The following is a 57671-nucleotide window of genomic DNA, read 5'->3' on the forward strand; positions in this document are numbered from 1 at the left end:
GGGTGTCCGCAAAGTTAAACCGCCGAATCAAATGAAAATGACCTTTGAGCAAAACTTATTTTCTGGATAATCTTTGTTTTTTAACCTAAACATTGGGCTTCTACTATGTTTTTGTACGTTTTATTAAAACTTTCGGAGGCTAGTGAATAAATACAAAATAAATTGAAATGATTTTAGTAATTAAATTACCGTTTTAATCAATTCCGTCTACCTACACTGTGTACCATTAAAAAAAGATAGAAATGGATTCATGAACCCTTTCTGCAAAATTAAAACAGTTCGTTCGGCAAAAAACGAAAGCCCTCACAAAGTGCAGGGTTTAATTCTACGATTAAATGAACACATTAAAAACTGTAGATGCTGTTTTCTTAAACACATGGTATTCTGAAAAACTGTAGAAGCATTTTTGACATAAAAATAAGCACCTCCAGTTTTTCAGGGGCTTATTCGATAATAAAAGGAAGCCCTACACTTTTTCAGCACTCAACTTTCCCTTCAACCATTGATACAAATCAATATTCATCAACACCAATAAAAAACCATACACACTATCTTCGATTGGGATGGTGCCTATGCGTAAGTCCAAATTGTACGTGTTGTCATACCAAACGATGGGCTCATCAAGCAGGCTGCCAGTTAGCAGTCCGTTACTCATAAAAAAAAATGGCAACACAATAATGTAAGACAGATACACATACGACAGATTGCGCTTTTTATAAAATGCCACAAGTAGATAAGTACCGGCCAGAAGTGCTGTTAAGGAGGTATACCATTTGCCCCAAAAGCCAATACCCACCAGTATAAACAAAATGGCTAATGAGATGGTAATAGCAGCCTGGTAGCGTTTTAGAGGATTATTCTTAACCAGGTAGTTAATCGAAAACCATGTAAAGACACAGGCATAAGGTATGGCGAAAAAAAACAGGACTTCTTCCAGTGGCAAGTTGAAGAGGTATAATTCAGTCAGGTAATCAGGGTTAAAACCCCATATACCCATTGCTGTAAAGAAATAATCCCAGATAATAAAAAGAGTAGCTACTACTATGTTGGCCGGCAGAAAATAAGGCCACTCTTTAAAAAAAGAATGTTTTGGATAAAAACTAGCCACCAATGGGATGGCTATACAAGCCAGATTGATAAACAAATAGGTGTAATTTTTAATTTCCATACTGATGCGGTCTTTCCAATAAAATTGAGGCATTAACTCATTCGGTGGCTTAGAGCCTGTGTTCTATCGGCAAAAAGCTTAATTCTCATTAGCCAACAAAGTATTTTCTTTGGCTTCTCTAATAAATTGACGGGGCACCCATAGCATGCCAAAACATTTACCACCGGTATGGTGACTGCCGTGTGCACGTCGTAATCCTAAAAAATAGGGGTGCTGCACATTTGACAACCAGGAGAAACGTTGATGAATAAACACATCGTGCACCAGGAAATAAGCCATCCCATAAAATAAAATGCCCAGACCTATGAAAAACGTATAATTGAGTGATGGGTTAATACCAAAATAAAAAAGCAGAATACTGGGCGTGGCAAATATGAAGAAGAAACTATCGTTTTTTTGAAAGACCTGCCCTTTGCGTGGGTAATGATGATCTTCGTGTAATACCCATAAGAAACCATGCATGATAAATTTATGGGTGAACCAGGTAACACCTTCCATAAACACGAAAGTACAAAAGGTAATAAGGATGAATAGAACTATCATAACGGGGCGTTTTTAAGATTCGTAAGTGTTTCTTTCATCAGTCGTTTGTAATCGTTTGAAAGTTCGCTGGCATCAATGTTATCGAGTACATATTTTACATCGGTCTCAAAATGCTCATTGTAATTCAATATAGCCGGCACATCGTGTTGTATTAAAGCCCTAATGTATCGTGCTTCAATATCAAAGGGATTTGACTTGATGTAGGTCTCCAGTTGCTCCTTGCCTGCGTTGAAAAATTTGAGTTTTTTAAAAAGGTTAGCCGTAAACTCTGCCTGTCGCATGGCTGCAGCTTCTTTATAGGGAATCACTTTATTATCCTCAATGGCTGAAGCCATTTTCAGAAATGCCTTTAAAGTTTCCTCATCTTTAATTTCGTGAAATTGCTTGCGTACCACATCTATATCATTGGCAAACAGCAAATGAACACTCAACATAAGCCCTATGACCATCAGGCATCGCATCAGATAGCATTTATCTTGTAGCGCAAGTAGGATTCAACCAATATTTCCAATTTCAGGAGATTATTAATGCGTATACGTTCTTTACGAATGCGCTTACTATCGGCTACTTTTAACTCTTGCAGCAAACGCTTGTAGTAGCGATAGGCCAGATAAACTCCCAACCGTGCTTCCATTGGCAGTTGTACCACACCTTTATAGGCTTCAGCAAAATCGGCCTCAATATCTTTAATAATTTCCCGCTTAGTATCGTTATCCAGATATGTGTTTTTTAGGTTTGGGAAATACGAACGTCCCAATCCTTCCACATCATCTTTATAATCCCGAAGAAAGTTCACCTTCTGAAAGGCCGATCCGAGTCGCATAGCCGATGGTCTTAGTTCTTCGTAATGCTTTTCATCGCCTTTTACAAATACCTTCAGACACATAAGGCCTACCACATCGGCCGAACCATAAATATAATCGGCATATTCCTCTGCCGTGGTGTATTCCGATTTGTATAAATCCATCTTCATACTGTCCATAAACGAATGCACTAAATCGTACAAACGGTATTGGTGAACCACTTCCTGAAAAGCATTTAAAATTGGATTCATACTTATGCGCCGCTTCAGGGCTTTTTCGTAGTTCTCTTCAAACTCCAGCAGAAGTTCACTTTGATTATAACCGTCGAAAGTATCAACAATTTCATCGGCATAACGCACATAACCATAAATAGCATAGATAGCAGGCCTTATAGATGGCGCCAATAAAGTTATTGCTTTGGAAAAGGAAGTACTGTAGGCACGTGTCACTAATCGGCTACAGTTATAACTCGATGAATCGAATAATTGCTTCATGGTGCATGATGTTTAATAATTAAATCACTCACAATCTTGCCCGAAATCAATGATGGTGGTACTCCGGGTCCTGGCACAGTAAGCTGTCCGGTAAAAAACAAGTTTTTTACCTTTCGGCTTCTTAATTTAGGTCTCAATACATGCGTTTGCAGTAAGGTATTAGCCAATCCGTAAGCATTTCCTTTGTAAGAATTGTACGTTGCAACGAAATCACTTACACTAAACGATTCTTTAAACAAAACATGAGTACGAAGATTTTGTTTGGTCGTTTCTTCTATTCGATTGAGAATAATATCAAAATACCGTTCTCGGATAGCTGGTGAATCATGCAATCCGGGTGCTAATGGGATCAGAAAAATTCCGGCTTCTTGGCCTTGTGGCGCAACTGTTTCATCCGACATGGATGGAAAACTGGCATAAAACAATGGTTTATCAGGATAGGACGGTTCATCATAAATGGCTGAAGCGTGCTTATTAAAATCCACATCAAAGAATAAACTATGATGCGCCAGATGCTCTATCTTTTTATCAAAGCCAACATAAAATAAGAGGGCTGATGGTGCAAAGGTCTTATCGTCCCAATACTTCTCAGAATATTGACGAGCGGCTTTGGGTAGTAACTGCTCGGTATGATGATAATCGGCACCACTTAGCACAATATCAGGTGTAAATTCCTCATCTCCTGCCATCACTTTTTTCACCTGATTGTTTTCTATTACTAATTCATTTACAGGAGTATTAACACGAATTTTAACACCTAGACTCTCTGCCAGGCGGCGCATGGCATCAGCTACCACAAACATACCTCCTTGCGGATGCCATGTACCTAATTTAAAATCGGCATAATTCATGAAATTGTAAAAAGAGGGCGTGGAAGAGGGCTTAGCCCCCAAAAACAACACAGGAAACTCCAGGATTTTACGAAGCTTATCATTCTTAACATACTGACTAACCTGTTTGCTAATAGACTTGGTAAAAGCACCCAGGCGCTTGATGGTTTCTAAATTAACAACTTCAAAAACACTTTCGCCTGGCTGATAAACCAGATCCTTCACGGCTATGTTATAATTGCTTTCGGCCTTGCTCAGAAATTTCTCCAATTGACGTCCACTACCCGGCTCAATCTTATCAAATGTTTGTTTAACGTCCGAAAAGTCAGCATCCATGGTCAAAAAATCCTGTTCGCCAAAGCAAACCGAATAAGAAGGTGATAATCGTATTAAATGATAATAGTCCAATACATTGGCACCAAAATCAGAAAAGAATCGCTCAAATACATCGGGCATCCAATAAAAGCTTGGTCCCATATCAAATGTGAAACCATCGCGTTTAAGCTGCCGTGCGCGACCTCCAACAGCATCGTTTTTCTCCAGAATGGTAACGTCATAGCCTGCTTTGGCCAGATAACAACTAGCCGATAAAGACGAAAACCCGGCTCCAAGAAGAACTACTTTCTTACTCATTATCAAGAATTAATAAGATGCGTTTAGTATTTTTGCATATTCGATAAACATAGCCTAATCGCAAAAGGTTCATCATTATAGACCTTTTTATCTCATTTGTCAATTGGACACAAAAAAACCACCCGAAAATCGAGTGGTCTGCGCTTTATCTAGTTCTATCAGGTTGTTTTTATTAATCTAATAATCAATTAATATACTGCAATCGCATTTAAATTATTAATGGCGATTTGTTATTGTTTTACCGACATAAACAATGTAGTTTGGGCCCCATTGGCATAAGCGAAAGGAAGAAAAATTTGATACCAAGCTGTTATTCTTTAAATTTTTCCCGCAGCGCTGCCATAATGGGTAAACGAGTGTTTCGGTCGGCGGCTTTTTTCTCCCCTTTTTGAGCTGAAGGCAAAAAGGGGAAGCCCCAACGGCTTGAGTTGTAAAAACAATTTCTTAAATGCGATTACCATGACAATTAATGTCACTTCGTATACTTATAGCGTTTAATGCTTTTCTTAGGTGTTTTTTCAAATTCCTCAGGAAACAATGTTACTTGCTGAATATTCATGTAAGCTGGTAATATTTTGTTGGCCGCTGACTTAACCTCCTGGAGTTTTGCTTCAATACTTTGCTTTGTTAACTTCTCTGCATCTGTAGCTTCGTAATCAGGATAAATTAAAGCTTCTAACTGCCCGTCGTTATCGCGTACTAAACATTCCTGAACATATTCCATTGAGTTAATGCATGCTTCAATCTCTTCAGGGTAAATATTTTGACCTGAGGCGCCCAGTAACACATTTTTACTTCTCCCCTTGATATAAATGAAATTTTGCTCGTCAATCACGCCCAGATCACCGGTATGCAACCAGCCATTGGCATCAAATATCTCATCTGTAGCTTCTTTGTTTTTATAATAACCCAGTAAAGTGTTATCTCCTTTCACCATTATTTCTCCTACCTCATTATATGGATCCTTCGAGTCTATTTTCATCTCCATACGATCAACCAGTTCACCTGCTGAGAACTTGCGCGATTCGGTCCATGGCGCATAACTAATTAATGGACCACACTCAGTCATTCCATAGCCTATGGTAAATGGAAAATCTATTTTACGTAGGAAGTTCTCAACATCTTTATTGAGTGCCGCTCCTCCAATTATGATTTCACGAAATTCGCCACCAAATACATCCACCAACTTCTTTTTCACTTTTCTATACACTATTTTATTAAGTCCTGGGATTTTCAGTAGTGCCTTCACCTTAGGCTCTTCCAGTTGAGGCTGAACACGCTTCTTAAAAATCTTTTCCAGAATAAGAGGTACCGATAAAATGATATGTGGCTTCACTTTTCGGAAAGCTTCAGTTATTATTTGTGGTGATGGTGTACGCGTTAAAAAAGTTATATGACAACCCATGGTAAAAGGCCACAAGAATTCGAATAAACATCCATACGCATGAGCTAAAGGCAAAAATGACACTACCCTTTCTTCGGGTTTCAATAGCAGGTGTTCCTGCGCATATTTGATGTTAGACCAAATGCTTCGATGTGGTAATAACACTCCTTTCGAAAAGCCTGACGTCCCGGAAGTATACGACAGTACCATTAAAGCTTCTGATTCTATCTTAGGAAAAAATAACTGCTCCGACTTAAAGCTGTTGCCATCGCCTTTAAACATTGGCTTTATCTTCTCAACGCTTTCAGAAAGTTTGCCACCAACATGGTCAACTAATGAAACACACTGATTAATAGATACAATACCCATCAGGCATTTCATTTTTGTTTCATCAAGTTTATCAAAAAGTAAATCAGTTGAGAATAAAAGCTTTGACTCAGAATGATTGACAATGTGATGAATATCGGCTGAATTAAAATCGGGGAGAATCGGAACAATCACAGCACCATATGTAATGGTTCCCAGGTAAACCACAGCCCAACTGGTCATATTTCGACCTATCAAAGCGACTTTATCGCCCCTGTTAATACCCAAATCTTTGTATAATTGGTGAATACCAACAATTCGTTCGCCTACCTGATTGTAGTTAATTGTCTCTCCCTGAAAGTCACTAAAAGCTCTTAAATTGCCATAATTTGACAGAGCTGACTCCACATAGCTCAAGTATCCGTTATTTTCCATTTATGGTTGTTTTTCTATATCATCAAGTATTCAAACGCCATCATACAATGGAGATTTGAATTATTAAATGTCCGACCATACTTATTCAATATTCTGTAAAAGCCTAATCGAACAGCTTAAATCAGTCAATATCACGTCAATATAATTAGAATAATCATTAGATTCCACTTTTAACAAAAGGCATAACTAAACTCATTGCCCCTGATAATTCTTTATCATTGTGGCTTCTTTTTTATATTTTTGCGTAAACTTCACCTCTATGAAGCACTATCTAATTTTTCTGTTTGCGCTATTGCTAGCTGCATGCTCAAATCCTCAAAAAACGCCCTATTTGACTTTAAAGTCTAATGGTAAGCTTTTGAGTAATGCCGAACTATACATTCTAAAAAATAACTATCAGTTATTTGACAAAGCAATCATCGACGAAGAAAGCAAAAAGCTAATGTTTATAAAGGATTCAGTTCCTGAAGGCATTTATGAACTTCGAATTAACAATAAACCAATTTCGAAGCTAATCATTAGTGGCACCTTGCCTTTTTCAATCAGTGGCAATTTTAACACAGCTCAACCTAATCTCACAATTAATGGAAATGAAACAACTAAGGCACTATGGAAATGCCAGGAAGCTTCGCTTAAACTAGAAAACGAGATAAACGCCATCTCGGCACATATTCCTGATTCAGTATTAAGTAGTGACTATATACGTGTACGCGATTCAATTTACACTTCTATTAATGTAGCAATCAATAGAAAAAAGAAAGAAATTAATCGTGTTATTAAGAATCATCGAAACACCTTATTACCACTATTGGCTGTCCAACTATCGGCAGGCAATCATAAAATTTATAACCATGAAGTTGAAGCAGACTTAATTTATGAAATAAGAAATCAACTCGTGGGGCAATATGGTTCATATGTGCCGGTAAAACAATTTTCTGCCAGCGTTGATTCTATTATGAATCGAAATTTGTTTAACGCTTTAACTAAAGAAGGTCGGATATTGCCATCGGTTAGCATACCAGATGCTTGGGGGAAAAATGTTTTACTTGACACTTTAATTCATCAAGCATCATTACTTGTCTTATGGAAATCAGATGACAATCACTCGCGCATAATAAGCAAACAGTTGATGCGTTGGACACGCTCATACAGACGACAAGGCTTGCAGGTTTATATGATCTCGTTTGACAATAATCGCGAAGGCTGGCTAGAAGCCATTAAACAAGATCGGCTGGCATTACTCCACCTATCCGATTTAAAAGGTAAAGAGTCGCCTCTGTTTAATGATTTTGGATTAACCAACATACCACAACTGCTCTTACTGGATGATAAGCGAGTTATTGTGAAACGCACTCAGGAGCTGGAAGAGCTAAAGCCCGCCATTCAACAATTAATAAAAAATTAATCCTATATTTGGGCGATTTATTTCTAATGAAATAACGGAACAAACTAATAAAATCAATTGATACAAAATATGAAACAGGGACTGTTTTTACTTCTGATTATTATACTGACTGGTGCATGTACCAGCAAAGATAAATATACGGTAAGTGGTCATATTGAAGGAGCAAAAGATAAGGTGCTCTATCTGCAACGAATGGATTTGAATGAAACCGTAACTGTAGATTCTTTTAAGATAAAAAATGGTGACTTTGAGTTTAAACAAGAGCGCTTGGCCGAACCTACTTTTTTAATTCTTAAACTAAGCACTAACAATTACATTACTTTATTGGCAGATACAACTGAAACAGTAATTGTAAATGCTGATGCCAAAAATCTTGAAACAACCTACCAGTTGCGTAATTCAATTGGTTCGGTTTACATTCAAATGTTCAACAAACGAATCCGCAAGCTTAATAAAGAATTAAACACATTAGTGGCCAAGTACAAGGCATCATCTGACAAAGAACTTAAGGCTGAACTGGAGGCTGAATATGAACAAAAACTGCAAGCTCACAAAGCTTTTGTTGGTGAGTTTATTATGGAAAATCCTCGTTCATTTGCAGGTTACTATGCATTGTTTCAAAATCTGGACGATAACTCGGTAGTATTAGATGTTTATAATAAAAAAGATCAAGTATATTTTTCAACACTTGCCACAAGCTTAAACCTTTACTTTCCTGAATCGGAAAGAGCAAGCCACCTTTATAACTACGTATTAGGTGCAAAAGTACAGCAGCAACGTCAGAAATTTACCAATGATTTGCTAGCATCTTCAGCTTCAGAAAGTGGCTATGTTGACATTGAAGCGCCAAACATTCAAGGTGACACCATTAAACTTTCATCACTTGAGGGCAAAACAATCATTGTTAACTTTTGGGCTTCTTGGGATGAAAAATCGGTGGCTGCTAATCGTCATCTGAAAAAAATGCACACTAAATACAAGAGTAAAGGTCTTGAAGTGTACTCTATTTCCTTAGATAAAAGTAAAGTACTTTGGGAGAGTGCAATCAAAAACGAAGGATACAACTGGATTGATGTAAGTGACTTACGTTACACTAACTCATTTCCGGCACAACTTTACAATGTAAAGCAATTACCTGCTAACTATATCATAAGCCCACAAGGCGAAATTATTGGTAAGAATTTATTTGGTAACCGATTAAGTGATAAGTTGACAGATATTTTGTAGGATTTCTTCACAGAAAATATAGCAAAAGCCGTAATCATATCGATTGCGGCTTTTTAATTATCAACGAATTACAAAAAACTATCATCAATTATACAAAGAGCAAATAGGTTTCGACTATTTTATATGTTTGTTCAACAATTGTTTACAACAATTTTAAGTTAGGAGAAACTTGATTTTTCTAATATCTTTGCCGTCACAAAAAGCTAAATAACATAATTGGAAACTGCGAAAAAGATATATTTTGCCTCAGATGTACACCTTGGTGCGCCTGGTATAAAAAACCACCGTACCCATGAGAAACGATTTGTTTCGTGGCTGGACTTTGTAAAAGACAAAGCATCTGAAATATATTTGATGGGCGACATATTCGACTTTTGGTTTGAATACAAAAAAGTCGTTCCACGTGGGTTCACGCGCTTTCTTGGCAAATTATCTGAGATAACAGATAGCGGCGTGCCGGTTCATTTTTTTACCGGCAATCATGACATCTGGCTATTTGACTATCTGGAAAATGAATGTGGTGTTAAAGTGTATCGGCAACCGGAAATCAGAACCATTAATAACAAAAGACTTTTTTTAGCGCATGGTGATGGTCTGGGTAATTACGATCGCCACTATAATTTTTTAAAATCTGTTTTCACAAACAAACTGGCACAATGGTTGTTTGCCAGAATACACCCTAACTGTGGAATTGGCTTAGCTGATTTCTGGTCGGGCAAAAGTCGTGAAAAGAACAATAAAACATATGGCGACCGTTACCTTGGCGATGACGAGGAGTTTGCGGTGCTGTATGCCAAAGAGTATATAAAGAAAGAAGCAATCGATTATTTTGTATTTGGTCATCGACATGTGGCTCGAACGGTCGGTGTGGGACCAGACAGCCAATTGGTGTTTTTAGGCGACTGGATACAACATTTCTCTTACGGTGTTTTTGATGGACACACTATGGAGTTAAAATATTTCGATAAGCACGAATAGTTTGATATTAGAAAAATAGTAAAAATGAATTCAAAGGCTGAGATTTATGCGGTAGCTACCGGAACGGGAAGCTATATTCCACCAGTAGTTAAAGCAAATGCCGACTTTATCAGCAACACCTTTTACAATGATGATGGTACCATTATCGAAACTGAAGGACAAGTGGTTGTTGAAAAGTTTGAGCAAATCACCGATATCGCCGAAAGACGATGTGCCGAGAAAAATCATGTAACATCTGACTTAGCCATGTTTGCCGGAAAGGCGGCTTTGGAGGATGCAGGGTTTGATCAGGAAAAACTTGACTACATAATTGTAGCACACAACCTGGGCGATATGCGTCATGGCACTATTTATCCTGACATTCTACCAACACTGGCATCTCGTGTAAAGCATAAATTAGGCATTAAAAATCCTAAAACCATTGCTTATGACATCACGTTTGGTTGTCCAGGTTGGACTCAGGCCATGATTCAGGCCAACTATTACATTAAATCGGGTGATGCCAAAAGCGCCTTAATAATAGGGGCTGATACATTAAGCCGAGCCATGGAGCCTCACGACAGAGATTCGATGATATTTGCTGATGGTGCCGGTGCAGTATTGCTGGAAGCATGTGAAAGCGAAACGCCTGTTGGTATTTTAAAGCATGCTGTTCAAACAGATACGGAAGAACACATCGACCTGCTACGCATGGATAATCCATACAATGAAGCACTAAAAGGAGAAAACCTGTTTCTTAAGATGTATGGTCGTCGTTTATATAACTACGCCCTAACTAATGTACCACAATTGGCAAAGGAGTGTCTTGATAAAAATGAGATGACGCTTTCCGATGTTAAAAAAGTACTTATCCACCAAGCCAACGCTAAGATGGATGAAGCAATATTAAAGCGTTTATTCCGCTTGTATGGTGAACGCAATGTTGATTTTAACGTAATGCCAATGACCATTAGCGAACTAGGTAACAGTAGTGTGGCAACAGTACCAACTCTTTTCGACTTAATTTGCAAAAATAAGCTCGAAGGCCATTCGCTTGAAAGTGGTGACAACGTTATGATGACTTCGGTAGGTGCCGGCATGAATATCAATGCATTTATGTACAAGATGCCTTAATCTACAAAGATCAATAGAATCGTTAGATAATAGATGTAAAACAGCCAATAGGACAGTCAATATAAGCTACTTATCAGCCAAAACAATGGTAAGTTCTGTTAATTCAATTGCATGTTTAAACAAAAACTATTATTTAATTGAACAAATACAAAGCAAAAGAGCAGCCTGATTTTCAAGCTGCTCTTTATATTTTTATCAGAATTTCTTTCTAAAAGAACTCCTCTTCATTCTTTAATTCTTCTTCCTGAGCATCACCCTCCTGTTGTTCACGCACTTGTTGTGCCTGCTGGTTACAGTCCATATTAACGTAGAAGTTAAGTGGCTCTTCAAATACATCCTCTTCAGTGATTCCAATTTCTTCATTGGCATACACATCCTTCATGAACAAAGCAAAAATTGGTAAGGCCATATTAGCTCCCTGTCCTAATCGAATCCCATCGAAATGAATATCGCGATCTTCACCACCAACCCATACTCCAGTTACTAATTGCGGTGTAACACCCATAAACCAGCCATCGGAATGGTTTTGCGTTGTTCCGGTTTTACCACCTATCTGACCATACATATTATAAGTATGACGCAAACGCCCACCGGTTCCCTGATTAACCACACCTTGCAGAAGATTGAGCATTAAAAAGGCGGTAGGCTCACTAATCGCTTCCCTCTTATCCGGATGGAAATCACTTATCACATTACCGTATCGATCTTCAATACGTGTTACAATCATTGGCTCAATATGCACCCCTTTATTAGCAAAAGTACAGTACGAGGAGGTCATCTCCATCAAACCAAAATCAGGTGTTCCCAAGCATAATGCAGGAACGGCATCCATGTGACTTTTAATCCCTAATTCGCTAATTGTATTGGCCACAGCACGAGGATTAAACTGCTTCATCACCCAGGCTGTAATATTATTATTTGAATTGGCCAGTCCCCATTTCAAGGTCACCATCTCACCGGCACGGGCGCTACCACTATTTCGTGGCGTCCAGGTTTTACCTCCGCCCAAATAAAAAGTCTGCGCAATATTTGGCACCAGGTCGCAAGGTGTAAAGCCTTCTTGCATCGCCAAAGTATATACAAATGGTTTTATGGTCGATCCTACCTGGCGTTTACCTTTACCGGCCATATCATACATGAAATGCTTAAAATTGGGGCCTCCAACGTAAGCCTTAACATGGCCTGATAATGGATCGATTGAAATCATACCGGCACGTAAGAAAAATTTGTAGTGATGAATTGAATCCAAAGGCGTCATCAAAGTATCACGTTCGCCCTCCCAGGTAAACACTTCCATGTCGTATTTTGTATTAAATACGCGCATCACACTATCCATGTCGGCCCCATTACGCTTTAATGAACGATAACGATCGGTATTTTTTATGGCTCGATCAATAATCTTTTCATAATCTTCCTCTGACAAATCCTCGGTATAAGGAGCTCCTGGCTGATTACGTTTTTCATCAAAAAACTTTGGTTGTATATCCTTACTTAAATGATTTTTAACTGCTTCTTCGGCATAATGCTGCATGCGCGAATCAATAGTCGTGTAAATCTTTAATCCGTCTTTATAGATATCGTATTTGGTGCCATCAGGACGATAATTTTTATTAATCCAGCCATAAAGTGGATCATTAAGATAACGTACACTATCCTCCAAAAACTTGTCCTCCATCCATGACGGATATTGCTCTCGTTGAGGCTCACTCGCGTTTAAAGCCAAGCGTAAATATTCTCTAAAATAAGGAGCTGGTCCTTCTTTATGATCAGCTCTATTAAACTTTAAAGCCAAAGGCATCACCGAAATGGAGTCATACTCATCTTGCGATAAAAATTGTGCTTTCAACATCTGATGAAGCACTACATTACGTCTGTCTTGAGTCAACTCAGGACGTCGTACAGGATTATATAAGGCCGGGTTTTTAAGCATCCCGATAATAACCGCAGCTTCTTCCACTTTAATGGAATCAGTGCTTGTATCAAAAAAAGTTTGAGCTGCACTCTTAATACCATAAGCATCGTAAATAAACTCAGCTTTATTAAGGTACATCGTCAATATCTCTTCCTTGGTATAACTTCGCTCAAGCTTAACTGCAATAACCCACTCCTTTAGTTTTTGAAACGCCCGTTCGATGGTACTTGCTGCCTGACCATGAAATAGCAACTTGGCTAATTGCTGAGTTATGGTACTACCCCCACCCGAACTTTGATCCTGCATAATGATGGTACGAAACATCACCCTTGCCAAACCGCGAGCATCCACTCCCGAATGATCATGAAAACGAACATCTTCTGTGGCCACCAAGGCATTAATAATATTTGGCGACAACTCTTCATAAAGACTAAAGCTTCTGTTTTCACGAAAATAATTTCCTAATAATTGCTGATCGCTTGAAATGACTTCGGTAGCCAAGTTACTCTTGGGATTTTCCAATTCCTCAAAAGTAGGCATGAAGCCAAGCATACCGTAAGATATCATCGTAAAGAGTGTGAATACAGACAGTATGCCTCCTACCACTATTATCCAAAATATTACTATCAGTTTGCGATATTTTGATTTTGCTTGATTCATCAGTTACAGGATAGTTTATAATACTTAGTTTACTTATTGGTGTAGCTCTATTAAAAAAATAGTAAAATTTTTATTTATTACTCTTTTTATTCATCGGTAACACAACACGCGCAATTCGCACCAATAATTGATATTTTGGTGTAAAAATAGTAAAATTTGATTGATAGAGCCAGGATAAGGTTTGCGTAAAGCGTTTTCATTTTTTAACATTGTGGCAATTTTGTATAATTTTGCGTGCTTTAAGAATAAGTGGTGTTTGTAAGACATAAGAGAGATGGGTAAAAAAACAACGGTTACAGAAGAGAATTTGGTGATAGTCGAGTCACCGGCAAAAGCAAAAACCATTGAGAAGTTTTTAGGCAAAGACTTTTTGGTGAAATCCAGCTATGGTCATATCCGGGATTTATCTAAAAGTGATTTTGGCGTCGATATAAATAATAATTATCAACCAGACTACATTGTCTCTTCAGACAAGAAAGATGTGGTTAAAGAATTAAAACAACTCGCTAAAGGTGCCAAGATGGTATGGCTCGCTTCCGATGAGGACCGCGAAGGAGAGGCTATTGCATGGCACTTGTTTGAAACGCTTGAGCTAAAAGAAGAAAACACTCGCAGGATTGTTTTTCATGAGATTACGAAAGATGCCATCCAAAAAGCCGTTGAAAATCCGCGCAAGATTGATGTTAATCTCGTAAATGCCCAGCAAGCAAGACGAGTCCTTGACCGTCTGGTAGGCTTTGAACTATCTCCTGTACTATGGCGCAAAGTAAAACCGTCATTATCTGCTGGTAGGGTTCAATCGGTAGCTGTTCGACTTATTGTTGAGCGCGAACGTGAGGTTTTTGCATTCAAACCTACATCATCCTACCGTGTTACAGCACTCTTTGAAGTGACTGATAAACAAGGTCGGGTAAAAGAATTAAAAGCAGAACTAAACAAACGTTTTAATACGCTGGATGAAACACGTGCATTTGTTGAAAAATGTGCTGATGCCCAGTTTCTGGTTTCGCAAATAGAGAAGAAACCAATGAAAAAAACGCCTGCTGCACCATTTACAACATCCACTTTACAGCAGGAAGCATCTCGTAAATTAGGTTATTCTGTTTCTCAAACAATGTCCATTGCCCAAAAGCTTTACGAAGCGGGTAAGATAACATACATGCGTACCGACTCGGTGAATTTATCTGACCTGGCCTTAAACATGGCCTCGACACAAATTACTGAGAAAATGGGTGCCGAGTATGTGAAAATCAGAAAATACAAGACAAAAGCGAAAGGAGCACAAGAAGCTCACGAAGCCATCCGTCCTACATACCTCGATAAAGAAACCGTTTCAGGTTCAGCCCAGGAAAAACGCCTTTACGAACTCATTTGGAAGCGTACCATTGCCTCACAGATGAGTGATGCACAACTCGAAAAAACAATTATACATATCAATTCTGATGGTGCTACCGAGAAGTTTTTAGCAACGGGTGAAGTCATCAAATTTGATGGATTCCTGAAAGTTTATATCGAATCAACTGACTCAGAAGGTGAGCAGGATGACAGCAACAGTGTATTACTTCCACCAATGAACGAAGGTGACGAATTAGCCATGTTAAATGTTGAGGCTCGTCAGCGATGGAGCCAAAAGCCTTCACGATACACAGAAGCAAGTTTGGTAAGAAAGCTTGAAGAACTAGGCATCGGACGACCATCTACCTACGCACCAACCATTTCTACAATTCAAAACAGAGGCTATGTTGAGAAGGAAGACCGTGATGGTAATGAACGCGTCTACCAACATATTTGGTTAGAAAAAGGTAAGCCACTTGTTGAGAGTGAAAAAACTGAGATTTCAGGAGCTGAGCGCAGCAAATTATTCCCTACCGATATTGGAATGGTAGTAAATGACTTCTTAATAAAATACTTCGACAACGTTGTATCCTACGATTTCACAGCTAAAGTTGAAAAAGAATTTGATGATGTAGCACTTGGAAATATTGAATGGTCTAAGTCTATTGATGACTTTTACAAGCCATTTCATGTAAAGGTTGAAGAAACTCTGGAGCAATCAGAAAAAAGTACTGGCGAACGAATTCTTGGCGTTGACCCAGCCAGTGGAAAACAAATCTCAGTTCGAATTGGTCGATTTGGACCTTTAGCTCAAATAGGTGTTTCATCAGAAGACGAAGAAGCCGAAAAACCGCGATTTGCATCCCTACGAAAAGGCCAGCACTTGGAGACCATCACCCTCGAAGAAGCGCTGGATTTATTTAAATTACCACGCACATTAGGCGAATTTGAAAATAAAGTAGTAGTGATTGGCATCGGTCGTTTTGGCCCATACATCCGTCACGATGGCAAATTTGTCTCTCTTAAGAAAGGGGTTGACGATCCGTTTGAAATCGACTTGGAAACATCTATTGAACGAATCAAAACCAAGCGAGAAGAGGATTTAAAGAAGATTATCAAGTTATTTAAAGAAGAGCCTGATTTACAAATCCTAAACGGACGCTGGGGACCTTTTATTAAATTCGAGAAAAAGAATTATAAAATCCCTAAGGATAAGAATGCAGAAGAATTATCTTTGGAAGAGTGCAAAGCTCTAATTGAAGCTGATACTAAAACAGCCAAAAAAGGTTCTAAGGCTGCAGCAAAAAAAACAACTGCAACTAAAAAGAAGGCAACAACTAAGAAGGCTGCAACAACAAAAAAGAAGGCTAGCGCTAAAAAAACCAAATAAACCCAAACTGTGACTGAAGACTGGATACACTATTTTGACAAACCTGACTTTCATACCTTTGAAGCATTCGTCGGCTCCAATGATGAACGATTAATCGATCAAATAATTTGTTTTCAGGATAACCCAACATGTGAGTGGAACGATATCGACATTGCTATAATTGGCATAACTGATTCACGAAACTCAATACATAAGGGCTGCTCACAGGCACCCGACAAAGTTCGGTCACATTTATTGGGTCTAAGAAAGCTGTCAAAAGAATTAAAGATAGTTGATCTTGGCAACTTAAAAGGCAATACCATTGATGACCGATACAAAGCAATTGAGGAAATCATTGCGGACCTAATTACTTTCAACACATTACCGATTGTAATTGGTGGTAGTCAAGACTATACTTTACCAATTGTTAAAGGCACCAAGCTAAAGGTGCCTGAATACAACCTGACACTTATCGACTCACAAATTGACTGGCTATCATCTGATCAAGATTATTCGGCCAATAGTTTTTTAGGATTTCTTTGTGAAAATGCTGATTCGCGTCCTCATGATCTATCGGTTATAAGTGCACAAAAATATTTATATAGCCAGTTTCAGGAAAATAAAATCAACGAACACGCCTTTGACATCCTTCGACTAGGTCAGATAAGGCAACTAGGGCATAAATTGGCCGAACCACTGATGCGTGATGCTGATGTGTTGAGCATAGATATGACCTGTGTACGCCAGTGCGACCAGCCAGCAAGACATAATGCAATGCCAAATGGTTTAACCGGTGAAGAACTTTGCCAACTTACCTGGTACGCTGGTCAAAGTGACAGACTTAAAGTTTATGGCATTTACGAGTTAGATACAGAGCTGGATATCAACCAACAAGGAATCACATTGAAAGCGCAAGCCATCTGGCACATACTAGAAGGCATAGCTTTACGTTATAATGATTATCCGGTAAAAGTACTGGACAGTTACCGACAATTCATTGTTTATCTTGAGGATTACGAACTTGAAATCAAGTTTTATAATAATCCGGATAACGACAGATGGTGGGTCGAAATACCTGGCGAAAAAAAACAAGCTGAAATAATAGCTTGCACACGCAATGATTTTGAAACAGCATCAGCAAATGAAATACCGGAAAAATGGTTTCGTTACATCCAGAAAAAGCACTTGTAATTAAAATTAAATAGCGCTTTTTCTGATTTATAATATTGAAAAATGAAACCTTTGACACAAAATTAGAGTATATATCCCCAGCATTTTGTCAGCTGGTAATAGTAAATGATTGATGCATAAAGTATATCAATCAGAAATGTAAAGAACTACGGTTCTATTTGTTAACACCAGCTTTTTTAAGGCATGGCTAGGAGAATAGTATTTTTTCTGTTATTTTGCGTTGCTTCTGTAACATGGGGGCAGCAATATCCACAGTTCAGTCAGAACATGTTTAATCAACTGACTGTCAACCCAGGATACGCGGGCACAAACGAAATGGTCAACGTAACACTGGGAAACAGACAACAGTGGATGGGCGGATTTGACGGAATGGCTCCAAGTACAACGGTATTCGGAGTTGATACAGAAATTAATTTATTGGGATGGAACAGCGGAATTGGTTTATCCATTATGAATGATGAAATAGGGGCTTTTACAAGTATATACTTGTCGGCCATCTATTCAAAACGATGGGAAACAGATTACGGTAAATTAGGAGTAGGACTCTCTTTAGGCCTCGTTAACCAAGGCATTAAAGGAAGTACATTAAGCACAATGCCGCAAGGCACAGGAGATTTTCAAGATGGTGGCTACCATTCTGAAGAATCATTTCCTGATGACGAAGGAATGGCTTTTGATGCTGGATTTGGAGCTTATCTTGATAACAAAGATTATTATCTAGGAATATCAGTGGCTCACCTTAATCAACCAAAACCTAAATTTAAGGACACATACACTTCTTACCTCGACCGTACAGTTTTTATTACCGGAGGTTATCGCATTCAAATGAAAAAACGACCAATCGTATTAATACCATCCATATTTCTGAAAACAAATATGTCGAGCTACCAGATTGACTGGAATATAAACGGCATATTGAAAGACAAGTATTGGGGCGGATTAAGCTATCGCATGCAAGATGCCATTGTACTACTCGGTGGAGTAGAACTTAATAATGGTTTGCGAATTGGCTATAGCTATGATGTGAGTATTTCGCAATTGAGCGGTGCAAAAAATGGTTCTCATGAAATTATGTTAGGCTACAAATTTGACTTAAGTCTCGAGAAAAGAAAGAAACAATACAAGAGTGTAAGATATTTATAGAATATAAGAATAAGTAAAAGAGTAATTCAGATATTAAGGCTATTATGAAGAAAGTACTTGCCATCAGTGTCATTTTAATCACCATCTTAACTGGATGCGGACAATCCAGCGGTGGAGAATTAACTGGCGTAGCACGCCGGGCCTCATTTTATGAACCAGACCCATACGGAATGTTATTTATTCCTCAGGGAAGTTTTAATATGGGACCAAATGATGTGGACATTGCTAATACAATGACCTCCCAATCAAAAACAGTTTCTGTTCGTTCATTTTGGATGGATGAAACAGAAGTAACAAACAGCGAATACCGCCAGTTTGTTTATTGGGTTAGAGACTCTATTGCGCGTCAGTTACTAGGTGAGCAATTTGAAGAATTTCTTATTAGCGAAGATTATTTAGGCAATGAAATCGATCCTCCATTTATTAATTGGGAAGAACCAATTGAATGGGATAATGAAGAGTATGCCGAAATTTTGGATGAGATGTTCTTACCTGAAAACGAGCGTTTCTTCAGAAGAAAAGAGATTGATACACGTAAACTCACTTATGAATACGAATGGGTAGACCTGTTGCAAGCGGCTAAAAGAAGTAACCGCTACAACTATGAAACCAAACAGTATGAAGGTGTTGTTTACGATCAAAAAGGCGAAGAACGTGAAATAACAGATCGTTCGGCTTTTATCATGAAAGATGCCGTAAACGTATATCCTGATACATTGTGTTGGATTGCTGATTTCACCTACTCATTTAATGAGCCTTGGACTGAGAAATATTTCTGGCATCCTGGTTTCGACGATTACCCCGTTGTAGGTGTTAACTGGAAGCAAGCAACAGCATTCAGTATCTGGAGAACTCAATTGCTAAATAACTACCTTAAGAGTAAAGGTGAACCACCGGTTAATAATTACCGACTTCCTACAGAAGCAGAGTGGGAATATGCAGCTCGAGGAGGATTAGAACATGCTATTTTTCCTTGGGGAGGCATGTACACACGTAACGACAAAGGTTGTTTCTTAGCCAACTTTAAGCCTTTACGTGGTCGATATGGCGATGATGGTGGTATGACTTCAATGTCCGTAGGTTCATATGCGCCAAATGATTATGGTTTATTTGACATGGCGGGTAATGTAGCAGAATGGACATCAAGTGCATATGACGAATCGGCTTACACTTTTACACACGATTTCAATCCTACTTATAAATACAACGCTTTACCAGATGATCCTCATGTAATGAAGCGTAAAGTACTTCGTGGTGGTTCATGGAAAGATGTAGGATTCTTTCTACAAAATGGAACTCGTACATATGAGTATCAGGATTCATCTACTTCTTTTATCGGTTTCCGATGTGTAAGAGATTACATTGGTGACTATTAATATCAATTTTAGGACGGTTATTGAAAAAAATAGTTCATTATGAGTATTTCGGAATTTGTTGAGAGCCCAGCTTATAAAAATGTAATGGGTAAAGTATACGGTCTTGGTGCAGCTGTAGTAATTTTAGGAGCACTTTGGAAAATTCTTCATTTACCTGGAGCAACGGCTATGTTGATTGCAGGATTAGGTACAGAAGCCGTGATCTTTGCACTATCGGCATTTGAAAAACCACACGAAATGCCTGACTGGGGATTAGTATATCCCGAACTACATGGCCTTGAGCCAAGAGGGCACGCAACTGGGAATGGTGGCGGAAGTGAATTAGCTGCCTTGGTTCAAAGTGGTAATTTAGAAGATAAAGACATTGCAAAATTGACGGAAGGCATTAGAAAACTTTCAGATACTTCATCTCAATTATCTGATTTAGGCAATGCAACTGTTGCAACAGATGCCTATATAAACAACATGAAAAATGCTGGAGAAGCAGTTGGTCAGTTTGCTACCCAACAGGCTTCTATGGCCCAAAATAGTGAAGCATTAGCTAACGTATATGCATCATCTGGCGAAAGTTTAAAAGCACATTTCGAAACGCTTTCTAACAACAACCAGTCATATGGTGAGAAATTGGGTGATGTAACTAAAAATCTGGCTGCCATTAACTCAGCTTATGAGTTACAATTACAAGGTGTCAACAGTCAGGTTCAGGCATCTCAAGCATTAACTGAAGGCTTAACTGAGATAACAGGTCAGTTTCAGCAGTCAGCCAATGATGCCAAAGTATACCGTGAGCAAGTGGCACAATTAAGCCAGTCAGTATCAGAATTAAATGCAATTTATGGCAATATGCTAAGTGCCATGAATATGGGTAACAAATAATCAAGAAGATCATTCTATTAACTGCTAATTAAAGAATATAACTATGAGTGGCGGAAATTGTCCCGAAACCCCCAGGCAGAAAATGATCGGAATGATGTACTTATTCCTGACAGCCATGTTGGCTTTAAATGTGTCAGGTGAGTTACTTCAGGCATTTCAACTGGTAGACGAAAGCATACAGGAAAGTATTAAAACGACCGATAAAAAGAATAAAGACCTCATTGATCAATTTAAAGCTGCTGAAGCTGTAAATGAAGCAAAGGTAAAACCCGCTCGCGTAAAAGCGGATGCTATAAAATCAGCTGCTGATTCACTTTACAATCATATATATGATTTAAAATTATTAATGGTGCACACGGTTGATGGGCCGGAGGCTACTTTGGACAATTACCTAAGTACCAGCAATCAAGATATTGCTCCTCAGATTATGATAACCGAGAGGAGCGGAGCGCGTAGTGAAGAATTGAAGAACAAGATCAATGCATACAAAGAACTTTTGATTAGTTATCTGGATGCGGAGACTGATACCGTAATGATTGCTTCATTGAACAAGATTCTTTCAACAGAACCGGCTGCTCCTTCGCAAAAAGGTCAAGTGCAAGTTTCGTGGGAAAGTCAAAAATTTGAGCACTTGCCGCTATCTGCATCATTTGCCTTATTAAGCAGTATTCAAAGTAATGTAAGAAGTACGCAAGCAGATGTAATGTCATCGCTTTTAAGTGGTATAGATGAGAATACATATAAATTTAATAATGTAAGATCAGTTGTTAAGCCTAGCTCATCAATGGTCCTTAAGGGCGATAAATATAGTGTTGAACTGTTTATTGCAGCAACAGATGATTATCAAAAACCACGTTTTGAAATCCCTGGCTATAGTATTGAACCAAACGAAGCAGGAATTGGAGTTTTAGAGATTCCGGCTAATAGAGTTGGTAAACAAAAATGGCAAGGAAAAATTTGGTTTAAAGATCCGAATGGTAAAGATATACCTTACGACATCGAACATGAATTTGAGGTGATGCAACCAAATGCGGTCATTTCACCAATGAAAATGAATGTTTTTTACGAAGCACTTGATAATCCGGTGGAAGTTTCTGTTCCAGGTATTTCAGCCAGCCAGTTAGATGTGACCTTCTCAAATGCAACTAAGCGTTCAAAAGGTAATGGCGTTTTTGATGTTAAGCCTAAGCGAGGTTTTGCAGGAGGTAAATCAATCGTTACTGTGTATGCTAACATTGCTGGTAAAAGACAACGAATTGGTAGTAAGGAGTTCCGTATAAAGCCACTTCCGTTGCCGTATGCCACCATAGCTGGTAAGAGTGAAGGAAAAGTCAGTAAAGGATTACTTGAAGCCCAAAGTGGAATATTTGCTGAAATGGGTCCTGACTTTGATTTTGAATTAGAATATAAAGTAACACAGTTTAGTATTGCAACTGTTAAGAATGGTTTCTTCCAGAGTAAGTTATCCAATAGTAATATCATGACTCAGGAGCAACGGGATCTTATTAGTGGATGTCCACGAGGTGCAAAAATAACCGTGGAAGAAATAAAAGCTATTGGTCCGGATGGCAGAAATAAGAAGCTGGCACCTTTAGTGATAACTGTTGACTAGGAAATAAAAATTAAAGACGATGAAAAGATTATTCTTTATCCTAATTGTTTTGGTAGGATTTGGTGCAGCTGATGTAGCAAACGCACAGGAAGTAAACACTGAGCTATACACCAAGGATCATGTACCAAACCGAAAGCCAATACCTTATGCACATGTGCGTGAAGCAGATGTATTATGGGCGAAGAAAATTTGGCGTGTGATTGATTTACGTGAGAAGATTAATTTGCCAATGTATTATCCAACCACACAAATGGATAATCGATATAGTCTGATTGACTTATTAATTTACGGCATTAAATACGAAGGTTTAACGGCCTATTCAACTTCTACTGAAGATGAATTTCAGGTAGCTTTAACGTTGGATCAGGTAATGCGTGAGATGGGGGCTGTATCAGATACACAACAAATTCGTAATGCTGAAACCGGATTGTACGAGGATAAAATAATCGAAGGTAAAATCCAATCGACAGACATTAAGCAGGTCATGTTAAAAGAGATCTGGTTCTTCGATAGAAAATATTCACGCATGGATGTACGTATCATTGGCTTATGCCCAATTAGAGAGTTCGTACCAAGTGATGCAGGTGAAAATGCTCAAATAAGAAAAACACAGGCATTCTGGATCTATTTCCCGGAAGCGAGAGGCTTATTCGCCCGTCATGAGATTTTTAACCCTCGTAATGATGCCCAACGACGTACTTACGATGATATTTTCATCAAGCGTTATTTCGGTAGCTACATCTACAAAGAAGCCAACGTGTATGATAACCGAGGTATTGAAGAATATACCGCAGGTATGGAAGCAATGATGGAATCAGAAAGAATCAAACAAAGCATTTTTGAGAAAGAACACGATATGTGGGAATTCTAATCAAAGGATAAAGTTTACTAGTCTAAATATATAAAGGGAGCAATTTTGCTCCCTTTTTTCGTTAAACATGGAATATTTCCTCGTCCAAAAAGATGTTTCAATGCACAAATAAGGCACAAAAAAAAGATGCTTTCAATATCTGAAAACATCCCTTCTATATATCTATACTTGTTGCTCTAATTCTTAACCAGCGTGCCGATATTTTCACCTTTTAGCACTTTAATAAGGTTACCCTTGGTATCCATGTCAAAGACAACAATATCGAGCTTATTCTCTTTACACATGGTGGTGGCGGTTAAATCCATTATTTTTAAACCACGATTATAGATCTCATCAAATGTAATCTCATCAAACTTAGTAGCTGTTGGATCTTTTTCCGGATCAGCTGTATAAACTCCATCAACACGAGTACCTTTTAACATCACATCGGCTTCAATTTCAATACCTCTTAATGAAGAACCTGTATCAGTTGTGAAATAAGGATTACCAGTTCCGGCAGCTAATATCACTACTTCTCCTTGTGCCAAGGCCGCCACAGCTTTTGGCTTATCGTAATATTCACCTACCGGTTCCATTCGAATAGCTGTCATCACACGGGTTTTAACATCCATTGCCTGCAATCCAGATTGTAAAGCCAATGCATTAATAACGGTTGCCAACATGCCCATCTGATCACCCTTATAACGATCAAATCCTTTAGATGCACCGCTTAATCCTCTGAAAATATTTCCTCCGCCAATAACGATACCAACCTGAACTCCCATTGCAACAGCATCTTTAATTTGCTCAGCATAATCGTTCAATCGCTCTTGATCAATACCATATCCTTGCTCTCCCATTAAAGATTCGCCACTTAGTTTTAACAGTACTCGTTTGTATTTCATCTTCTTTTATTTGTTAGTTTTCAAGCATTCAAAGATAAGAAATGATTATGAAGAAAATAGTGAAGCAATTACTGTAAAAACCTAATGAATCATTATCATGACACAAAAAAAAGAGCAAGAAACCTGTCTCACTCTTATTTAAATCTTTTTCGATATTTCTTATTGCAACATTTCATTCAGCCTTTTTTTAACCTTACTCCCATCCCAGCGTGCTGCTCCTTGTTTCTTCATCACCACCTGTCCTTCGGGTGAGATAAGGAAAGAAGCCGGAATACTACGCGATGAAAAAACATCGGGTTGGCGACTACGCAATACATATACTGGAAAGGTAAATTCTTTTTCGGCCATAAAATCGCGAAGAATACCTTTTGACTCCTGACTAACCAGTATAAATGCCATGTCATTTTGGTACTCGTCATATAATCGTTGAATTGAGGGCATTTCGGCAATACAGGGTGGACACCAGGTGGCCCAAAAATTAATAAAAATAACTTTCCCCTTTAACTCAGAAAGCTCAACCGAATTTCCTTCTAAATCTTCTACCCGCCATTGATAATCATTATCGGTCAAATAAGTAACTTCCTTACTCTCGCGAGGCTGAAACATGCTATAACGAATAATGGTTGACTGAACAACTTTACGAGTGCCAGGAATTAACATGGCGACAAGTAATACGGTAAATAAAAAGTCAAACACGATGCCAAGTACCGTTTTCTTACGTCGGTATTTATACCATTGTTCTGCCCAAAATCCTTTCTTCATTATCCAAAAATTATTGTTTGATTATAACAACATATACCTATTAAGGTTTTAAAACAAATACTTCCACAACGAACCGTATTGTTTTATACCAGCATTTACCTCCACTTTTACCCAGCTATTTCCTTTTACCAATCCTGCTTTCTGCCTAAAGCTATTTATATTAATTGTTAAGCGATGTGCTGTACCAGGCATTAATGTTAATGGAAATACATCACTTTGAGCATTTCCTTTTATTCTGAACTTACGCACTTTTTTAAATGGGATGCCAAATGCCAACACAGGCGGAAAGAATGTGAGGCTCTCTTTAGTCTGATTATTAATCATTATGGTTGCCACTCTTGCTTTCGTTATTTTATCACGACGCATTCTGATGGATACCCAAACAATAGACGGTGTAAGTTTTTGCAGCCATCCGCGTTTAGTAGCCACATATACCAGCAAAACCATTCCCATCAGCAAGTACAAAGAAATCATCTCAGGATTACGCTCTTGCTTTTCTTGCTGTTGTTTGTAATAGATTTCATTTAAGGGTTTTAGTTCAGTATCGTCATTTTCGATAGCTTCTTGCTGAGTCGATTCCTGAGAACTTACCTTTACTTGTTCAACACGTCCACCCTTACTGCAGATTTGCATCATCAGCAAAAAACCTAATCCAACAAGAATAATCAATCGGTTTTGATGATAAAAAGCCTTTAATTTATCAAAGTTCATCATTTAGGTATAGGTTGGAAAGAGCTCTAAGCCTTTATAATTAATGTAATATTCACCATCCTTTACTGGCTTGGCCATTTCTTCTTTTGTCTCCCCATTGGCATTAGCAATACCTACACTTGCAAAATAACAGATGGCCTTATGTTTATTACCATGCTTCATCACCTCTGCGGCTATGTGAGGCAATAATAATCCCATATCAGGATATGCTTCTGTACGCACCACCACAAAATAGCGTTTATCATCTTTGGTAGCTAATATTTGTGGATTAACATCTGACTCTTTACGAACGTTTAGCACCTTATATCCCTTATCAACCATATCTTTATAGACTACCTTAATACCCAAAAAATGTAATTCTTCGGTAGTCAACACCTGTTCATTTCCCATTCTCACATTATTTAAAGCCACAAAATTGGCATAAATAACTCGAATAGAAAAATGACTACTGAAAATCAATGATTAAGGATAAAGTGAATATTTTATCTGCCTTTAGCTCTTTACAGTCCTTCGATTTGATAGTAACTTATAATGGCTTTTATTAGGGTTGATATTATAAACACTTAAATGGAGGGAAAATTATGCCACTGACACGTCTAGAGAAGTATCTGGATTTGGAACACATTAACTACAAACGCATTGTTCATTCCAGAGCCTATACTGCACAAAAAACAGCCGCCTATTCGCATATCTCGGGCAATGAAATTGCGAAAACTGTGATGGTAAAAATTGATGGTAAACTGTGTATGGTCGTTATACCAGCATCTTTCCAAATTGATTTGAAGGAATTACAGCGCGCCACCGCTGCCAAAAACGTACGCTTGGCCACCGAATCTGAATTTAAAGATGCATTTAAAGATTGTGAAGTAGGTGCACAACCACCTTTTGGCAACTTGTATAACATGGAGGTATTTGTGGCCGAAAAGTTAACAGAGGACACAACTATTGCCTTTAATGCTTGTAATCATGCTGAACTCATACAAATGACTTATAAAGATTATCAGCGTCTTGTTCATCCGACTGTTGTAAAAATAGCCAGAACAAACATTGCCGAAGCCTAATAGCGGAGGCTCTATAATAATTACAATTCCATCAGATGTAATGTGAGATGTTTAGAATGTCCGGCATCAATGTGTTTACTCATTATGCCGGGCATTTTTTGTTTACCAATCACCGGCTTGCTTGGCAGTATAGGACATAATATTCACTTTCAGAACAAGTGCTTTATTTAAAACTGCTGGTATGTATTCATTATTTTCCTTTCCGTGCTGTTTCATAATTACGTCAAAACCAAATTTCTTACCTTCATCATCGGAAATAATTTCTACTTCACCAGTTCCAATCACAGAGCGATATCGCGTTGTCCATTGACATGATACATCACCTTTTACTACTTCACTGTCGTATTCTATTTCAAAACCAACCTTATTATTCTTCCTGATTAAATCCAGCTTGCGGCCTTCTAATGCACAATGAAAATAGAGCTTACCATCAGCATAGCCATAATTCATTGGTACGATATAAGGGAAATGTTCGTCGTAAATGGCTAAACGGCAAACACTCGATTGTGACAATATTTGATGGATGATGACAGCATCTTTTATTTCTCTTTCTTTGCGTCGCATAATCGTAACATTTGAATACAAATATAGCTACCTGCAAATTATATCGGTAATCGAATGCTTTTTTAATACCTTTAAACCCGATGAGTACCAAACTAAGTATTATACAAGCAGACAAAAGCCCTTTCTTTTATGGCTACATTATTGCCATAACCGGTACTATTGGAATATGGGCCAGCATTCCCGGACAAACAGCCGGAGTATCAACTTTTACCGATCCGGTTAAAGATGCATTAATGTTAACACGCGATCAGTTTAGCCTGGCATATATGTTTGGCACTTTGTTAAGTTCCATTGCATTAACCAAAGCAGGAAAATTGTATGATCAATTTGGAGTCACCAAAACAGCAGCCACATCTGTACTTATTTTGATAATAACCTTATTGCTATGCTCTGTATCACCAATCATCGCAGGTCAAATTAGTCTTATTACTGGATTCAGCCATTGGACGATTCCATTTGTATTAATGATCGTTTTGTTTTTCCTGCTGCGTTTAAGTGGTCAAGGTGTTCTTACCATGACATCGCGCAACATGATTATGAAATGGTTTGACCAAATGCGTGGTCGCATTAATGCTTTTAGTAGTGTAAGTGTCTCCCTTGGTTTCTCGGCCTCTCCTATCTTTATCGATTATTTAATTCAACGATATACCTGGCAAGGTGCCTGGCAAGTGATGGCAGCAGGATTAACCCTTGTTCTGATAATGATTTTGTTTTTTTATAAAGATAATCCGGAAGCGCATGGACTGCATCCGGATGGTAAAAGTAAAACCGATACAAAAAAGAGTTTAAATGCAGAAGACTCAAAATCATCAACCTTAAAAGAAGCCAAACAATCCCGAAGTTTTTGGATGTATGCCCTAATATTAGCCTTTCATGCATTTTTTGTGACCGGGTTAACCTTTCATGTGGTGGCACTGTTTGCCGAAGCAGGATTATCGCGCACCGAATCCATTAGCATTTTTCTGCCAATGACAGTGGTTTCTGTGATCACATCGATAAGCGCCAATTTTATCAGCGATTGGATACGATTGAAAATATTGCTTTACCTGATGATACTCGGTGCTCTTGTTGGCAGTGTTGGCTTACTGATGCTTCAAAATGCACTTGCCACTTACCTCATCATCATTGGCCTTGGCATAACCGGCGGTTTATTCGCAGTAATTAATGCCATTACCTGGCCTCGCTTTTATGGACGAAAGCATTTGGGAGCTATATCTGGCAAAGCCATGTCGATGATGGTTATGGCTAGTGCTTTGGGACCCTATTTCTTTAGTCTGGCTAAAACGTTGACCAACACATTTGCAACCATTGCATACATTAGCTTGGCCTTTGTTATTGCAATTGCTATTGGCTCATTAAAAGCAAATCCGCCAAAGAAGACAGTTCAATAGACTATCAACTTAAGGCGGATATAAACTAATAATGAGCTGTTTTTACCTACGCTGTCAAACGCTTGTTATTTATTCAATAGTGAATTTATTTACTCAACTACAAGGCTTACATCCATGGTAAAATCATTACTAATGGCTTTATCGCCCAAATTATCGAAGAATGAACCTGAACCATATCGGATACCATATAAAGTACGGTCAACCGTGATGGAAGCAATGTAATCATTATCTTTTTTCTCGATGGTAAATTCAACAGGATGCACCTGACCTTTAATGGTTAACTGCCCTTTAGCTGTAGCTTCATTATTTTTAAACTTCGTAACCGAAGCTAATGCCAAAGTTGCTGTAGGATATGTTTCAACACCAAAGAAATCATCTGAAAACAAATGACCAATTAGTTTCTTATTATACTCTTCATTCTCAACATCGATATTGGTCATGCTTTTCATATCAATCACAAAATGACCTTTCTGTATATGACCTTTTTTAAGCTCCAGGCTTCCTTCTTTCAACTTAATAAAGCCATAGTGTGATGATCCTACTACTTTTGTTCCAGTCCATTTTAAAGCTGATGCTTCAACATTGGCCTTAACTGTTTGTGCATTTGCACTAGCCACCATAGCTATTATTGCTAATACGGTAATTAAAATTCTTGCTTTCATAATTTATTGTGTTTATTATTTAAATATTCATTGGAACATCCATTATTAGGATGCGAGCTGCTGAGTTTGTTTCAATTGTAAAGGTTTCAGTATCGGTAATACCAATGGCATCACGCGTACTAAGAAGCTGCCCTGCCACTTTTACTTCACCTTCAATAACCATGAGGTAAACGCCATTACCTGGCTTCTTAATTTCATAGCTACCTTGCCAGTCTGGATCCAAATCTCCCATATGGAACCAGGCATCCTGGTAAATCCACACACCACTATCATCTGCCTTAGGACTTAATATCTGGTACAATGTGTTTTTTTGTTCCACCGAACTCAATGATATTTGCTGATAACGAGGTTCAACATTTCGCTGATTTGGGAAAAGCCATATTTGAAACAGCTTTAATTCATCATCATCACTACCATTAAATTCACTATGAAAAATACCCTTTCCGGCGCTCATTACCTGTACTTCACCACTTTCGATGTAAGAAGTATGTCCCATGCTATCTTTATGCGCTAATCGCCCTGATAAAGGAATGGTAATGATTTCCATATTATCGTGTGGATGTGTATCAAATCCTTTTGCTGGTGCAATGACATCATCGTTCAAAACGCGTAATACACCAAAATGCACACGCTCAGGATTATGGTAATTGGCAAAACTAAATGAGTAATTCGCTTTCAGCCATCCATAATCGGCTCCTCCTCTACTTTCTGCTCTAAAAATTTGTGTTTGCATGGCATTGTGTATTTGTACATTGCAAACATACGACAGACTATAAAACAAGTAATTACGAAAAACAGCGCATTGATTATAAAAATCAGACCTTATAGTCTTTTATTTGAGATTTAGACTGTTTATCCCATTTCTCGTACCGACTGTCGAAAGGCGATAGGTGATTGTCCGCTTATTTTTTTGAAGAAAGATGCAAAATGCGAAGGCTCTTCAAACCCGAGTTCAAAAGCCAACTCTTTGCCCGACATCTCAGTAAATAGCAAAAGGCGTTTGGCCTCAATCATTAGTTTATCCTGAATGTACTCTTTGGCTGACTTTCCGGTTTTCGTTTTGACATATCGATTAAGATAATCGCTCGATACAGATAACAACTCGGCATATTGTTGCACTTTATGTATTTGTTTATACCGACGCTCGATATGCTGTTTAAATTCACGAATTAAACGGTTGCTACTCGTGTCGTACTCGGCATTTAGCTTAGCCAGATTACATGCACCAGAAATATTAATGATAAACAGTTTGAGTAATGCACCTAATGCTTCATACTTAAAAAAGTTATCGCCATTCTGATAACTTTTCATTTGCTCAACTATGTATGTGAGCGTATGCAGTTGTAGCTCATTTATGGGCATGGGTGGCGAATCGCCAAAAGAATTGTAAAGGTATACCCGATTAATTAACTCCTCTGAAATGCCATTTTGCATTAAAAAGGTTGAACTAAAATTTATGACATAACCATTGGGGCGGCTATCACTTAAAAACTGATGCACCTGACCCGGATACACAAAATGAATGGCAGCGCCTTCCAACTGGTATTCCTTAAAATCGATGATATGAACGCCACCGAGTTCTTTCTCAACTAAAATAATGGTAAAATAATCATGTCGGTGAGGATGATCCATTAATTCTGGTTTCCCTTCCAGCATATCATGTATATCGGCCGTTGACTTAATGATAAAATCAATTGCTTCACCATTATTTTTAGCCAACTGAAAGGTTTTTATCTGATTGTGGGCATTCACCTTATCCATTTAATACAAAACCAACTTTAGGCACATTTTCAATCGATATGGAAGCATCTTCCTTGAGGTATTTCCTCAGTTTGGCTATAAAAACATCTAAACTACGACCATGGAAGTAATCATTCTCACCCCAAACGGCAATTAATATATCCTCACGTTTTACAATCTCATTCATCGTCAGACAAAGAATCTTCAATACATCGCATTCCTTTTGTGTGAGACGTTTTGAAAAGCCATTTCCTTCCAGGTTCTGATTCGCCGAATCGAAATGATAAGTGCCAATTTCAAACTTGCTTATTTCCTGTTTGGGCTGTTCATTTTGTAATTGTATACGGTTAAGAATGGCCTGTATGCGGCAAAGTAGTTCATCTTCGTCAAAGGGTTTAGTAATGTAATCGTCTACACCCAAGCGGAAGCCCTTAATTTTATCCTGCTTCATGGAACGAGCTGTCAGAAAGATGATGGGTACTTTTTTATTTTCCTCGCGAATATTTTCAGCAATGGTAAAACCATCCATACCGGGCAGCATTACGTCCAGTATACAAAAGTCGTATTTGCCCTTTCTGAATGCTTCTAAGCCACGCTTACCATCTTTATACAATTTTACATCAAAACCATTGGATTCGAGAAAATCGACCAACAGAAAACCCATGCTTATATCGTCTTCAACCAATAAAATCTTAGCCATTATTCAAAGGGTAACAAAATAGTGAAACATGTTCCTTTACCTTCTACACTTTCAACAGATATCTGCCCATTGTGTTCTTCAATTACTTTCTTAACAAAAGTTAATCCCAGGCCAAATCCCTTCACATCATGTACATCGCCGGTTCCAACTCTATAGTATTGATCAAATATATATGGCAGTTCCTTTTTTGAAATTCCAATGCCCTTATCACTTACTTTGATGCATAAATTGTTTTTCTCCTCCGATGTATTGATGCTAATGTTTGCCTGCTCTTTACTGTACTTAATGGCGTTATCCAGCAGATTTGACATCACCAATGACAAGCGACTATTATAACTATTCAAATGATGCCTTTTAGCATTATAGGATGCTTTCATCTCTCCGCCTTTTTCTTCAATACGATAGGCAAATGACCTCATCAACTGCTCAATTACCTCTTTCATATCTATTTCATTACGCTCGGCTTCGCTATTGGTATCGCAAGACAACTTTAATATATCTTCGACATGCGATTGCATACGCTCATATTCATTGATAACTACTTGTGCATAATCACCCGTCTTTTCCTGATTGCTTTTCTTTTTCAGAATCATATTGGCCGCTAGTCGGATATTGGCGAGTGGCGTTTGAAACTCATGCAACATGTTATTAACAAACTCACGCATGTGTGTCATGAGAGCTTGCTCACGCCGAATTAAACGAAGCAGTATGGTATACGAAGCGAGTAAGAACAAAATGATAATAATAGACATGAAAAATAAACCGCTCATTTCGGCCAGAATAAATCGATTCCTATCGGGAAATTGCAAGCGCAGTCGAATGCCTTCGCGCTCCAACAAACCATTTAGCGTTTGCTGATAACATTTTGGTCCCCAAATTAAAGATGAGTTTTGACCAATTAAAGTGTCGGTAACAGCAAACGTATAATTAAGCGGTAGGTTATATATCTCTAGTTGCGAGTGAATGATACTATCTACTTCGGCACTTTTTCGTCGGGCATTGATACAATCATTACCGCACAGAAATTTATCCATTTCGGGGCACAGACGATTACCAATCTCATCACGGGCATCTTTCAAAGCCATTACCACCCGGTGATTAAAATTCTTCTCTTCTAATCGGGCAGCTCTTACGATATAATTGATTTGAATAAACAACAAAAGGGCTAAACCAATGAAAGTAGCGATTGATAAGCCATAATATTTTTTGTTCTTCCCCATTTTTCTAAAGTACATATTCTAATTAATGCCTCAAAATTACCAAAATAAAAGACCTAATTGTCTTCTTTTAACATCGTCTTAACAACGATTAACAAGTCAATAACTTACCTTTATCGATATCAAACTTACATTTGTATTATCACAAACATTTAATTAATATTTAAAACACTTTATTATGAAGAAGACATTAATCCTTTCGTTCCTTTTTGCTTTTACTTTGGCAATTGCTTCACCTACAATGGCAGCTACTATTGATCAGGAGCCTCAAAAAAAGGAACAAACAACGGACAAGAAGAAGAAAAAAGAATGTTGTTCGGAGAAAAAAGCCTGCTCTGAGAAGAAAGCTTGTGGCGAGAAAAAAGAATGCTCTGGAGAAAAAAAGAAAAAAGGATAATTGCAGTAAATTTTATTGCTATCTAAAAAAGCCACTTCATTCGAAGTGGCTTTTTTTTGCATCTTTCGCAACCTAACAAATATCATCACGTATGATAGTATTACTTTTGTATATTCGCAATTTCATTTAACGTAATCACGATCACATTTTGAATATTACCTACTTTTACGTTAGTGAATAAAAGAGTACACAAGATTTAGGAGATACATGATGGGAATGGATTCATTTATTGTCAGGTTTGTTATTATTTTAGTAACAACTGGCTCGGTTGGTTATTTAATTTTAAGATTGTTATACAAGGGCAGTATCTTTTTCAGGATTGGTGCCTTGTGGATGATTAATGTGTTTTTAACCGTGATGAACAGTCGTATTCATTACAACCATCCAGATGCCTATCCTTTCTGGGCTGCTCTTCTGTGTGGCATAATTGTCACCGTTATTATGCAATACATTGTTTATCTGCAAATTAAAAAACCACTGGGCAATATTACAGAAAAGCTAAAAACCATTGCATCGGGTCAAATATCTCCTGAACAAGTCAAATACACAGCGCCTATTAAAGGTGAATTATTTGAAATTCATAAGGCCATTAACAACCTGCAAGCCAAGGTAGGCAGTGTTATGACTGAAGTGAGCACATCGGCCAATGAAGTTAATCGCATGGGCAGCAACCTCAATGAAACAGCTAGTGAAATATCATCGATTGCTAATACGCAAGCTTCTGGATTAGAAGAGATATCATCAGCCATGGAAGAAATGGCAGCTAACATTGAAGCCAATAGCCAAAATGCAAATGCAACCAAAGAAAATTCAAACCAAGCCAGTTTATCGGTTGATGAAAGCTTCGCTAGTACGCAGCAAGCTTTAACTTCAATGCAACAAATCAACGAAAAAATTAAAGTGATAGATGAAATTGCTATCCAAACCAATCTTTTAGCATTGAATGCAGCCGTTGAAGCCTCACGAGCAGGTGAAGAGGGACGTGGATTTGCAGTAGTTGCAGGCGAGGTGCGCAAACTCGCCGAACGTAGTAAACTCGCAGCTAAAGAAATTGACGAATTCTCGAAAAAAGGCAATGAGGTTGCAGAAACAGCAATAGAAAAATTAAAGTATACCGTTCCTCTTATTAAGAAAAATGCCGATTTAATTGCAGAGATAGCTTCATCAAGTGAGGAACAGAACCTGGGTGCTACGCAGATAAATAATGCCCTTCAGGAAATCAACCGTTCAACACAAAATAACGCCGCCATTTCAGAAGAAATGTCATCGAGTGCCGGCCAAATGGTTGAACAGGCAGCTTCATTAATTAAAAAATTAGGTTTTTTTTCAAATCAGGGAAAGTCAATCAAAGTAAGTCTTAACCGTTCCAGTATGAAAAAATGTTGGACGCAAGGCTACATCATCAAGTAATATATAATCATACGTTTTCACAAGTCACTCGTTTTTTGTTTGCCTACACTATCTCATAAACGATTAATAACCAATTATAAATGATATCAATCCATCAAAAAATGGCTCATAACCATTGTAGAATGACAGATGACCAGTCATGAATGAAAATAAATTGGGCATCAACCAAATCTATATGGGCATCAGCGATTTTTATGCGGGAATAAATGATTTCTAATTGGTCATCAACGATATATTTATGGGAATGAATCAAATTAATGTCATCAGTAGCCATTTCTACACAGTCATGTGTCAGTAATAAGTGAGAAGTCATTACAAGAGAAAGCGTAAAAAGAATGGCTTCTTCAGAAGAAAGGCGCGGGTGTAGTCACTAAAAATATTAGCTGAAATATCCACTCACGTTTCATTCTGAATATTTATTACTTTTATGCCAGAAAGTAAAAGTGTGAAAAACGATCAAGTAGTTGACATACCCGGATTGGGAGAAGTCACCATTCGTCAGAGTGCGAAGGCTAAACGTATTAGCATTCGTTTAAAGCCTTTCGCAGGTGTAACCTTAATTGTTCCTCAAGGCGAAAGCATCAAAGAGGGCATTCGTTTTTTACACGAAAAACAAGCCTGGATTCAAAGCAATCTTCAAAAGCTTGAAGAGAAAGAACAAAAACTGACCATTTTTGATGAGCAAACCGAATTTAAAACCCGCTCATTTGCCTTACGAATCAGCAAACATGCGCACCCAAAAGTACGCTTACAGTTAAAAGAAGGCATTCTACAAGTTAATTATCCGGCTAACATGCCTGTTTCAGCACCTGAGGTGCAAGAAGTGATTCGATATGGCATTGAGGAATCGCTACGACTTGAAGCTAAAAGCTTTTTACCAGGACGATTGGCATGGTTAGCTAAGCAGCACAATATTCGCTATCAGAACGTGACAATTAAGAATCTGAAATCACGTTGGGGTTCATGCTCGTCAACTAACAACATTAATCTGAATCTACATTTGATGCGCCTGCCTGGCGAACTGGTAGACTATGTACTTTTGCACGAATTGTGTCATGTGCACGAGAAAAATCATGGACCACATTTTTGGGCGCGATTAGACATCATGTGCAATGGTTTGGCCAGGCAATTGGACAAAGCCATGAAAGATTACCAAACAAAAATTTATTAAGATGAACTGGGAGCAATTATTATCCACTATACGTACCGGACAAGAAGAGAAAAAAGAAATAAATCACGATCGCACACAGTTTCAGCGCGATTATGATCGCTTAATCTTCTCCTCTCCCTTTCGTCGATTACAAGATAAAACACAGGTATTTCCTTTGCCAGGAAGCGTGTTTGTGCACAACCGCTTAACGCATAGCCTTGAAGTGGCTAGCGTGGGTCGCTCATTAGGAAATAACATCTCATCGAAATTATTGCAAGCTGGCTTGGGAAATCCCGACTTAGTGGCTGAAATTGGCTCAGTTGTAGCGGCAGCCTGTCTGGCTCACGATTTGGGAAATCCTCCTTTTGGGCATTCAGGAGAAGAGGCCATTGGCCATTATTTTACCAATGGCGAAGGATTACAATTTAAAAACGAACTAACAACTTCGCAATGGACCGACATTACTCGCTTTGAAGGCAATGCTAATGCATTACGAATGCTCACTCATGCTTTTAAAGGCCGACGTAAAGGAGGCTTCGCAATGACATACACTACCATCGCCTCTATTCTAAAATATCCCTACGAATCGGGCATTGGCATGAAGAAATTTGGCTATTTCCAATCAGAGAAAGCCATATTTGAACACATTGCTCAATCGCTTGGTCTTAAACTGATGGATGAAGAGAAAGGCATCTATGCCCGTCATCCTTTAGTATATCTAGTTGAAGCTGCCGATGATATTTGTTATCAGGTAATGGACATTGAAGATGCGCATAAGTTGAAGATTCTTTCTTATGAAGAAACTTATCAATTGCTCACTGCCTTTTTTGATAAAGAAACCGAAGCTCATGAATTTGTAAAGATTCAGGAAATATTTAAAGAAGTAACTGATAAAAATGAGCAGATGGCTTTTTTACGCGCGAAGGTGATCGGAAAATTAGTGAATCAATGCACTGATATTTTCTGGAACAAGCACGAAGCCATACTTGAAGGTACTTTTAGAAAAGGACTAATCGACCACCTTACAGGAACCGAACTCGAAGCCATGGAAACTTGTAAGACAACAGCTTATAAACGCATCTACAAACATCCATCGGTGGTTGAAATTGAAATAGCCGGCTATCGTATATTGGGCACCTTGCTCGAAGAGTTTATTAAAGCAGTAACAAATCCAGACGATTTCTATTCAAAGATGTTATTGCCATTTATTCCTGAGCAGTTTGCTACAAATGAGGATACGCCTTTATATGAAAAAATTCAATCGGTTCTGGATTTCATTTCGGGTATGACAGATGTTTATGCCTTGGATTTATATAAGAAAATAAGCGGGATTGGGCTGAAATAAGCTGAGATTCAGATTTTCAAACTTTCCATTTATCCGTCAATAGCTACCATATTTCCAGTAGTAACTGACAGATATATATTCACAATAGTACTTCATTGATTGTGAGGTCATATTTGTTTCATCTAGTTTTAAACAATTAATTTTATACACATGAAACAACTGACTATTTCCCTCATCTATTTGTTCTGTCTTTTGTCTTTACAGGCAGCTAATACACCTCTACCAGACCTTAATTCCCTTAAAAAAGGAGATTGGTTTGAGTTGGAATGCACTCAAATAAACCAACATAAAGATTTCGGAAAAGATGGAAATCCATGGAGCGTGGAAGGCAAAAAGCAAGTATTTTATAAAATCACTGTTTCGGATAAGCAAGGTGATCTACTGCAATTATCCTGTAAGATAGATAGGCTGCTAAATATCTTTGAATATAAGAATGACTACATCCTTTACGATACCAATTTTCCGATGTCACCAAAGCAAAGCACTGCTAATTATTTTATAAACAAAGACTCACTAATCATTAAAATTGACCTTAATAAAAAGGAAATAACTGAGGAAAATTATCAATTCGAAAAGGAATCACTGAATTTTGAATGTGAGTTTATAAAAAAAGGTTTTCTTAAATACGGACTTCCAACTAGAAGCACTTCAGAAATTGAGATCAATACCAAGGAGTTATATGAGAAATCAGTGATCACATATATTAATAATTGGTTGAAATACGGTGATACTAGAGTAAAAACAAGAAGTAGTCAGGTTCTGTATTATGACAACTGGAGAGAATGGGATGAAATGCGTATTACTAATGCTTCTTATACACTCATGCATAATGTTAATGTTATCTGCCATATCAACAATGCTACAGATAGCACAATAATAAATTTCAAAACAAGCGATGACCAAAAGATTAAACCTATTTCGCAAGATGGTAATAAATTTCGATTTGCCTTTTTTATGCCGAACCCACAATCTTGCTGGATTTACCTGAACAATAAAAGCATTGCATTATCTTTAACACCTAACGATTCGTTAATAATAGATATTGACGAAAGTAGCTTTCCTGAAAAAACAAAGTTTTCCGGCTTAGGCAGTGCAGCCTGTCAATGCACATATGAACTTAGAGAAGATTACTGGCAAAATTATTACTTTAAATGGGCTGATAAAAGTATGATTGATTTAGCCAAAACTTTTGAGCAAAGACAAAAAAAATACGAAGCTGTATTTAGCAAATACAAGAACCAAATGTCTCGATTCTGGAGAGAAAGCAAACAAAAAGACTTGCATTATAGGGTGGCAACAGAACTATTCATCGCAGTGAATATAATGATGAAATGGAATGAATTTGAGGGTAATTTGGGTGAATTACAAAAACACCTTGAAAGCAAACACCTATGTAAAATAACCCCGATGATTGACTACTTATATTCCTCGGGACATTATCATACTTTTTTAGAAGAATATATAAAGTATCAACAACTTTCTATCTCCAGCAATAACTTTTCAACAAATATCCTGAACTTCGGTTATGAAGAGAAGCTTTTACTTACTAAGATGATATTTAGAGGTTATCCTAAATATTATTGTTCTCAACGTATTATTGCAGAATATTTACAGGAGAAGCCTTTAACCGAAGCCCAAAAGGAATATGACTGGTTTAGATATCATTGTCACGCACCTAAATTTAATGCTCAGCTCAAGAATATATATGATCGAATGGAAAAAATCCAGGCAGACCAATCCATTAAAGATTTGAATATCTCCATTGCACCATATCTTAATTTAAAAGAAAAAGCTGATGGTTATATCTTATTGAATATGAACAATGCAATGATATCTTATGAATGGGAGGAGAAGGAAATACGTAAACAAGATAGTATTTTCACTACTCTTGGCTTCGAAAAGAAGGCCGAAATTGTAGTTGTTCGCAGGAACTTTATCAAAGAAAAATGGGCTAATAAACCTAAAAATTATAGTGAGAATGTAAAGATTTATTTTCATGAAAAGGATAGTTTAATCAAGGATACTGAAATATTAAAAACAGGTGTCAATCGTTATATGTTGCTACGAAATGACGGCACCATCTTGCATAATAATATTAATACTGGCGCAGGTTCTTTTAGTTCGTCGGATTTTTACGATGTTCTATTAGAAGATTTGAATAAACCAGAAGCTAATAACCAAGCCGACACCCGTCGGCTTGGTTTTGCAATATTATTCACTCTATTATTTTCTGGATTGATTGCTTGGGGCTTTATTAAAATTCGAAGTCGCCAAATTAAGAAAAAAGAAGAAAGCTTTAGACGACTGGCTGAACTTGAATTAAAGGTTATTCGTTCACAAATGAACCCTCATTTTTTATTCAATGCACTGAGCTCTATTCAGCATTTAATTAATAAAAATAAGATTGAAAAGGCAAATATATACTTGTCACGTTTTGCCGATATGATGCGCTTGGTATTGAACAATTCAGCAAAAGAACTGATTTCATTGGCCGATGAGTTAAAACTAATTCAAAATTATCTGGAGCTGGAAAAACTTCGGGTACCCTTTGAGTTTAATTTAATAGTTGATTCACAACTAAATCCAGAAGAAGATGAATTACCCGGCATGCTCATACAGCCATTTGTTGAAAATGCAGTTGTACACGGCATTGCTCCCAAACGTAATGGCCATATAGATATTCGCTTTACAAAAAACAAACATTACTTAAAATGTGAAGTTGTTGATGATGGCATTGGAATTAACCAGAGCTCAACTCAAAATAGCGGAAACGGAAAAGCCATTAAAATGATACAAGAGCGGGTAAATATTGTAAATTCACAGTCAGATCATCCATTTTCGGTTCAATTAATCGACAGAAGCGAAGAAGAAGATTGTTCAGGAACCACCGTTTTAATTAAAATACCAATTTAAAAATGCATTCAATAACATCCATAATCATAGATGATGAACCTGCAAATTGTGAAAACTTACAATTGCTATTGCAGAAATATTGCCCACAGTTAGAAGTTCTGGCTTTGGTAGTTTCAATAAATGATGCTTTGGAGAAGATCATACAATTGAAACCCCAATTGTTATTTTTAGATATTGAATTGGTAGAAGGAACGGGGTTTGACTTGCTTGAGCAACTCCCCAATAAAAACTTCGAGATTATTTTTGTAACAGCTTTTGATAAATATGCTTTGAAGGCCATAAAGTTTTGCGCCCTTGACTATCTTCTGAAACCAATTAATATCACTGAATTAATCAAGGCCATAACTAAAGTTGAAGAGCGGGTAAATGATGAGCGAGATAACATTCGTATGCAAGAACTTATTCGAAATATCGGAACCCCATCCAAACGTATTGCGCTACCCATGGTTGACAAAACGGAGTTTATTGAAGTGGAAGCTATTTCACGATGTCAGGGCGATGGTAATTATACACATGTGTACCTAAAAAATAGTGAAAAACACCTCGTGTGTAAATCCATGAAGGAATTTGATGAGCTTCTATCTGATTACAATTTTATTCGCACCCATCAATCCCACTTGATTAACCTAAACGAGATAAAGGCTTTTGTAAAAACCGATGGTGGTTACATTAAGATGAAAGATGGTTCATCTGTAAGCATCTCACGACAAAGGCGGGAAATGGTTATGAAAGTGCTGAAAAACATGCATTAATTATATTGAACTCACTCTGCTTTGACAATCGAAATAAAAAATGCCTTAATAATGGGATTGTGAGTAATATAATTATCAATAAGTCAAAGGTCTCTTTTACGGTCATTTAGAAATATCTCTACTTAATCCCAATTATCTGCCTAATAAGTAAACTCATTTATAACGACTAAGTTTTACCATCAATTTTGTTATCCAAAATTGGGTACAACTATGTCGGGATTAACCTGCAAATGAAATTGACTGAATTAAATACGATGCATATGCAGGTTAATACTTGTTATTCAACTAATCATTTAGTTTATTTGAGTAGCAAAATCAAACTCTATGAACCTGATGACCCAATTTACCGTTATTGCTGTGCTGATTATTTTTAATACCAGTCTTAATGCACAAACAAACGTTCAGCTGGATCTGGCTGAAGGCAATTTCGAAACTATCATTAATCAGCTTTGCGACAAAGCAACATCCATCTCGCAAACAGAGCGCTATTATTTAGCGATTGCATACCAGTCAACCGGCTATCCAGATAAAGCTATCGATTGTTTACTAAAGGACTCAACTAACTTATCAATCCAGCAATTAGACTTGTTGAGCCGGAGTTACATGAGCAGCGGAAACTATAGCAGGGCCTTACCTATTTGCAAAAATCGCTATGAAGCCGAACCCGACAATGTGATTAACCTTTTGCGATATGCCGAAATCAACCACTTTTATAAGGATCATGATGCCAACATTAAGTTACTGAAAACATATACCGAACATGATTCAACCAACCTAAGTGTAAATACTCTACTGGCCGAAAGCTATGAAAAAACGAACGTTAAAGATGCTGCTATTTCTATTTATAAAATGATATTAGAGCAACATCCTGACAACCAAAAAATAGCTCTGCGATTAGCGAATGTTTATTACCGCCAAAAAATGTATGTTGAGTGTCATGACCTTTGCATGCCATACATTGACAAATTGGATAACAACAAGAACTTCTTGCTCGTAGCCGGATTAGCTAACTTCAAAAATGGTTCTAATCACAATGTTAAAGTCATGTTTAAGCGTCTGGAGGCACAAGGCGACAGTTCATTTCTTACTAAAAAGCACTTAGGTATTGCCTTATATCGTCTCGAAGATTTTAACAATGCCATTTCATACCTGAAAGCAGCTTTTAAAATAAAAGATATGGATCCTGAAGTGGCCTTCTTCTTAGGTTCTGCATTGGGGCAATCAAACCAGCCTCAAAAGGGAATCCATTATCTATACTTAGCCCAACAATTAATTAAACCATCACCGGTACTAATGGAAAAGACACATGTGAAGCTGGCCATGATTTATAATGATATGGGTAAGAGTAAAATTGCCATTAACCACTACCACGAAGCATTTAAATACGATAACAAACCACAATATTTGTATCGTCAGGCTTCTATATATGATTATCAGTTAAAAGATGCTGAAAAAGCACAGGAAATGTATCAACTATTCATTGATGTCTTGCCCGAAGAACTGAACCCTAAGAAAGGCAACGAGCGATATGCCATTCAATTAAAAGATGTGGCATCTAAACGATTGGCAAGCCTTAAAGAAGAAGATTTCTTTAAAAATGGCATTTAACCTCCGATATACTGTCATCAATCATACAACAAACAAAAAGATGACCCGAATACTCGAGTCAGCTTTTTTGAGAATAAAACTAAACAACTAATTATCTTATAAAGCTTTTAAAGCTGCATCATAATCAGGCTCATTAACGATATCATCTACTTGCTCGCTATGAGCTACTTTACCGTTTTCGTCAACCACTACTACAGCACGTGATAACAAACCGTTTAATGGTCCGTCAATCATTTTCACACCATAATTCTGGCTAAATACTTCATCTTTATATTCCGATAATGAAACCACATCATCTAAACCTTCGGCACCACAAAAACGAGCATGAGCAAAAGGTAAATCGCGTGATACGCAAAGCACAACAGTATTATCTTGCTTTGACGCTTCGGCATTAAAACGACGAACAGACGCTGCGCACACACCCGTATCAACACTTGGGAAAATATTCAGAACCACCTTCTTGCCTTTAAAATTGGCTAAAGAAACTTCGCTTAAATCAGTTTTAACTAAAGAAAACTCCGGAGCTTCTGCTCCAACTCTTGGAAGATCACCTGCAGTTGCTACCGGTGAACCTTTGAATGTTATTTTTGCCATTTTGTTCTATTGTTTTGTTATGATTCCTAAACAACGTCCATGCACTTTTGTTTGAAAAAAAATAAAAAAATGGCTGAAAACATTGATTGTCTTCAGCCATCGCTATGATAATGTTATACTTAAAACCTTATAATATTATTCTTTCTTTTCTTCGTCAACTATGGCTTTCTGAACTTTTCCCTCATTATAATAGGCGAAAAATGATACAACCCCGATTACGACGATGGTGTAATAGACAAATGCCGGAATTGGTACCGGATCACCCTTTGCATACGAATGCATACCAGCTAAATAATAGTTTACGCCCAGATAAGTCATGATAACTGAGCTAAAACTAATCACCGACCAGAAATTAAAGGTGGTTAAACCACGCATACCTGGAATAAATCGCATGTGTAACACAAAGGCATACACCAATATTGTTACAGCCGACCAGGTTTCTTTCGGATCCCATCCCCAGTAGCGTCCCCATGATTCGTTGGCCCAAACACCACCTAAAAAGGCACCTATGGTTAAGAAATATAATCCAACAGTCATCGACATTTCAGCAATGGATGATAGCTCTTCAACTGTTAACGAGAAAGCTTTGTTGGTTTTTGACGATTTAACGCCAAACAAAATGAGGTTTAAAAACCCTAACAATGCACCCAGGGCTAAGAATCCATAACTAGCAGTAATGATTGCCACATGAATGGTTAACCAATACGATTTTAATACCGGAACTAAATTGGTAATTTCCGGGTTCATCCAACTCAAATGTGCTACCATTAATATAATACCAGCAAAAAATGAGGTAACCGATAAAGCAATTGGACTTTGTTTGCTAAATAGTAATCCGGCTAATAAGGTACTCCAACCAATGTATAGCATGGACTCATAACCATTACTCCATGGTGCATGACCAGATATATACCATCGTAATGCTAAACCTAAAGTATAGGCTGCAAAGGCAACCACTATTAAAACCAAACCTCCCTTAACTATCCATTTAAACTGCCATTTTGGATTTACCAAGGTTGTTAACTGGAAGAATAACAAGATGATTCCAAGCACTAAAAAGTATGGCATCAAGCTCATAAATAATGAGCTATTGTTATAGAATATCTCTATCGATTTTTTAGCGTCTGATGGCAGAATCTCTGCACCATACTTCATTTGATAATTGGCAATAGCGGTAATGTAGCTAGTTTCATTAACCTTATTGCCCGATGATAATGATTCGAGGTACATACCAAATAAGTTACGCACCAGCAAACTATCTTCCTGAGATGCATTTTCAGCTTTTGCACCGGGCGTTAGCCATGTTGCCTGCTGATCGCCTGGTTGCGGAAATAGCTTTAAGAAGCTACCCATTCGCGACATATAAAACACATTAATTTGCTCATCAACCTTAACTGCCTCCTGTTCCAGTTTATTGCGATAAGCAGGTCTCTTACGATACGAATCTTCTACCAATGTTCGTATTTTATACTGACCATCAGCTGTAAAGAAATTCTTGAAAGCTGCCTTTTTACTGCTTATTTGTAACATGCCTTTTAAGTCATCGTGCTTAACGGTAATTAAAGGTACAGTTTGCCAGTAAGTAGGGTCAATCATCATACTAAGCACTACTCTATCAGCCGACCAGCCCTTAAAGGTGTGGTGCTTAGCTAATTTACGAATCACTTCACTATTTAAAGTATTAAGTGGCTTCATTCGCCCACCATTATCCTGCACCCAGAGTTGCCCAAACTTCTCAGCTGATTCCTGGGTAATACGATGAGGCGGATTGAGTTCATTGCCCAATAATGGCATGCTGACAAAAGCCAATAACAGGATACTTAAAGCTTGCTTCTTTTTATAGATTTCGGATGTTCGCTTAATTAATTGTCTAAAGCGTGTATTTGGTGCTATCAATGCGCCAAACATACCGAGTGTCAATAACAAATAACCAAGGTAAGTCAATAGTGTACCCCACATATCTCGATTCACCGATAAAACAGTTCCTTTCTCATCCATATCGTACGATGATTGGAAAAAACGATAACCGTGATAGTTAAGAATGTTATTCATAAATATGCGCCTATCCTCTTTTAAGCCTGTTCGCTCATCCATTAATGTTACTTCGCTGGCAAATGAACTTGGGCTTTCGCTACCTGGATAACGCTCTAACTCGAACTTATTAAGGTACAATGAGAATGGAATATGAATAATTTTAGCTCCATATGTCACCGTGAATTTGACACCATCAATTTCTTCTACTATTGGTTTACCCAATACATCTTTTTGCCCAAACACAAAGAAATCTTTACGTTTCCCACCTAATTCAGCCACAAATTTAATGGCATCGGGTAAGCCTCGTCCCTGGTCTCCTTCTACTGATACTGGTTCCACGCCGGCACTCTCCATATAATTTGTTAAAACCATACGAAGGTCGGCAATACTATACAAAACACCATTAAACAACTGATGAACTGAATCAGCTGCAAATGTTTGACTTGTGCCGGATTGCATTTGCATCATACTGGCATCAACAGCCGGTTTATAATATGGCGCCCCATCTTTAACACTCAAAATAATAGATTGTCCGTCTTCCGTTTTTGGATTAAATGCAACGCGATGATTGCCAACTCTTACTTCTTCTCCCTCAAACAAAGAAAACTCCTGGCGTCCTGAAGCAGATGACAATACCAGACTAATCGCAGGTTTACCTCCCGGTTTTTCAACTGTGCGCGACATGGCTTGTGGGATATATACATCGCTTCTAAGTTTTAACTTGCCTTTGGGTGTTGAAAAGCTACCTGAATATTCATTAGGACTAACAATTGAATACAACACATGGTCTTCATCTGTTTCGCTATAATCGCCTGACTCCACCTGAACTTTCACAAATTGCTCACTGGATAATATCTCATTTGACTCCTCACCTTCTCTAATGTGCATCATGCCTTCATAACCAATATATCTTGTAACTGCAGCACCAATAATTATAATTAAAAATGACAGGTGAAAAACCAGCCCTGGTAATTTTTTTTTACTAAAACTCTTGAAGCTTATCAGATTCCCAATCATATTGATGGCAAGCAACACAAATACCATCTCAAACCACCAGGCATTATAAACCAGTGCTTTTGATGCATTTGTGCCAAAATCATTTTCAATAAACGTTGCTACTCCCAGCACAGCCCCTAAAAAGAGCAATAAACTACCCATTAACCAATAAGCAGTAAGAAACTCAAACAGTTTTTTCATATTAATATTTAAATTCGATTCTCTGTTATTTACAACCTTATGTGTATACAGTTACTTTAAACACTAAACACAAATTAAAGTTGAAGTCAAAATAGCAAATAAGATAAAAAAATCTGAAATTAACTGTTATTTTTCACAATCCGCCTACACAAGTACTAGAAGCATATCGACTATAAAAACTGTTGAGCAATCACGACAATCGGAAATATGCAATGAAACTATCTCATTTTTTTTAAGATTAAATAAGTACTAAAACTCATGAATATAGAGTGCTTAGCAACTTGCACAACTAAAGGCTTTTTTGTTGCTTTGCAACAATTTTTGGGGAACATAAATAAGTATTATAAAATAGTAAAATGAAAAGAATTCTGACCACACTGATTGTAGTTGTTTTAACAACAATGGTGTTTGCACAAGAAGAAAAGAAACCATTTAAGGTAGAAATACATGGCTTTGTTGGTGTTAACGCATACATGGATACGCGCCAAAGTGTTTCAGTACGTAACGGAAATATCTATTTATTTCCAAAGTCAGCGTCGCTAGATGCTGAAGGCAATGACATTAATGATGAGGCTTACTATGATATGGATGCTGCATTCAGTCGCTTTAATATTGGTGTTTCTGGCCCTGAAGTATTTGGTGCTAAAAGTTTTGCCTTTATCGAAGGTGACTTCTTAGGCGATAAAAATCCAAATCATCAAGATGTCAACTTCCGCCTTCGTCATGCATTTATCCGTCTTAACTGGGATAAAACCAGCTTATTAGTCGGACAGTACTGGCATCCTTTATTCATCACTGAAAACTTCGCCAATACGGTTAATCTTAGTTGTGGTACTCCTTACCACCCGCTTAACCGCCAACCAATGATTCGCTTAGGTTATCAGCTAACGGATAAAGTTGAGGCCATTGGTTTTGCCATGTCGCAAAATGACTTTTTAGATAAAGGTATGCATGAAGCATCGGAAAACTCACTCATTCCTGAAATGGCTCTTCAGCTTAAGTTCAAAAACAAAGGATTTTTTGCTGCAGTTACCGGAGGTTTCAAAGCACTTAAGCCAGCATTGGTTGACCCAAACACTGGTATAAAAACTGATGAGCTAGCTAAAGGAAGCTACTTTACAGGTTCTATTAAAAATGATTTTGGCGCATTTACATTTAAAACCGAAGCTTTATTCACAGCAGGAATGACCAATGTGGTAATGCTAGGTGGTTTTGCTGAAAAAACAAATCAGCCAGGCGAACCACGCAAATACACAGCTATCAAAAACTTCGCTTTTTGGGCCGACATTGAGTCAAATGCCAAGAAAGTAAAACCAGGTGTATTATTTGGCTACACTGAGAACCTTGGCGCGTATGATAAAGCAACACCTTTGGCAGGGTATACCATTGGTGGCAACATCGCCAATATGTACTCAATCGTTCCCCGAGTGAAGTTTATGGCCACACCAAAAATATGGTTTGGCGTAGAATGGATGTATGTAGTTGCGGCGTATGGTGATTCATATGATGAATATGCAAAACCTGTTGAATTAACAGACTACAGCAACAATCGTGTAACAGCCAGCATGCGATATACATTCTAAAAAAATGTACAGTATGAAGCAAAAATTAGCAGTTATAGCCATTTTAATGATTATTGCCGGCTTTGGCATGATTCATAGTACCACAGGCATAATGGAAATAGTTAGTATGCTATTAATTGGCATAGGTTGTGCTTATCTGCTATTTTTGTTGCTGACAAATAAGTCTGAAGCTCGAAATTCGAAGACCGAAGACGACTAAACAACATATAATGTTCTCAAAAGAAGAAGCAAAAGAAATACGACAACTATTTTGGCACAAACTTGAGAGCCGCACTCGTCGTCTTCCGGGTCAGAAAGGGAAGAAAATCAAATGGATTTTTGACGAGACTGGTATCAAAGGCCTTGATTTGCGGTTTGACATAAATCGTCAGCGCGCCATTGTTGCTTTGGAAATAAACCACCGCAATGAAAATCGTCGTTTGCAACTCTACGAGAAGCTTGAGGCCTGCAAGAGCATCTTTGAAACGCAATATGAAGGTCCCTTAACCTGGGATTATGTATACACCAAAGAGGAAGGTCGAGACGTATGCAGGGTTTATGAAGCATTATCGCCAGCCGATATGTATCAAGAGGAAAAATGGCCCGAAGTGATGAAGTTTATGATCGATCGAATGATTCGTATGGAAAAAGCATTTCTGGAAGTAAAAGACTTTTTACTTCATGATGAGCTAGGACAATAAAGCAAACTAAGATTTTAAGATATGAGGCTTATCCATTTGGGTAAGCCTTTTTTGTACACCAGGCAATGATGCTCATTATCACTAAAACCCTGTCCTATCTCTTTCGAGTAAAATGGAAATTCCAGGGTTAAGTTCGAACCCGCATTATGTTCCAGCATGTGATAAACAATGGCTTTAACTGCGTCATGTTTCGAATAAACATCTGCACAATGAATTAACGATAAGCATTTTTGAGATTTTAGAATAAATGCTCCGGCAATCATCGAGTTACTTTCATCATAGGCAGCATAAAGCCCGGCACTTTTATAACGCAAGGCAAAACTCACAATCTTTAGCAAGGTCGGTAAATCTGAACGTTCTGAATAAACATTATCGCGCTTGACAAAATCAATGTATTCTGTGCCATTTAAGGCCCTAACCACTGTCAACTTTTTCGCTTTATAAGAATCAACAACAGATTTCATTTCCGGACTGAAATTCGACTCTATTCGAGACAAATCTTCAATCAAATCCAACACACTAAACTTTAAAACATTGCTAATACTTAACCCTGACTTCGGAAGCTTATTGTGAGCATTCATCACTAACTCAAAATTTCTATTTGGAATATGCTCCAACATCAGTTTGCCATCCTTTTCAGGCAAAGGCTGCTGGTTTATTATTCCCAAATATGGACTCCAATATGGTGAGTAAACCCTTTTAAACAAGCTATTTCTTTTAAGGGGCAATGGAAGTACTGCAAGGTAATCATCGGCCACCACAGCGCCCCAATCATCGCATACAATATCTAAATACCACGATTGTGCAAATACATGCCCGTTAACAGCCTTTTTAACGCATGCATCCCACAAATCATGATCTATTTGTTCACGTTTACAGTATTTAATTTTCATATGCTTCAAATCATGCCTTCATCGGCATAGCTATAAAAGGCATTATCGGTAACAATAATATGATCCAGAACAGGCACATCCATAATACGCGCAGCCTCACTCATTTTCTTGGTGATATTGGTATCGGCATCGCTTGGCTGTTTATTGCCGCTCGGGTGATTATGACACAAAATAATGGATGAAGCTAAATGCTCAATGGCCGATTTAAGAATAAGCCGAACATCAATAACAGTTCCGGCTATTCCCCCTTGGCTTACTTTGTTTTTAGCTATCACTTTATTGGAACGATTGAGTAAGAGCACCCAAAACTCTTCGTGAGGCAAATCGCCCAAAATGGGCTGAAAAATAGCGCACACATCTTTGCTACAGGTAATTTTTGGTCGCTCTTCACCATCCTGCAATTTGCGCCTTCGCCCTAACTCTAGCGAGGCAACGATACTTATAGCTTTTGCTTCTCCAATGCCATGGTAATTCGCTTTTAGGTCAGTCACCGTTTTTTTACCCAAAACGTTTAAATTATTCTGACAATCACGAAGTATTTTCTTTGATAATTCAACGGCACTTTCTTTGGCGCTGCCCGAACCAATAAGAATGGCTAATAATTCTGCGTCGGACAATGAGGGTAATCCTTTATAAATGAGCTTCTCACGCGGTCGATCTTCTATTGCCCATTCTTTAATGCTAAGGTGTTGGTAGGTCTCCATCTATTTTTTCTTTTACTGAAAAGATAGAAAGGCTCAATGAGAATGTAAATATCAGATACGAAAAAAGCTCTTCTTTATGAAGAGCTTTAAGCAGTCCCTAGGAGAATCGAACTCCTGTTTCAAGGATGAAAACCTTGCGTCCTAACCACTAGACGAAGGGACCTTAATGCCTTTTGAGGCAAAAAAGTTATAAAAGCAGTCCCTAGGAGAATCGAACTCCTGTTTCAAGGATGAAAACCTTGCGTCCTAACCACTAGACGAAGGGACCTTATACTGTTGATTAAAGTGCGTTAACGTGCTTTGTTAACTTAGACTTTAAATTGGCAGCCTTATTCTTATGAATAATGTTTTTCTTAGAAAGCTTATCAAGCATAGCAGTAACTTTAGGAAGTAATTCCTGAGCTGCTTCTTTCTCAGATGCGCTTCTTAATGCTTTCACAGCGTTACGAGCAGTTTTTGCAAAGTATCGGTTGTGAAGTCTTCTTTTCTCTATCTGACGAATTCGCTTTTTCGCTGATTGATGATTTGCCATCGTTCTACAATTAAAAATTGTTATTCTTTATATCTTAGCAGTCCCTAGGAGAATCGAACTCCTGTTTCAAGGATGAAAACCTTGCGTCCTAACCACTAGACGAAGGGACCTTATTTGCCTTTGGACAGTACTATTTGTCTCAAATGCGGATGCAAAGATATATCAAATTAAAATCCCTCCAAATTTTTTTATTAAAAAACATTCAAAAAAATACACCAAAACACCACATACTGCACGTATCCTATTATCCATCAGTAAAATAAATCAACTAATAAATCTAATCAAGACAATTTACTCTTAATTAATTTGCACACAATTCGATTATTACTTTACTTTGCATGCAGTGAAAAGTGGAAAGATTTGGCTGATTGCAACCACTTAAAAAAAGTGCTAAAACGCAAATATCGTTTTACTTCCCTCTTTTCACATATCAACTTAAGTTTAACTTTTTATCTGCCATTTAAAATAATGCAGATTTTATAATGTTAATGATATGGGATATTTATTTACATCAGAATCGGTTTCTGAAGGACATCCGGATAAAGTAGCTGACCAGATTTCAGATGCTTTACTTGATAATTTTCTAGCCTTTGATGCCAACTCAAAGGTTGCTTGCGAAACATTAGTTACTACAGGTCAGGTTGTTTTGGCAGGCGAAGTGCGCTCAAAGCATTATGTTGATGTGCAGGAAGTAGCGCGCAGAGTCATTAACCGCATCGGATATACTAAAAGCGAATATCGCTTTGATGGCGATTCGTGTGGTGTTTTATCGGCTATTCATGAGCAATCGGCTGACATTAACCAGGGCGTTGAGCGTGAAGAGAAAATGGACCAGGGGGCTGGTGATCAGGGCATGATGTTTGGCTATGCTTCGAAAGAAACAGATGATTATATGCCTATTTCGCTTGAACTATCGCACCGGTTATTAATGGACATGGCTGATATTCGTCGCGAAGGAAAAGAAATGACTTACCTACGTCCTGATTCTAAAAGTCAGGTAACAATTGAATATGGCGACGATAACCAGCCTAAGCGTGTTCATACCATAGTTGTTTCAACGCAACACGATGACTTTGATGCTGACGAACCAATGTTGGCTAAGATAAAAGAAGACGTTCGTAAGATTTTAATCCCACGAACTATTTCGCAATTACCAGAGCGAGTGCAAGCCTTATTTGATGATGAATACATTTTACACGTTAACCCAACAGGTAAATTTGTAATTGGTGGGCCTCATGGTGATACAGGTCTTACGGGGCGTAAAATTATTGTAGACACCTACGGTGGTAAAGGTGCTCATGGAGGTGGCGCTTTCTCAGGTAAAGATCCTAGTAAGGTTGACCGTTCGGCAGCTTATGCCTCGCGCCATATTGCTAAAAACATGGTAGCAGCAGGTATTGCCGATGAGATTTTGGTGCAACTATCATATGCCATTGGAGTTGCCCAGCCTGTTGGCGTATTTGTGGACACTTACGGTACATCAAAAGTTGACTTGAGCGATGGTGAAATAGCAGTTAAAATTGCTGAGGTCTTTGACCTTCGCCCGGCAGCTATTGAAGAGCGTTTAAAACTACGCAACCCAATGTATGAAGAGACAGCTGCTTATGGTCATATGGGCAGAACTCCACGAACTGTTAAAAAGGTATTTGAATCGCCATACTTTGGAAAAAAGGAGTTTGAAGTAGAATTATTTACATGGGAGAAATTAGATTATGTTGATGCTATAAAGAAAGCATTCGCTTAATTAAGTTATAAAACCAATAGTAAGCCTTATTGTTGGAAGATGTATATCTTCCTGACAATAAGGCTTTTCTTTTACTTTCACACCCAAATATTGTGGTATAGGAATTATTACGAACAGGGCAATCTATATTTTAAATATTATTTCATATTAACCTAAAATCTCACTGAATGAAAAATCTATTCATTACCCTAATCGTGGTAATCACATTAAGCTCATGTGCCACTCACTCTGGAATCATAACTGGTAATGCTTCTATATCTGATGCTAACTTTAATATTAAGGAACTTGCTATAGACACTGCTAATACACAACTCGTATTTGGAATTGGAGGACTAGGCAAAGACGCTTTAGTTCTGAAAGCTAAAAGAAATCTTTACACCAATTATCCATCAAGAAAAGGGCAAGCCTTTGCCAATGTATCAGTAGATATTAAAAGGTCGTTTTATCCATTTGTATTTAATACAAAGGCAACCATTTCTGCCGATGTAATTGATTTTAATACTGCACAAGAAGACTCTTCCTTCATAGCTTTTAATGAAAATTTCAGCAAAGTTTTTGACAGTCCCTTTGAGGCCAATCAAAAAGTTATTTAATACCTATAACAGTACATCATCCAAATTCCAAATTAGTGAGACAATTAAATTTCATTACAATGACAGGATGCATAGCGTTATCAATGAATGACCCCGGAGCAAGAAGTGGCGTTTGCTACGCAAACAATTATATTTTCGACCCAAGGGTCGAGGAATAAAACAACATTAGATCCAAGTCATTAACGATGATGTATTAATTGTATATGCGTATATATCTAAACCAAATAAGCGATTAATCAATGTCAAAATGAAGGATGTAATAGAATAAAAAAAGAGGCAGCCAAAGGCTGCCTCTTTTTTTATCGCTTAAAATATGCTATTGTTTCTTTTAGCTTCTCTGCCAGTTGTGTTAAGTGCTCTGAATTATTGGTAAATATCGACGCTGACCCGGAATTCTGCTGCGTAACTTCATTTAATTCCTGGATCGCTTTATTGATCTGTTCGGCCCCACTTTGTTGCTCATAACTTGATGCAGTAATTTCTTGCACAAGCTGTGTGGTTTTTTCAATTTCAGGAATAATCGCTTCCAATTGTTGACCCGATTTTTCGGCAGCCTCTACACCATGTTGGGTTAAATCAATAATCTCAATAGCGGCTTTCTGCGATCGTTCAGCCAACTTTTTTACTTCAGATGCCACAACAGCAAAACCTCTTCCCTGCTCGCCTGCACGTGCCGCTTCTACGGCTGCATTTAAGGCTAAAATATTCGTTTGCTTGGCTATCTCTTCAATAATCGTAATCTTTTCCGAAATCTCTTGCATTGACTGTGTAGTATCCTTTGAGCTTTCGAAACTTTCTTTGATACCATCAGCTGAATTTAAAGCAATGTTTTCGGTTTGCTTCGAGTTCTCACTATTCTGCTGGATGGTGGCCACCATTTCTTCCATAGATGACGAAATCTCTTCAGAGGAAGCAGCCTGATTAGAAGCTCCTGCCGATAATTGATTAGATGAAGATGCCAACTCGACACTTGCAGAATTTATGGCGTCTGAGCTTTCAAATATTTCACTCATAATACTTTTCAGATTATCCACCATATCTTTTAACGCACGACCTAAGTCTCCCGCTTCATCTTTTTGCGCATCATCAACATCAATTTCAGTCAACAAATTACCATCAGCTATCTCTCGGGCAATGGCTGCACTCTTAACTATTGGTCGCACAATATTACCTGCCGTTAAATACACAATAATGTACAAGATTATTAAACCAATAATTCCAATAAGGATGCTACGATAAAAAATGCTATTGGCACTTTCTAAAATCACCTCTTTGGGCACTTCAATACCCAATGTCCAGGTAGTATCTATACCTTCAAATGCAACCGAAGTAAATGATACATAGTTAACCATTCCGCTTGCCGGATTGGTATATTCAAAACTATAGTCGTTTTTGGTCAGGGTTTTGGCCAGGCCTGTTTTAAAATCATTCGACTCGTATTGGATGGCTTCAAATAGTTTTTGTGCCACCAAATCGGTATTGGAATGCGCAACAATACTTGTATCCCGCGATACCAAATATGAAACAGCACCTTCGTACGGATTCATATTCGAGATTATCTTTGACATATCATTGAGACTGATATCAACACCAACCATCCCTAGAAATTCACCATTTTCATTCTGAAGTGGTGCAATAATGGAGGTCATTATTATACCAGCTAACTCTTTGGTAACTACATCGTAATAGGGATCCCAAATGTCAGCAGCATTCTTTTGTCGCCCCTGATAATAAAGGCTGGTAAGGTTTTCATTATTCATGTCTACCTCTTCACTGGTTTGATTGAGCTGACCATTTAATCGAAAGACCACATTTCGCTGCCGTCCGTTTTTCATCGGATAGTTCGAATCAAGAGCCTTCAGCTCCCAGATTTGCCACGTCGATAAAAGCTCCGGATTATTTTCTAACCATCCGTATAAAATATCATCGAACACTTTACGACGATATGTTTCGTCCATGCCAAGATAATTGTGATAACTATCTCTTATAGTATTTGTTGATACAACAACTTGATTGATGTCGTTCTGAATAAGATTACTTGATGCCTTGAGATTTGCATCAATAATTGCTTTGGAATCTTCTAAAGCATTTTTCTTTAAACTGAAACTGATATAGCTAAGCGTTGCTCCATAAATTAAAGTAAACGATACTAAAATGTACAACAACAACTTACTTTTCAGGCGTAAATTAATTCTGCTCACAATAAATAGTTTTGGCGTTGAATGGATGTAGCTAGACTAGATTCTACGTGTAAAAGAAATAAAAGTTTTAATTTTTGCAAATGATTTTTAACATTTTTAAACATAAAAGCCCGACCATTTGGCCGGACTCCTCCTCAATCTACTTAACCCTATATCAATATCTATTTCACCAATACCACTTTAAAGCTCAGCTCAAACTCATCATATATCATTTTGTCACCCAGATTATCAAAGAATTTACCTGAGCCATATCTCACATCGTATTTAGTTCGATCAACCATTAGCTTCCCTGCAAAAACGCCATTATTTTGAGTCACATCAAAGCTTACCGGATGCGTTTTACCTTTGATGGTTAATTCACCACCTATTTTATAGTCTGTTCCATTAGGAGTTACAGTTACCAACTTAAGTGTGCTTAAAGCGTGTTTTTCCACACCAAAGAAATCATCTGATTTTAAGTGCCCTACCAATTTAGCGTTGTAATCTTTATTGTCAATATCAGAACAAGTAATACTGTTCATATCAACCACAAACTCACCACCTTTCAACTTTTTACCATCCATTTTAAGACTACCCGATTTTAACGAGATATTACCTGTGTGCTCACCTGTCACTTTTTTTCCTAACCAGGTTATTTGACTTAATGATGTATCAACAACTTTTGATTGGGCACTAACAGCAACAACAAAAGCCAGCATAGCAATAGCGGAAGTTATCTTTTTCATAACTGTGGTTTTTAATGAATAGTAAGCAATTAAAAAGAAAACACTGCCCTTAAGTTAAAAGTTCAATTCTTCTTGTTAAAAGTTTGTTAACAGACAATCAAAAGGGTGAGACAAATGTTCAGCAACCAAAGCTCTACGTATTCAACACCAGCTAACTATTCAGCTGATACACTACTAATTAACGCATGCCATACACTAATCAACCATAGTTTTATAACTCTATATTAATTGGCCAAAGTGAGTTTTCATTCCTATTTTTATAATTCATTAATATCCAATTAATCCTGTTTACATGAAACCCATAAAGTTTTTCCCATTTATTATTCTCGCCATTTTGCTAGGCGGGTCAACGCCTTCATCGTCCATTTACAAAAAAGGATGGATTGATTTTAATAAAAATGGCAGAAAAGACATTTATGAGGATTCGTCGCAAACAATAGAAAAAAGGATCGATGATCTATTGAGTCAGATGACCATGGAAGAAAAAACCTGTCAGATGGTGACACTTTATGGTTATGGTCGAGTGGCTAAAGAGGAACTACCTGGTGCCAATTGGAAAAATGAACTCTGGAAAGATGGCTTGGGAAACATTGATGAAGCATCTAATGGTGTATACAAAGATGCACAATACAAATTTCCTTACGACAAGCATGTATGGGCACTGAATGAGATACAAAAGTTTTTTGTTGAAGAAACCCGCTTGGGCATTCCGGTTGAATTTACTAACGAAGGCATTCGTGGATTAAACCACTATCAGTCGACATCAATGCCAGCACAAATTGGCATGGGTTGTACCTGGAACAAAGACTTATTACATCAGGTGGGTGTATGTATTGGTAAAGAAGGTTATGCTCTGGGTTATCACAATATATATTCTCCGGCGCTTGATGTAGCGCGCGACCAACGCTGGGGCCGCATTGTTGAGTGCTTTGGTGAGGATCCATTCTTAGTGGCTGAATTGGGCTTACAGGTTTCAAAAGGCATACAGTCGCAGGGTGTTGTCAATACGCTTAAACATTTTGCCATATACTCAGCACCAAAAGGCGGACGAGATGGACATGTGAGGCTCGACCCACACATTGCACCTCGCGAAATGCATATGGTTTATCTTTATCCGTTTAAGCGTAACATTATGGAAACAAGCACTCTTGGCATAATGAGTTCTTATAATGATTACGATGATGTTCCTGTTACTGGCAGCTACTACTTTTTATTTGACCTATTGCGTAAAACATATGATTTCAAAGGATATGTAGTGTC

At 37.8% G+C, this 57671-nt stretch carries 50 protein-coding genes and 3 tRNA genes (1 of these 53 running past the window's edge); 26 read left to right on the plus strand and 27 right to left on the minus strand.

The window, feature by feature from the left end; all coding sequences use genetic code 11:
* Positions 1 to 466 precede the first annotated feature (466 nt).
* The 6 genes from JIV24_RS09370 to JIV24_RS09395 form a co-directional block, all read right to left on the minus strand.
* Positions 467 to 1168 (minus strand): lycopene cyclase domain-containing protein, encoded by a 702-nt coding sequence (locus tag JIV24_RS09370; protein WP_234445771.1) that lies wholly within the window; start codon positions 1166 to 1168, stop codon positions 467 to 469.
* 78 nt (positions 1169 to 1246) lie between these two features.
* Entirely contained in the window at positions 1247 to 1711 is a 465-nt protein-coding gene (locus JIV24_RS09375; protein WP_200464773.1) for a sterol desaturase family protein, read from the minus strand.
* A complete protein-coding gene (locus tag JIV24_RS09380) occupies positions 1708 to 2172 on the minus strand; it encodes a hypothetical protein (protein WP_200464774.1) in 465 nt (154 codons plus the stop codon). Before JIV24_RS09380 ends, JIV24_RS09375 begins: the two co-directional genes overlap by 4 nt.
* A complete protein-coding gene (locus tag JIV24_RS09385) occupies positions 2172 to 3008 on the minus strand; it encodes a phytoene/squalene synthase family protein (protein ID WP_200464775.1) in 837 nt (278 codons plus the stop codon). Before JIV24_RS09385 ends, JIV24_RS09380 begins: the two co-directional genes overlap by 1 nt.
* Positions 3005 to 4471 (minus strand): phytoene desaturase family protein, encoded by a 1467-nt coding sequence (locus tag JIV24_RS09390; RefSeq protein WP_234445772.1) that lies wholly within the window; start codon positions 4469 to 4471, stop codon positions 3005 to 3007. Before JIV24_RS09390 ends, JIV24_RS09385 begins: the two co-directional genes overlap by 4 nt.
* A gap of 472 nt (positions 4472 to 4943) precedes the next feature.
* Entirely contained in the window at positions 4944 to 6596 is a 1653-nt protein-coding gene (locus JIV24_RS09395; RefSeq protein ID WP_200464776.1) for an AMP-binding protein, read from the minus strand.
* Positions 6597 to 6855: 259 nt separating this feature from the next.
* Here JIV24_RS09395 and JIV24_RS09400 point away from each other — a divergent pair, with 259 nt between their 5' ends.
* The 4 genes from JIV24_RS09400 (at position 6856) to JIV24_RS09415 (ending at position 11319) form a co-directional block, all read left to right on the plus strand.
* Positions 6856 to 8001, plus strand: a complete 1146-nt coding sequence (locus tag JIV24_RS09400) for a TlpA family protein disulfide reductase (RefSeq protein ID WP_200464777.1) — start codon at positions 6856 to 6858, stop codon at positions 7999 to 8001.
* 69 nt (positions 8002 to 8070) lie between these two features.
* A complete protein-coding gene (locus JIV24_RS09405; protein ID WP_200464778.1) occupies positions 8071 to 9228 on the plus strand; it encodes a TlpA disulfide reductase family protein in 1158 nt (385 codons plus the stop codon).
* Between the two features lie 216 nt (positions 9229 to 9444).
* Positions 9445 to 10206 (plus strand): UDP-2,3-diacylglucosamine diphosphatase, encoded by a 762-nt coding sequence (locus JIV24_RS09410; RefSeq protein ID WP_200464779.1) that lies wholly within the window; start codon positions 9445 to 9447, stop codon positions 10204 to 10206.
* Positions 10207 to 10230: 24 nt separating this feature from the next.
* Positions 10231 to 11319: a 3-oxoacyl-ACP synthase III family protein gene (locus tag JIV24_RS09415; RefSeq protein WP_200464780.1), complete on the plus strand. Its 1089-nt coding sequence runs from the start codon at positions 10231 to 10233 to the stop codon at positions 11317 to 11319.
* 208 nt (positions 11320 to 11527) lie between these two features.
* On the opposite strand, the gene JIV24_RS09420 is transcribed toward JIV24_RS09415, so the two are convergent.
* Positions 11528 to 13891 (minus strand): transglycosylase domain-containing protein, encoded by a 2364-nt coding sequence (locus JIV24_RS09420; RefSeq protein ID WP_200464781.1) that lies wholly within the window; start codon positions 13889 to 13891, stop codon positions 11528 to 11530.
* A 274-nt stretch (positions 13892 to 14165) separates the two neighbouring features.
* On the opposite strand from JIV24_RS09420, the gene topA reads away from it, so the two are divergent.
* The 7 genes from topA (at position 14166) to porN (ending at position 23664) form a co-directional block, all read left to right on the plus strand.
* The gene (gene topA, locus JIV24_RS09425; RefSeq protein ID WP_200464782.1) at positions 14166 to 16616 is read left to right on the plus strand and encodes a type I DNA topoisomerase; all 2451 of its coding nucleotides are present in this window, start codon (positions 14166 to 14168) and stop codon (positions 16614 to 16616) included.
* Between the two features lie 9 nt (positions 16617 to 16625).
* Complete coding sequence (locus tag JIV24_RS09430) at positions 16626 to 17786, plus strand: arginase family protein (protein ID WP_200464783.1); 1161 nt, start codon at positions 16626 to 16628, stop codon at positions 17784 to 17786.
* Positions 17787 to 17969: 183 nt separating this feature from the next.
* Positions 17970 to 18929, plus strand: a complete 960-nt coding sequence (locus tag JIV24_RS09435; protein WP_200464784.1) for a PorP/SprF family type IX secretion system membrane protein — start codon at positions 17970 to 17972, stop codon at positions 18927 to 18929.
* A gap of 44 nt (positions 18930 to 18973) precedes the next feature.
* Positions 18974 to 20305, plus strand: a complete 1332-nt coding sequence (porK, locus tag JIV24_RS09440; protein ID WP_200464785.1) for a T9SS ring complex lipoprotein PorK/GldK — start codon at positions 18974 to 18976, stop codon at positions 20303 to 20305.
* A 39-nt stretch (positions 20306 to 20344) separates the two neighbouring features.
* Entirely contained in the window at positions 20345 to 21181 is an 837-nt protein-coding gene (porL, locus tag JIV24_RS09445; RefSeq protein ID WP_200464786.1) for a type IX secretion system motor protein PorL/GldL, read from the plus strand.
* A gap of 43 nt (positions 21182 to 21224) precedes the next feature.
* Positions 21225 to 22793, plus strand: coding sequence for a type IX secretion system motor protein PorM/GldM (gene porM / locus JIV24_RS09450; RefSeq protein ID WP_200464787.1), 1569 nt, complete (start codon positions 21225 to 21227; stop codon positions 22791 to 22793).
* 19 nt (positions 22794 to 22812) lie between these two features.
* Positions 22813 to 23664 (plus strand): type IX secretion system ring subunit PorN/GldN, encoded by an 852-nt coding sequence (gene porN / locus JIV24_RS09455; protein ID WP_200464788.1) that lies wholly within the window; start codon positions 22813 to 22815, stop codon positions 23662 to 23664.
* Positions 23665 to 23840: 176 nt separating this feature from the next.
* Here the strand turns inward: porN and pyrH are convergent, their stop codons facing one another.
* The 4 genes from pyrH to JIV24_RS09475 all read right to left on the minus strand — a co-directional run bounded on the left by pyrH (position 23841) and on the right by JIV24_RS09475 (position 26411).
* The gene (gene pyrH, locus JIV24_RS09460) at positions 23841 to 24548 is read right to left on the minus strand and encodes a UMP kinase (RefSeq protein ID WP_200464789.1); all 708 of its coding nucleotides are present in this window, start codon (positions 24546 to 24548) and stop codon (positions 23841 to 23843) included.
* 159 nt (positions 24549 to 24707) lie between these two features.
* Complete coding sequence (locus tag JIV24_RS09465; protein WP_200464790.1) at positions 24708 to 25310, minus strand: TlpA family protein disulfide reductase; 603 nt, start codon at positions 25308 to 25310, stop codon at positions 24708 to 24710.
* Positions 25311 to 25358: 48 nt separating this feature from the next.
* Entirely contained in the window at positions 25359 to 26024 is a 666-nt protein-coding gene (locus JIV24_RS09470; protein WP_200464791.1) for a hypothetical protein, read from the minus strand.
* A complete protein-coding gene (locus tag JIV24_RS09475) occupies positions 26025 to 26411 on the minus strand; it encodes a hypothetical protein (protein ID WP_200464792.1) in 387 nt (128 codons plus the stop codon).
* Between the two features lie 191 nt (positions 26412 to 26602).
* On the opposite strand from JIV24_RS09475, the gene JIV24_RS09480 reads away from it, so the two are divergent.
* A complete protein-coding gene (locus tag JIV24_RS09480) occupies positions 26603 to 27082 on the plus strand; it encodes an aminoacyl-tRNA deacylase (protein WP_234445773.1) in 480 nt (159 codons plus the stop codon).
* A gap of 102 nt (positions 27083 to 27184) precedes the next feature.
* Here the strand turns inward: JIV24_RS09480 and JIV24_RS09485 are convergent, their stop codons facing one another.
* Positions 27185 to 27646, minus strand: a complete 462-nt coding sequence (locus JIV24_RS09485) for a pyridoxamine 5'-phosphate oxidase family protein (protein WP_200464793.1) — start codon at positions 27644 to 27646, stop codon at positions 27185 to 27187.
* Between the two features lie 80 nt (positions 27647 to 27726).
* Between JIV24_RS09485 and JIV24_RS09490 the strand changes: the two genes are divergently transcribed.
* Positions 27727 to 29037 (plus strand): MFS transporter, encoded by a 1311-nt coding sequence (locus JIV24_RS09490; protein WP_200464794.1) that lies wholly within the window; start codon positions 27727 to 27729, stop codon positions 29035 to 29037.
* A gap of 89 nt (positions 29038 to 29126) precedes the next feature.
* Here the strand turns inward: JIV24_RS09490 and JIV24_RS09495 are convergent, their stop codons facing one another.
* The 5 genes from JIV24_RS09495 to JIV24_RS09515 form a co-directional block, all read right to left on the minus strand.
* Positions 29127 to 29699, minus strand: a complete 573-nt coding sequence (locus JIV24_RS09495; RefSeq protein WP_200464795.1) for a YceI family protein — start codon at positions 29697 to 29699, stop codon at positions 29127 to 29129.
* Positions 29700 to 29718: 19 nt separating this feature from the next.
* A complete protein-coding gene (locus tag JIV24_RS09500; RefSeq protein WP_200464796.1) occupies positions 29719 to 30432 on the minus strand; it encodes a pirin family protein in 714 nt (237 codons plus the stop codon).
* Positions 30433 to 30551: 119 nt separating this feature from the next.
* Positions 30552 to 31460: an AraC family transcriptional regulator gene (locus JIV24_RS09505; protein ID WP_200464797.1), complete on the minus strand. Its 909-nt coding sequence runs from the start codon at positions 31458 to 31460 to the stop codon at positions 30552 to 30554.
* The gene (locus tag JIV24_RS09510; RefSeq protein WP_200464798.1) at positions 31453 to 32139 is read right to left on the minus strand and encodes a response regulator transcription factor; all 687 of its coding nucleotides are present in this window, start codon (positions 32137 to 32139) and stop codon (positions 31453 to 31455) included. The genes JIV24_RS09505 and JIV24_RS09510 overlap by 8 nt, the downstream gene beginning before the upstream one ends.
* A complete protein-coding gene (locus JIV24_RS09515; RefSeq protein ID WP_200464799.1) occupies positions 32139 to 33359 on the minus strand; it encodes a sensor histidine kinase in 1221 nt (406 codons plus the stop codon). Before JIV24_RS09515 ends, JIV24_RS09510 begins: the two co-directional genes overlap by 1 nt.
* A gap of 175 nt (positions 33360 to 33534) precedes the next feature.
* Between JIV24_RS09515 and JIV24_RS09520 the strand changes: the two genes are divergently transcribed.
* The 7 genes from JIV24_RS09520 (at position 33535) to JIV24_RS09550 (ending at position 42931) form a co-directional block, all read left to right on the plus strand.
* Positions 33535 to 33753, plus strand: a complete 219-nt coding sequence (locus JIV24_RS09520; RefSeq protein ID WP_200464800.1) for a hypothetical protein — start codon at positions 33535 to 33537, stop codon at positions 33751 to 33753.
* A 216-nt stretch (positions 33754 to 33969) separates the two neighbouring features.
* Positions 33970 to 35163, plus strand: a complete 1194-nt coding sequence (locus JIV24_RS09525) for a methyl-accepting chemotaxis protein (protein ID WP_200464801.1) — start codon at positions 33970 to 33972, stop codon at positions 35161 to 35163.
* 445 nt (positions 35164 to 35608) lie between these two features.
* Positions 35609 to 36334 carry a M48 family metallopeptidase gene (locus JIV24_RS09530; protein ID WP_289048280.1) on the plus strand — a complete coding sequence of 242 codons (726 nt, stop codon included), beginning with the start codon at positions 35609 to 35611 and terminating at the stop codon, positions 36332 to 36334.
* A 1-nt stretch (position 36335) separates the two neighbouring features.
* Positions 36336 to 37658 carry a deoxyguanosinetriphosphate triphosphohydrolase gene (locus JIV24_RS09535; RefSeq protein WP_200464803.1) on the plus strand — a complete coding sequence of 441 codons (1323 nt, stop codon included), beginning with the start codon at positions 36336 to 36338 and terminating at the stop codon, positions 37656 to 37658.
* 150 nt (positions 37659 to 37808) lie between these two features.
* Positions 37809 to 40571: a sensor histidine kinase gene (locus JIV24_RS09540; protein ID WP_200464804.1), complete on the plus strand. Its 2763-nt coding sequence runs from the start codon at positions 37809 to 37811 to the stop codon at positions 40569 to 40571.
* A gap of 2 nt (positions 40572 to 40573) precedes the next feature.
* Positions 40574 to 41323, plus strand: a complete 750-nt coding sequence (locus tag JIV24_RS09545; RefSeq protein ID WP_200464805.1) for a LytR/AlgR family response regulator transcription factor — start codon at positions 40574 to 40576, stop codon at positions 41321 to 41323.
* Between the two features lie 324 nt (positions 41324 to 41647).
* Positions 41648 to 42931, plus strand: coding sequence for a tetratricopeptide repeat protein (locus tag JIV24_RS09550; protein WP_200464806.1), 1284 nt, complete (start codon positions 41648 to 41650; stop codon positions 42929 to 42931).
* Positions 42932 to 43027: 96 nt separating this feature from the next.
* Here the strand turns inward: JIV24_RS09550 and tpx are convergent, their stop codons facing one another.
* Both tpx and ccsA read right to left on the minus strand, forming a co-directional pair.
* Positions 43028 to 43525 carry a thiol peroxidase gene (gene tpx / locus JIV24_RS09555; protein WP_200464807.1) on the minus strand — a complete coding sequence of 166 codons (498 nt, stop codon included), beginning with the start codon at positions 43523 to 43525 and terminating at the stop codon, positions 43028 to 43030.
* 135 nt (positions 43526 to 43660) lie between these two features.
* A complete protein-coding gene (gene ccsA / locus JIV24_RS09560) occupies positions 43661 to 46756 on the minus strand; it encodes a cytochrome c biogenesis protein CcsA (RefSeq protein ID WP_200464808.1) in 3096 nt (1031 codons plus the stop codon).
* A gap of 356 nt (positions 46757 to 47112) precedes the next feature.
* Here ccsA and JIV24_RS09565 point away from each other — a divergent pair, with 356 nt between their 5' ends.
* The 3 genes from JIV24_RS09565 to JIV24_RS09575 are packed head-to-tail and all read left to right on the plus strand — an operon-like array spanning position 47113 to position 49019.
* A complete protein-coding gene (locus tag JIV24_RS09565) occupies positions 47113 to 48339 on the plus strand; it encodes a hypothetical protein (RefSeq protein ID WP_200464809.1) in 1227 nt (408 codons plus the stop codon).
* A gap of 13 nt (positions 48340 to 48352) precedes the next feature.
* Positions 48353 to 48538, plus strand: a complete 186-nt coding sequence (locus JIV24_RS09570; RefSeq protein ID WP_200464810.1) for a hypothetical protein — start codon at positions 48353 to 48355, stop codon at positions 48536 to 48538.
* A 10-nt stretch (positions 48539 to 48548) separates the two neighbouring features.
* Positions 48549 to 49019, plus strand: a complete 471-nt coding sequence (locus JIV24_RS09575) for a DUF4268 domain-containing protein (protein WP_200464811.1) — start codon at positions 48549 to 48551, stop codon at positions 49017 to 49019.
* A gap of 14 nt (positions 49020 to 49033) precedes the next feature.
* On the opposite strand, the gene JIV24_RS09580 is transcribed toward JIV24_RS09575, so the two are convergent.
* The 6 genes from JIV24_RS09580 to JIV24_RS09605 form a co-directional block, all read right to left on the minus strand.
* Complete coding sequence (locus JIV24_RS09580) at positions 49034 to 49912, minus strand: hypothetical protein (RefSeq protein ID WP_200464812.1); 879 nt, start codon at positions 49910 to 49912, stop codon at positions 49034 to 49036.
* A 5-nt stretch (positions 49913 to 49917) separates the two neighbouring features.
* Positions 49918 to 50616: a RadC family protein gene (radC, locus tag JIV24_RS09585; protein ID WP_200464813.1), complete on the minus strand. Its 699-nt coding sequence runs from the start codon at positions 50614 to 50616 to the stop codon at positions 49918 to 49920.
* Positions 50617 to 50707: 91 nt separating this feature from the next.
* Positions 50708 to 50779: transfer RNA gene (locus JIV24_RS09590), tRNA-Glu, on the minus strand.
* Positions 50780 to 50812: 33 nt separating this feature from the next.
* Positions 50813 to 50884 (minus strand) — tRNA-Glu (locus JIV24_RS09595).
* A 12-nt stretch (positions 50885 to 50896) separates the two neighbouring features.
* Complete coding sequence (gene rpsT, locus JIV24_RS09600; protein WP_200464814.1) at positions 50897 to 51148, minus strand: 30S ribosomal protein S20; 252 nt, start codon at positions 51146 to 51148, stop codon at positions 50897 to 50899.
* Between the two features lie 38 nt (positions 51149 to 51186).
* A tRNA-Glu gene (locus tag JIV24_RS09605) sits at positions 51187 to 51258 on the minus strand.
* Positions 51259 to 51641: 383 nt separating this feature from the next.
* Between JIV24_RS09605 and metK the strand changes: the two genes are divergently transcribed.
* Together metK and JIV24_RS09615 are read left to right on the plus strand one after the other, a co-directional pair.
* A complete protein-coding gene (gene metK / locus JIV24_RS09610; RefSeq protein WP_200464815.1) occupies positions 51642 to 52892 on the plus strand; it encodes a methionine adenosyltransferase in 1251 nt (416 codons plus the stop codon).
* A gap of 167 nt (positions 52893 to 53059) precedes the next feature.
* Entirely contained in the window at positions 53060 to 53485 is a 426-nt protein-coding gene (locus JIV24_RS09615; RefSeq protein ID WP_200464816.1) for a DUF6567 family protein, read from the plus strand.
* A gap of 299 nt (positions 53486 to 53784) precedes the next feature.
* On the opposite strand, the gene JIV24_RS22780 is transcribed toward JIV24_RS09615, so the two are convergent.
* On the minus strand, positions 53785 to 55686 hold the full coding sequence (locus JIV24_RS22780; protein ID WP_200464817.1) for a methyl-accepting chemotaxis protein: 1902 nt from the start codon (positions 55684 to 55686) through the stop codon (positions 53785 to 53787).
* Between the two features lie 161 nt (positions 55687 to 55847).
* Positions 55848 to 56411: a YceI family protein gene (locus tag JIV24_RS09625; RefSeq protein WP_200464818.1), complete on the minus strand. Its 564-nt coding sequence runs from the start codon at positions 56409 to 56411 to the stop codon at positions 55848 to 55850.
* A 292-nt stretch (positions 56412 to 56703) separates the two neighbouring features.
* On the opposite strand from JIV24_RS09625, the gene JIV24_RS09630 reads away from it, so the two are divergent.
* On the plus strand, positions 56704 to 57671 hold the 5' portion of the coding sequence (locus tag JIV24_RS09630; RefSeq protein ID WP_200464819.1) for a glycoside hydrolase family 3 protein. The gene runs 208 nt beyond the window's last position; only the first 968 of its 1176 coding nucleotides appear in the window; it begins with the start codon at positions 56704 to 56706; the stop codon falls past the right edge of the window.

Source organism: Carboxylicivirga marina (assembly GCF_016612505.1).
GTDB classification, from domain to species: domain Bacteria; phylum Bacteroidota; class Bacteroidia; order Bacteroidales; family Marinilabiliaceae; genus Carboxylicivirga; species Carboxylicivirga marina.

Excerpts from the sequence above, each read along its gene's own strand:
- JIV24_RS09370 (WP_234445771.1), bottom strand. The coding sequence starts at position 1,168 with ATGGAAATTAAAAATTACACCTATTTGTTTATCAATCTGGCTTGTATA.
- JIV24_RS09375 (WP_200464773.1), bottom strand. The coding sequence starts at position 1,711 with ATGATAGTTCTATTCATCCTTATTACCTTTTGTACTTTCGTGTTTATG.
- JIV24_RS09380 (WP_200464774.1), bottom strand. The coding sequence starts at position 2,172 with ATGCGATGCCTGATGGTCATAGGGCTTATGTTGAGTGTTCATTTGCTG.
- JIV24_RS09385 (WP_200464775.1), bottom strand. The coding sequence starts at position 3,008 with ATGAAGCAATTATTCGATTCATCGAGTTATAACTGTAGCCGATTAGTG.
- JIV24_RS09390 (WP_234445772.1), bottom strand. The coding sequence starts at position 4,471 with ATGAGTAAGAAAGTAGTTCTTCTTGGAGCCGGGTTTTCGTCTTTATCG.
- JIV24_RS09395 (WP_200464776.1), bottom strand. The coding sequence starts at position 6,596 with ATGGAAAATAACGGATACTTGAGCTATGTGGAGTCAGCTCTGTCAAAT.
- JIV24_RS09400 (WP_200464777.1), top strand. The coding sequence starts at position 6,856 with ATGAAGCACTATCTAATTTTTCTGTTTGCGCTATTGCTAGCTGCATGC.
- JIV24_RS09405 (WP_200464778.1), top strand. The coding sequence starts at position 8,071 with ATGAAACAGGGACTGTTTTTACTTCTGATTATTATACTGACTGGTGCA.
- JIV24_RS09415 (WP_200464780.1), top strand. The coding sequence starts at position 10,231 with ATGAATTCAAAGGCTGAGATTTATGCGGTAGCTACCGGAACGGGAAGC.
- JIV24_RS09420 (WP_200464781.1), bottom strand. The coding sequence starts at position 13,891 with ATGAATCAAGCAAAATCAAAATATCGCAAACTGATAGTAATATTTTGG.
- topA (WP_200464782.1), top strand. The coding sequence starts at position 14,166 with ATGGGTAAAAAAACAACGGTTACAGAAGAGAATTTGGTGATAGTCGAG.
- JIV24_RS09435 (WP_200464784.1), top strand. The coding sequence starts at position 17,970 with ATGGCTAGGAGAATAGTATTTTTTCTGTTATTTTGCGTTGCTTCTGTA.
- porK (WP_200464785.1), top strand. The coding sequence starts at position 18,974 with ATGAAGAAAGTACTTGCCATCAGTGTCATTTTAATCACCATCTTAACT.
- porL (WP_200464786.1), top strand. The coding sequence starts at position 20,345 with ATGAGTATTTCGGAATTTGTTGAGAGCCCAGCTTATAAAAATGTAATG.
- porM (WP_200464787.1), top strand. The coding sequence starts at position 21,225 with ATGAGTGGCGGAAATTGTCCCGAAACCCCCAGGCAGAAAATGATCGGA.
- porN (WP_200464788.1), top strand. The coding sequence starts at position 22,813 with ATGAAAAGATTATTCTTTATCCTAATTGTTTTGGTAGGATTTGGTGCA.
- pyrH (WP_200464789.1), bottom strand. The coding sequence starts at position 24,548 with ATGAAATACAAACGAGTACTGTTAAAACTAAGTGGCGAATCTTTAATG.
- JIV24_RS09465 (WP_200464790.1), bottom strand. The coding sequence starts at position 25,310 with ATGAAGAAAGGATTTTGGGCAGAACAATGGTATAAATACCGACGTAAG.
- JIV24_RS09470 (WP_200464791.1), bottom strand. The coding sequence starts at position 26,024 with ATGATGAACTTTGATAAATTAAAGGCTTTTTATCATCAAAACCGATTG.
- JIV24_RS09475 (WP_200464792.1), bottom strand. The coding sequence starts at position 26,411 with ATGGGAAATGAACAGGTGTTGACTACCGAAGAATTACATTTTTTGGGT.
- JIV24_RS09480 (WP_234445773.1), top strand. The coding sequence starts at position 26,603 with ATGCCACTGACACGTCTAGAGAAGTATCTGGATTTGGAACACATTAAC.
- JIV24_RS09485 (WP_200464793.1), bottom strand. The coding sequence starts at position 27,646 with ATGCGACGCAAAGAAAGAGAAATAAAAGATGCTGTCATCATCCATCAA.
- JIV24_RS09490 (WP_200464794.1), top strand. The coding sequence starts at position 27,727 with ATGAGTACCAAACTAAGTATTATACAAGCAGACAAAAGCCCTTTCTTT.
- JIV24_RS09495 (WP_200464795.1), bottom strand. The coding sequence starts at position 29,699 with ATGAAAGCAAGAATTTTAATTACCGTATTAGCAATAATAGCTATGGTG.
- JIV24_RS09500 (WP_200464796.1), bottom strand. The coding sequence starts at position 30,432 with ATGCAAACACAAATTTTTAGAGCAGAAAGTAGAGGAGGAGCCGATTAT.
- JIV24_RS09505 (WP_200464797.1), bottom strand. The coding sequence starts at position 31,460 with ATGGATAAGGTGAATGCCCACAATCAGATAAAAACCTTTCAGTTGGCT.
- JIV24_RS09510 (WP_200464798.1), bottom strand. The coding sequence starts at position 32,139 with ATGGCTAAGATTTTATTGGTTGAAGACGATATAAGCATGGGTTTTCTG.
- JIV24_RS09515 (WP_200464799.1), bottom strand. The coding sequence starts at position 33,359 with ATGGGGAAGAACAAAAAATATTATGGCTTATCAATCGCTACTTTCATT.
- JIV24_RS09520 (WP_200464800.1), top strand. The coding sequence starts at position 33,535 with ATGAAGAAGACATTAATCCTTTCGTTCCTTTTTGCTTTTACTTTGGCA.
- JIV24_RS09525 (WP_200464801.1), top strand. The coding sequence starts at position 33,970 with ATGGATTCATTTATTGTCAGGTTTGTTATTATTTTAGTAACAACTGGC.
- JIV24_RS09535 (WP_200464803.1), top strand. The coding sequence starts at position 36,336 with ATGAACTGGGAGCAATTATTATCCACTATACGTACCGGACAAGAAGAG.
- JIV24_RS09540 (WP_200464804.1), top strand. The coding sequence starts at position 37,809 with ATGAAACAACTGACTATTTCCCTCATCTATTTGTTCTGTCTTTTGTCT.
- JIV24_RS09545 (WP_200464805.1), top strand. The coding sequence starts at position 40,574 with ATGCATTCAATAACATCCATAATCATAGATGATGAACCTGCAAATTGT.
- JIV24_RS09550 (WP_200464806.1), top strand. The coding sequence starts at position 41,648 with ATGAACCTGATGACCCAATTTACCGTTATTGCTGTGCTGATTATTTTT.
- tpx (WP_200464807.1), bottom strand. The coding sequence starts at position 43,525 with ATGGCAAAAATAACATTCAAAGGTTCACCGGTAGCAACTGCAGGTGAT.
- ccsA (WP_200464808.1), bottom strand. The coding sequence starts at position 46,756 with ATGAAAAAACTGTTTGAGTTTCTTACTGCTTATTGGTTAATGGGTAGT.
- JIV24_RS09565 (WP_200464809.1), top strand. The coding sequence starts at position 47,113 with ATGAAAAGAATTCTGACCACACTGATTGTAGTTGTTTTAACAACAATG.
- JIV24_RS09570 (WP_200464810.1), top strand. The coding sequence starts at position 48,353 with ATGAAGCAAAAATTAGCAGTTATAGCCATTTTAATGATTATTGCCGGC.
- JIV24_RS09575 (WP_200464811.1), top strand. The coding sequence starts at position 48,549 with ATGTTCTCAAAAGAAGAAGCAAAAGAAATACGACAACTATTTTGGCAC.
- JIV24_RS09580 (WP_200464812.1), bottom strand. The coding sequence starts at position 49,912 with ATGAAAATTAAATACTGTAAACGTGAACAAATAGATCATGATTTGTGG.
- radC (WP_200464813.1), bottom strand. The coding sequence starts at position 50,616 with ATGGAGACCTACCAACACCTTAGCATTAAAGAATGGGCAATAGAAGAT.
- rpsT (WP_200464814.1), bottom strand. The coding sequence starts at position 51,148 with ATGGCAAATCATCAATCAGCGAAAAAGCGAATTCGTCAGATAGAGAAA.
- metK (WP_200464815.1), top strand. The coding sequence starts at position 51,642 with ATGGGATATTTATTTACATCAGAATCGGTTTCTGAAGGACATCCGGAT.
- JIV24_RS09615 (WP_200464816.1), top strand. The coding sequence starts at position 53,060 with ATGAAAAATCTATTCATTACCCTAATCGTGGTAATCACATTAAGCTCA.
- JIV24_RS09625 (WP_200464818.1), bottom strand. The coding sequence starts at position 56,411 with ATGAAAAAGATAACTTCCGCTATTGCTATGCTGGCTTTTGTTGTTGCT.